Source organism: Specibacter sp. RAF43 (assembly GCF_052114065.1).
Lineage (GTDB): Bacteria > Actinomycetota > Actinomycetes > Actinomycetales > Micrococcaceae > Specibacter.
In genome coordinates this window covers 1-57,155 of the sequence record NZ_JBFREA010000007.1, presented here as the reverse complement: position 1 = coordinate 57,155, position 57,155 = coordinate 1, and the positions used below count along the sequence as shown (strand labels likewise).

The window sequence follows — 57,155 nt, the reverse complement described above, 5'->3', positions numbered from 1 at the left end:
CCAGCGCCGGCCTCCACCTGTTCAAGCCGGGTTTCACGGTGCGTCGGAGCTTCTCCCCCGCCTTTGTCGAGACCGGCACGACGGCGACCGTCACCGTGGACGTACACGGCTCGACGCCGGGCGGGGCGAGGGCGCGGATCATCGAAGTGCTGCCGGCGCACCTGGTCGACGTGCCGTCCTTTGACTACCCGAACTCGGTGACGCCGCGCGGACTGCTCAGCCGGTACAGCTACGTGCTGCGCCCCAGCCGCCGGGGCCTGTTCACGATTGGCCCGCTCACCGCCAAATTCAGCGACCCCTTCGACGTGGCCCTGCTGCGGCGCGACCTGGACCGGGGCGACGTTTTGACCGTCGCGCCCGCCGCCGTCCCGCTGCCGGAAATCTCGCTCACCGGCGGCCGCGGCCAGGACGGGTCGCGCAGCACCCGGCAACAGGCAAGCCCGAGTGACGATGATGTCATGACCCGCGAATACCGGTACGGGGACCCGCTGCGCCGCGTGCACTGGCCGGCCACCGCCCGGCAGGGCAAGCTCATGGTCCGCGCTGAGGAGTCCGTGACCACCCCGGAGGCCGCACTGGTACTGGACCAGCGGCTGCGGGCGTACGGCGGCTCGGACAAGACGGCGCCCAAGTCCGGCGCCCTGGTCACCACCCCGGCGTTTGAATGGGCCGTCACGGCCGCCGTGTCCGTCGCCGCGCACCTGCTCGAACGCAGCTACACCCTGCGCGTGCTGGACCATCAGGGCCGGCCCGCCTTCCTGACCTCCCGCTCCGCACCGGAAGCGGACCGGGAGGACTTTGCCGGGCAGCCCGGGGCCATCGCCATCGCGCAGTCGCTGGCGGCCCTGGACCTCTCGGGCGGCCTCGAGGATGTCCCGGCGCCCCCGCTGGCCGACACCCTGGCGGACAAGCTCATCCAAACCCGCCGCCGCGGCCCGGTCATTGCCATCACGGGTGTGCTGACGGAGGCGGACGCCATGGTCCTGTCGGCGGCCATCGAGGCGGCCGAGGGCGCGTTTGCGTTCCTGGTCTCCAACCACCCGGCGGACGTTGCCGAACCCCTGAACATCTTGCGCCGGGCCGGCTGGCAGGCCGTGGCCGTCCGGCCGGCGACCGCCCTGCTGGAAGCCTGGCTGGCGGTGGATCTGCCCTCGCCGCTGACCACGGTTGCCGCGAGGCACCCCCGACACGGCGAAGGCGCCGTCCGCGGGAGCCGGCCATGACGGGCACCGTGCGCGGAACCGTCCGGGACCCGGGGCGGCCGCCCGGCGCCCGGGAGGGTCCGGAGCAGCACCCGCGCCCGTCCTGGCAGCAGCTGGTGGGCCCGCAAGCCACCGGCCCCGCCCGCTGGGTCCTGGCCTGTGCGGTCTTCGGCGCCGTCATGGCAAGCTCGCTGAGCCTGTACGGCGTGTTGCTGGACTTCCGCTGGTTCCCGCAGGCGGCCACCGTCACGGCCTTCACGGCCTTCGCCCCGGCCCTCATCCGCCGGTTCGTGAAGTACAGCGTGCTGGCCCCGATCTTCGCGTTCGCCGGCTGGATCGTGAGCCTGACGCTGGTCTTCTTTGCGCACACGGCCTATCTGGGCCTGATCCCGTCCCCGCGCACGGTGGCCGCCGCCCGGGAGCTGTTGCAGGGCGCCGGGCAGACGATCCTGGTCAATACGACCCCCGTCCCGACCGACGACGGGATCACGTTTGTGATCTGCGCCGGGCTGGGCTTCGCCGCCCTGCTCATCGACACGCTCGCCATCACCATTGCGCTGCCGGCGGCCAGCGGAATCGGCATCCTGCTGGTCCTGCTGCCCCCGGCCCTGACTACCGATGAATCCATCAGCACCATGGGGTTCATCGGCGCCGCCGCCGGATTCATGCTGGTCCTGGGCTGTTGCCGCTGGTACGCCCCGGACGGGAAGCTGCGTCCCGCCGCCAACCGGGCCCGCAGCGGGACCTTCGTCCGCGCGGCCGGGCTCGGAGCCGTCGTCGTGCTCCTGATGACGCTGCTGCCCCCGGCCATCCCCGGGTTCACCCACGGCCTCTTCCCGGAGGGGACCCGCGTCGGAAACCCCGGGGACGTCTCCGGGCTGGATCCGATGATCTCCCTGGGGAACAGTTTGCGGGCGCAGTCCGGGCGGGTGAACTTGACGTACCTGACGGACTCGGACACGCCGCTGTACCTGCGGCTGAACACGCTGGAGGACTTTAGCGGCAAGACCTGGCGGCCCTCGCCCATCCCCTCCGACCTCAGCTCGGATCTGGCGGCGATCACACCGGACTTTGGCCCCAATCCCGTGGTGCCGACCACCAAGACCCTCACCGCCATCGACTCCGTCTACCTGACCAGCCACTGGCTGCCGGTCCCCTATGCCCCGACGAGTGTCGAGTCCCTCTTTGGGCGGTGGACCTGGAACCCCTCGACGCTGGCGATCAACGGCGAGAACATGACCACCGGCGGGCAGACATATATCGTCCACAGTGAGGCGCCGAAGCTGAGCGTGGACATCCTGGAGGCGGCCGTGGGCAAACCGCGCGCCGGCCTGGATCCGATTTTCACCAGACTGCCGGACAACGTCCCCGACATCATCGGCAAGACCGCCCGGGACGTGGCCGGCGGCAAGACGACCCCGTTTGACCGGGCGCTGGCCCTCCAGAACTACCTTCGCTCCAGCCAGTTCACCTACAGCGAGAAGACCCCCGTCCAGGAGGGCTATGACGGTGCGGGGCTCAACGTGCTGGCGAAGTTCCTCGAGGTCAAGGCCGGCTATTGCGTGCATTTCTCCGCCGCGATGGCCGTCATGGCCCGCGAGCTGGGCATCCCGTCGCGCATCGCCGTGGGGTATGCGCCCGGGCAGCGGACGGCGGCCACCGGGCGGGTGTTGGGCAAGGATCTCCTGGGTTTTGAGGTGGTGGGGCGCGACGCCCACGCCTGGCCCGAACTGTACTTCGAGGGGCTGGGCTGGGTGCCGTTTGAACCCACCCCGTCCCGCGGCGCCGTCCCGCCGTACGCCCAGATTTCCGGCGTCGGCGGGCAAGGCATCGGCAGCGGGGACCTGCTCAATGGCGGCGTGCCCCGCGCCACCGGCTCCGCCGCCCCGTCCGCCACCGCCACCGCCGCGCCGCCGGCCGCCGTGCCGCAGACGCCGCCGCAGGCCAGGACAAGCGCCTCGGTGGTGGCGGTGCTGTTGATGCTGCTGCTCTTCAGCGCCCCCGCCTTCACCCGGGTGCTGGTCCGACGCCGGCGCCTGGCCCTGGTGCGCGGCGGCGGCCGGCGGGAACGGCCGGCGCCCCGGCGCGGATTGCGGACGGGGCGGGCCACGGGCGCCTCCGGAGCGGAGCGGGCCGGCGGCACCGACGTCCCGCAGGATGGCGGCGGGGGCCTGGCAACACTGCAGCTCGTGGCGGCCGACCCACGCGATGCCCCGGAAATCTTGGCATGGCGGGAGCTGGTGGACACGGCGGTCGACTTCGGGCACACGCCCGATCCGTCTATGACGCCCGGGCAGCAGGCTGCCCGGATCCGCACCATGCTCGGCGGGAACGGCCACGGGGGAAGCTACGGGGGAAGCGTTGACGCGGTGCGCGCGGCGTTTGAGCGCGCCGTGTACGGACCCGCCCGCGCGGGCGGGGACGGGCGGGATGATCTCGCCGACGCCGTGGAAGACGTGGCGGCGGCCCTGACGGCCCGGGCCACCGCCGGGGCGCGCGTGCGCGCGATGGCGATCCCGGCGTCGCTCTTCAAGAAGACCTAAGCCCCGCCCGGGCAGGGTGGATGGCCGCAAAAAGGCTCCGACCGGTCGCCCGGCGGAGCCTTTTGCATCGCGTGCGGCGGGTCCTCCGACCGCTAGGCGTTGTGCGGGTTCGGGAAGCCGATGTACTGGGTGTACTGGTACTCCTCGATACCCTCCAGGCTGCCTTCGCGGCCCAGGCCGGACTGCTTGACGCCGCCAAAGGGGGCGGCGGCGTTGGAGATGACCCCGGCGTTCAGGCCCATCATGCCGGTTTCGATGCGGTTGGCCATGCGCAGGCCGCGGGCGTAGTCCTTCGTGAAGACGTAGGCCACGAGGCCGTACTCCGTGTCGTTGGCCAAGGCGACGGCCTCGTCCTCGTTCTTGAACGTGACGATCGGGGCGATGGGGCCGAAGATTTCCTCGGACAGGATCCGCGCCCCGGGCTCCACATCCTGCAGGACGGTGGGCTGGTAGAAGTAGCCGGGGCCGTCCACGGGGGCGCCGCCCACAATGGCGCGGGCACCGTCGGCGAGCGCGTCCGTCACCAGCGAGTGGACCTTCTCGCGGCTCTTGGCGTCGATGAGCGGGCCAACCTCGGTCGCCGGGTCGGTGCCGCGGCCGATGCTCAGGGCACCCATCTTGGCGGCGAACCGGGTGGCGAATTCCTCCGCGATCGACTCGTGCACCAGGAAGCGGTTGGCGGCGGTGCAGGCCTCGCCCATGTTGCGCAGTTTCGCGGCCAGGGCCCCGTCGACGGCGGCGTCGAGGTCGGCGTCCTCGAATACCAGGAAGGGGGCGTTGCCGCCGAGCTCCATGGAGGTGCGCAGTACGTTGGTGGAGGCGTCGGCCAGCAGGCGCCGGCCCACGGGGGTGGAGCCGGTGAAGGAAAGCTTGCGCAGGCGGGTGTCCTTGATCAGCGGCCCGGTCACCGCGCCGGCGGTGGAGGTGGCGATGATGTTCAGGACGCCGGCGGGCAGCCCCGCCTCGAGCAGGACCTGGGCGAACAGCTGGCTGGTCAGGGGGGTCAGGTTCGCGGGCTTGAGCACCATGGTGCAGCCGGCGGCGATGGCGGGGGCGATCTTGCGGGTGGCCATGGCGAGTGGGAAATTCCACGGCGTGATCAGCAGGCAGGGGCCCACCGGCTTCTTCGTCACCAGGATCTGGGCGGTGCCTTCGGGATTGCCGGAGTAGCGGCCAAAGGAGCGCACGGCCTCCTCGGAGAACCAGCGCAGGAACTCGGCGCCGTATTTGACCTCGCCGCGGGACTCGGCCAGCGGCTTGCCCATCTCCAGGGTCATCAACAAGGCGAAGTCCTCGGCGCGGGCCGTGACCAGCTCGAAGGCCTTCCGCAGGATCTCGGCGCGGACGCGGGGGGCGGTGGCGGCCCATTCGTCCTGGGCCGCCACGGCGGCGTCCRGGGCGGCGACCCCGTCCTCGGGGCCCGCGTCGGCCAGGGCCAGCAAGACCTTGCCGGTGGCCGGATCCTCCACGTCAAAGGTCTTGCCCGAGGCGGCGGCACGCCACGTGCCGTTGATGAGCAGACCCGTCGGGACGCTCGCCAGCAGGGCGCTTTCACGTTCAGTCAGCTCTGGTGCATCGGTCACGGTCATGATGACTCCCTTGTCGTTAAAAAATGCCTGTCGTAAAAATGCCGGCCAGGGCATGCGCCCACGGCGGAATGGCGGCTGGTCACGCCTTCACTTCACGGTAGTTCCCCGCGGCTTAAAGTGTCTACGCATGCGCGCACTACCAAATCCGCTCCCCACTGTGCATTTGTACAACGCGGGCGGGTGCTGCCGGCGGGCCGCAAGCTACCCCCCGGCGGCCGCCTATCCGCGGGCGGCCAGCACGGCGCCGTAAAGCTCGCGCTTGCTGACGTGGACGTCGTGGGCCACCAAGGCCACGGCCTCCTTCATGCGCAGGCCCTGGCCCATGAGCTCGTTGACTGCGGCCACGTGGTCCTCGGGCGTGCCGGGAGCGGCCTCGGGCGCACCGGCCACCACCACGACGATTTCGCCGCGGATCTCGGCGGCCTCGGCCCATTCCAGCAACCCAGACAGCGGCTTGCGGATGACCTCTTCATAGGTCTTGGTCAGTTCCCGGCACACGGCGGCCGCCCGGCCCGGCCCAAACGCGGTGTGCAGGGCGCGCAGCATGACCTCGAGCCGGTGCGGCGCCTCAAAGAACACCATGGTCCGGCGTTCGCCGGCCAGCTCGGAGAGCCGTCCGGCCCGCTCCCCCGCCTTGCGCGGCAGGAACCCCTCAAAGCAGAAGCGGTCCGTGGGCAGCCCGGACAAGGCCAGCGCCGTGAGCACGGCGGACGGGCCCGGGGCGGCGGTCACGCGCACCCCGGCGGCCGCGGCCGCCTCCACCAGTCGGAATCCGGGGTCGGACACCGCGGGCATGCCGGCGTCGGTCACCATCAGCAGGACCTTCCCGGACTGCACCTGGGCCAGAAGCTCGGGTGTCTTGGCCGCCTCGTTGTGTTCGTGGTAGCTGATGATCCGCCCGGTCACCTGAACGTCAAGGGAGGTGACCAGCCGGTGCAGCCTGCGGGTATCCTCCGCCGCCACGATGTCCGCCGAGCCCAGCCAGGAGATGAGCCGGGCGGAGGCGTCACCCATATTGCCAATGGGGGTGGCGGCCAGCACGATGTACCCGGGCCCGCCTTCGATCGGGATGGCGGGCCCGCTGGCGCCGCCTTGCTGGTCTTCTTCCATAGACACCAGCGTAGTTGGCCGCGGCCGCCGGCCCGCACTGGGTAGCATTGGCAGGGTGCAACCCACCGTCACCCGAGAGGCACCGGACACCCCGGACACACCCGCCGCGGACAGCCCCGCCCCCCGGTGGCTGCGGGAGCCGGTCGCGGCCTTCACGGCGCCGGGCCTGCGTGGGCGGCTGATCGGGGATCTCGCCTCGTGGGCCGCCACGCCGCCGAGCCTGCGGCTCTGGTTTTGGCTCGCCCCGGCGCTGACGGCGATCATCGGCGCCGTGCTGCGGTTCATCCGGCTGGGCCAGCCGGCGTCGTTGGTCTTTGACGAAACGTATTACGTTAAGGACGCCTACAGCTACCTGCAAAGCGGCTACGAACGCAATTGGGGGACCAAGGCCAACGAATTGTTCAACCGGGGCGACTTCTCCGGGATCCAGACCACCCCCGAGTATGTGGTGCACCCGCCGGTGGGGAAATGGATGATCGCGTTCGGGATGTGGCTCTTTGGCCCGGACAACACCTTTGGCTGGCGGTTCTCGGCGGCGCTGGCGGGCACCGTGTCCATCTTCCTGCTGGCGCTGATTGCGCAGAAGATGTTCCGCTCCACCATCCTGGGCGCCGCGGCCGGGCTGCTGTTCGCGGTGGACGGGCACGCCATTGTGCAGTCCCGCACGTCCCTGCTGGATGTGTTCGTCATGTTTTGGGCGCTGGTGGCCTTCGGTGCGCTGGTCATGGACCGTGATGACGGACGACGCCGGCTGGCCGCCCGGCTGGCGGCCCTCACCTCCCCGGACGGTACCGTCCCGGCCAGGCACCTGCTCTACGGGCCGTGGCTCGGGGTCCGCTGGTGGCGGCTGGCCGCCGGCGTGGCGCTGGGGCTGTGCATCGGCACCAAATGGTCCGGGCTGTTCTTCCTGGCCGCGTTTGGCCTGATGAGCGTCGTGTGGGACCTGCAGGCGCGCCGGATCGCGGGGATCAGGTACTGGGTCACCGGGGCGCTGCTGAAGGACGGGCCGCTCGCGTTTGCCAGCATGGTGCCCGTGGCCGCCGTGACCTACCTGGCCTCATGGTCGGGCTGGTTTCTCTCCAGGGACGCCTACGACCGCATGTGGGCCGCGTCGAATCCCAGCGACACCTGGGGGTGGGTGCCGGCGTCGCTGCGCTCGCTCTGGCACTACCACTCCACCGCGTACTCGTTCCACACGGGGCTGAGCTCGGACCACCCCTACAAGGCCAATGCGTGGTCCTGGTTTGTGATGGGCCGCCCGACGTCGTTCTTCTCCGCCTACCCGACGAAGGGCCAGGACGGGTGCACCGCGGACAAATGTGCGGCCATGGTCACCAGCGTGGGCAACCCGCTGATCTGGTGGGGCGGGTCACTGGCCGTCCTATTTTTGATCGGCGTGTGGCTGGCCAGGCGGGACTGGCGCGCCGCGGCCATCCTGGCGGGTTTCGCGGCCGGGTTCGTGCCGTGGTTGTTCTACCCCACCCGGACCATCTTCTTCTTCTACGCCATCGCGTACGAGCCCTTCATGATCCTGGCCGTCGTCATGGTCCTGGGGCTGGTGCTGGGCACCGCGGGCGACCCCCCGTGGCGCCGCCAACAAGGTGCCCTGTTCGCCGGGATCTTCCTGATCCTGGCCGTGGCGATCAGCGCCTACTTCTACCCCATCTGGGCCTCGGAACTGATCCCGATGGACTACTGGCGCCAGCACATGTGGCTGCCGAGCTGGATCTAGCCGCCCCCGGCTGCGAGGTGGGCTACGCGGCCGCCGCGCGGCGCCCCGGCCGGCGGGACTTGGCCACGGCCGCCCGGCGGTCCCGGGTGGGCCAGGTGAACGCCATGGTGAGGGAGGAAACCGCCAGCACGAACGCGCCGATGAAGATCCCGGAATCGAGCCAGAACTGGCTCGGGAACAACCGGATCAAGGTGTCGTCCGTGTAGAACGTCCAGGTGCCGTTGGCGAAGAAGATCTTGTGGAAGTCGGCAAAGAACGTTTCCCACCCCATGAAGGCCAGCACGCCGAGGCTGATGATCACCGCCAGGGTGGCGATGGATCCGGCGAACAGGCCGCGCCGGACCCCGCCGCTGCTGCGCCGGGACAGGTACATGATGGCGATCACCATGCCAATGGCCAGCACGGCGCCGGCCAGGAAGGCCAGGTCGATCACGGATTTCACATCCGCCATGTGTGCCACCTCGCGGGGCAGGAACAAGGGATCACCCTTGTCATTGACCAGGCCCCCCAGGTAGCGGGGACCGGTGAAGTTCAACAAGTAGTCCACCGTGTAGGAGCCGTAGGTCATGCGGTCATCGGTGCTAAAGCCAAAGGAGTCCGCGGGAAATCCGGGCCGGTGGTACTCCACCCACAGGAATACCGACGTCGTGACGAGGCGGATCGAGAGCACCAGCAGCACCACGGGGTAGAACACGGCCAGGAGCACCTGGAAGACCCTCGGCAGCACCGGCTTGGTATTGGCCGCCTGGTCGCGGGCCGCCAAACGGCGCTCCACTTCCTCCTGCGGCGGCCGCAGTTGGAGCATGGTGGTGGGTGAGGATTCCACAAAATCGTCCCCGGCAGCCCCGGCCTCCGCGTCGAGGGGCAGCTGGGGCAGCCGTCCCGCCGGACGCATGGGTTCGCCCGCTCCGCCGTCGGCCGGCCGGTCGATCTTGATCCGCGCCGCGCCGCCCGGGGCTTCGGTGAGGGTTGCCGGAATCCGGGGCGTCTGGGCCGGCGTCCCGTCGGTCGATGCTTGCCGGCTGGGGTCTGCCGGTGTCTGGTTCTCGGTCACCTTCGAAGAATACCCGCCGCCGGCCCGCCGCCGGGGGTGCCACCCCGGGGACGGGCCAAACTCGCAGGGCATTCACAGCTTGCCGGCGCCCCGGGAGGTTTCTAGGCGGAAAGCTCGACGGCGCCGGCGTCGTCCGCGTCCATCTCCCCGCGTTCCCCGGCCAGGTAGGCCCTGCGGCCCGGCACCAGCGCGTAGGCCCAGTAGGCGGCCAGGACCGCGGCCCCAATGGCGATTTTGGCCCACACCGGCAGCTGGCTCGGGGTCACGAACGCCTCCACCAGCCCGGAGGCCAGGAGCACGACCACCAATCCGAGGGCCACGGTGACCAGGGAGCGGCCCTCGCGGGCCAACGCGTCGAGGCGGCTGCGCGGGCCGGGACTGACCCAGGAGAAGAAGATGCGCAGCCCGGCGGCGGAGGCAATGAACACCGCGGTCAGCTCCATGAGCCCGTGCGGGAGGATGTAGCTGAAGAAGACGTCGCCGCGGCCGTAGGCGACCATGACACCGGCGGTCATGCCCACGTTTTGGGCATTGACGAACAGTTGGTACGGCACAAAAATCCCGGTGACGCCCAGGGCCACGGATTGGGCGGCAATCCAGGCGTTGTTCGTCCAGACCGCGCCGGCGAAAGAGGCGGCCGGGTTCTCGGAGTAGTAGTTGATGAAGTCATGGTTCACCAGTTGCTGCAGTCGCGCGTCGCCGCCCATGGCCGCCAGGACGCCCGGGGTATTTGCCGCCCAGGCCCCAAAGAGCACGCTGACGAGCACAAACACGGCGCCCACCACCACCGTCAGCCAGCGCAGGCGGTAGAGGGCGGCCGGCAGCGAGCAGGCAAAAAAACGGGCCAGATCACCAAGAATGTTGGACCGGGCGCCGGTGAACCGGGTGCGGGCATTGGCCAGGACCGCCGACAGCGAACCCGAGAGGGCACTTTCCGCGGCGACGGAGCGGAGCAGGGACAGGTGCGCGGAGACGCTTTGGTAGCGTTCGAGCAACTCGTCGGCCTCGGCCCCCGTGAGCCGGCGTTTCCGGGCCAGGGCGGCCAGCCGCTCCCATTCCGCCCGGTGCACGGCGGTAAATGCATCCAAGTCCACGTGCCCAGCATAACCGCCGCCCGGGCCGTGGCTAGACTGGGGAAATGTCCGCGATCATCACCGGCGAGGCCGTCGTCCTGGAACTGCGCCCGGCCTCCTTCGCGGCCCGGTCGGTGGGCGCCATCATCGACGTTCTGGCCGTCGCATTGCTGGCAGTCATCGCGTTTCTTGTGCTCGGCGCCGTCCCGGTCCTGGTGGATTCGGCCGCCGCGCGCTCGATCACCCTGCTGGCCGCCGTCGGCCTGTTGGTCGTGCTGCCCATCGCCGTGGAGACGCTGACCCGGGGGAAGTCGCCGGGCAAGCTGGTCATGGGCCTGCGCATCGTGCGCGACGACGGCGGCTCCATCCGCTTCCGGCAAGCCCTGGTCCGCGGGCTGGTGGGGTTCTTTGAGATTTACCTGACCCTGGGTTCGGTGGCGTTCCTGGCGTCCCTGTTCAACGACAAGTCCAAATGCCTCGGCGACATGCTCGCGGGCACCTACGCCATTCGCGACCGGGCGCCCCGGACGCGGCCGCTGCCGGTCAGCACCGCACCCCACCTGCAGGCGTGGGCGGCGCTGGCGGATATTGGCCGGCTGCCCGATTCCCTCGCCCGGCGCATTTCCACATTCCTGCGCCAGGGCGGGCAAATGGCGCCGGCCTCACGGACCGCCCTGGGTGCTGACCTGGCAGCGGAGGCGGCACGGTTCGTGGCCCCGCGACCGGCCCCGGGCACTCCCCCGGAAATGTTTCTGGCCGCGCTGATCTCCGAGCGCCGCGACCGCGAATTCCGACGCCTCACGCTGGCCCAGGAACGCACCGAGCGGCTGCGCCGACAGGTGCGCCGCCACGGCGTCGGGTCGCCGTAGCCCCTCACGCCGCCCAAAGCGGGAATCACAGGCCCCGGGCTGAACTCCGGCATTTTTGACACTTATGACAGGGCGCTTTACGGGAACACGCATGGATTTTTCGCCGCCGCAAACTAACCTGACAAAAATTCACCGAATTAGCCGGCAAGCTGACCGTTGTGTCAATTTCCGCGCAAATGGGGACCGGCCCGCAGGGAACCAAGTATGCCACAGCGCCGGGGTAAGTAAGACCAAGTACCCGCCGACCCGCCGTACCTAAAAAAGTCGGGTACTTGGTACGCTACTTACTTTTTTCCCCAAGATGTCTAGTTGATTTTCACCGGGGATGATTCACCGGTCACCAGGGCCAAAGCTTGTTGGCTTGATCTTTGGTTTCAAATAAAAATTTGGTCTCACCTAAATAATTGGTCTCAATCAATCGTTTGGTCTCAAACTAAATACTTTGATCTCAAAGGCATTGTTGACGAGCTTTGGAAACATGAAGAGTGTTTCTAAAGTAAAGGAAAATGCAATGTTGAAGCTCTACGTAACCATGCAGAACATGTTCGTTGCCGGCGTCGACCGCGTCCGAGACGGCGAGCGGGGGGCAACCGCCGTTGAGTACGGCATCATGGTCTCCCTCATTGCCGTCGTCATCATTGGCGTAGTGGCGGCGATCGGAACGAATCTCACGAACGTTTTCGGAGAGGTGCGCGACCACCTGGTCGTGGCGCCGTAACCATCCCGCAGGCCACCGCGGAGGCGGCCCCAGGACATCTGAGGCCGCCTCCCCTGCTTTCCCGCTGGGAGGAGAGGGCAATGAAACGCACAGGTTCGGAGCGAGGCGCCGCGGCGGTGGAATTTGCCCTGCTGCTCCCGATTTTGCTTTTGCTGGTCATCGGCATCATGGAGTTTGGCCGGGCGTTCAACGTCCAGATCTCCGCCAGCAACGCGGCCCGCGAGGGCGCACGCTACGCGGCAGTCCACTACGCCGAGGCCGGCTTCACCAACGGCGCCGCCCAGGCGGCCGCCCTGGCCGCCGCGCCAACCCTGCCGGCCGGCACCCCCGTCACCATCACCTACTCGGCGGGGGCCTGCTCATCCGGTTCCACGGTAACCGTCAGGGTCGTCACGACGCCAGGTTGGATGACGGGCTATCTGCCCTTCCCGGCACCACAGATCACCGGAGTGGGAGTCATGCAATGCGGCGGCTGAAGGGGCTCCGCAGAATAGACGGTCCGGACAACGAGCGCGGCGCATCCGCCATCATGGTGGCCCTGCTGATGGTTGCCCTGCTTGGCTTCGCCGCCATCTGCGTGGACGTGGGCATGATGTATGCCGAGCGGGCCCAACTGCAAAACGGCGCGGACTCGGCCTCCCTGGCGGTGGCCAACGATTGCGCCAGCGCCCGCACCTGCGGGGACGCTCTAACCACCGCGGGTACGTATGCCAATGCCAATGCCAACGACGGCGCTGCCCGCACCAACTCGGTCACCTTTCCCACCACCAACAGCGTCCAGGTCGACGTCTCAAGTCGGGACGGCGCCGGCAATAACTTCATCCGGCTCGCGTTTGCCAACATCTTCGGCATCGGCACGGCCGACGTCGGCGCCACGGCCACCGCTGCCTGGGGACCGCCCACGGCCGGGACGGCGTTGCCGTGGACGTTTGGAAAGTGCGTCTTCGACCAGAGCCTCACCGCGGCCCAAAAGGCGGAGCTTGAGGCCACCGGCAATTTCACCGGCAATCCCGACAGCGCCCGCGTATTGCTCCGTTCGGACCAAAACGCCAACTATCCGGGGTGCACCGCCGCACTCGGCTTCCCCACCGGAGGTTTTGGTTGGCTGGACATCGAGGGTGGCCAGTGCCAGGCAACCATTGACGTCGGCACCGGGAAGGCCGGCAGTTCCCCCGGGAACAACTTCCCCGGCGTGTGTGCAGCCGTCATGCCGACGCTGTTGACAAAACCGATCCTGGTCCCCATCTTTTCGACATCAAGCACCACCGGCGGCCAACATGCCACCTATCAAATATATGGGTTCGCCGCCTTCCAGGTCACCGGCTGGAAATTTAATCCGAATAACCACGCCGATAGCCTCGCACCGAGTTGCACGGGTAACTGCCGGGGCCTTTTTGGATATTTCACCCGCTTTGTTTCGCTTCAGGAAGGATTGGTCCCCGGGACCGGCCCCAACTTGGGTGGAAGCATTGTCCGATTGATCAAGTAATTAGGAGCTAAAAGTGAAAACACGCCTGCTGGGGGGCGTTGCCGCATTGGTGCTAGCCATTGTGGGTGCTGTCCTCCTTGCCACCTACGTCCAAGCCGCGGACACCCGCGCCCAGGCCGGCCTGAGTCCGGTGGAGGTATTGATCGTCCAGCAACCCATCACCGCCGGCACGGCCGTGGACCAACTCAAATCGCTGGTCAAGGCTGAATCAATTCCCCGGACGGCCGTCGCCGAGGGGGCCGTCACGGATCTCTCATCCTTCAGCGGGAAAGTTGCCGCCGTGGCACTGGTCCCGGGCGAGCAACTCCTGGCCAATCGCCTGGTCAACCCCGACAGCCTCCTGGCCCCCAATCAGGTGGATGTCCCCAAGGGACTCGAGGAGGTCACGCTCAAGCTGGCACCCGAGCGGGTCCTTGGCGGCCAGCTGCGGGCCGGGGACACGGTGGGACTGTTCATCTCCTACAATGACGGCGTTGCACCCGGCACGAGGGACGTGCAAGCCACCAAGTTGCAATTCCACAAGGTCCTGGTGACCCGGGTGGGCACCGGCACCACGGCACCATCGGACGGCGCCACGGCGCAAGGACCACCGGCCGGCTCGGGCGAGGGCATCTTCATCACGTTGGCGCAGTCAGGCGCCGATGCGGTGAGAACGGTGCACGGCATCGAATTTGGCAAGATCTACCTCTCCAGGGAAAACGCCGACTCCAACCCCGCCCCCGTGAATACCCTGCATAAGGATGGCGTATTAAAGTGAGCCGCTTCATCATCATCACCACGGTCGCCGAATTCGATCAACGCGTCCGTGCCGCAGTTGCCGGAGGCCTGCACGGGAGCGTGCAGACCCTGCCGGAATCGGCCATCAACGGAGCGCCGCAGGACATCGTGCACCAGGATCCGGGTGAGCCGCCGGAGGTCATCATCCTCGGCCCGGGGGTGTCCGTCGATGAGGCGCTCAAGCTGGCCACGGTGGTCGATCTGCAGTTCCCGGAAATCAGCGTCATTCTGGCCGCAGACGCGGCTGCGAACGTGGTGCTGACCGCCATGCGCTCCGGCATCCGGGACATCCTGAGCCCGGGCGCAGACATCCCCACCATCCGGATCTTGCTGGAACGGGCCTGCCTGTCCGCGGCCAGCAGGCGCCGCGGACTGTCCACGCCGGCCAATTCCGTGCGGGAGACCGGGCGCATCATTGCCGTCATGTCACCCAAGGGCGGCGTCGGGAAAACCACCATCGCCACCAATTTGGCGGTGGGACTGGGACAGATCGCGCCCATGGGCGTGGTGATTGTGGATCTGGACCTCCAGTTCGGCGACGTTGCCTCGGGGCTGTCCCTGGACCCGGAGCATACGTTGTTGGATGCCGTGACGGGGGCGGCGGCGCACGACGCCATGGTGCTCAAGGCGTTTCTGAGCGTTCACTCCGGCGGCGTGTACGCGCTCTGTGCGCCGCGAAACCCCAGCGAGGCCGATCTTGTCACGGCCGACCACATCCGCCGATTGATCGCCCAGCTTGCCACCGAATTCAAGTACGTGGTCGTGGACACGGCTCCGGGCCTGAGCGAACACGCCCTGGCCACGCTGGAGCAAGCCACGGACGTTGTCTGGGTGCTCGGCATGGACATCCCGAGCATCAAGGGACTGCGCACCGGGCTGGGCATACTCGAGGAGCTGGGCCTGGTGCCGCAAGTTCGGCACGTGGTGCTCAACTTCGCCAACCGCCACGCCGGTTTGAACATCCAGGACGTCGAGGCCACCATCCGCATCCCCGTGGACGTGGTGGTCCCGCACTCATCAGCCATCCCGTTTGCCACCAACAAGGGCGTGCCGATCCTGCAGGAGGGCGTGCGGAACGCAGCGACCAAGAACCTTCGCCGGCTGGTGGAACGCTTTGAACCCGATTGGGGCTCCCAAACACACAAGAGACTGCATCGACGGGCGGTGGTGTCATGAATCTCTCAGAGAGGTTGAATGCGGCCAGGGGTTTCGTCCCCATCGGCGAAACAAGCGACCTCAAGTCGCACCCGGCGCCGCTTCCAGCCCCCACCCACGTGACGGCCTCCACAGCCGGCACGACCCTGGCCGGCCTCAAGCATCGTGCCGGGGAGGCCCTCTTCGAGCGGATGGGTGGGCGCCTGACGGACCCAAACCTCTCCGAGGAGGATCTGCGCAAGTCCGCCCGGGAGGAGCTCAGCCAAGTCATTGACGAGGAACAGGTTCCATTAACCCCGGAGGAACGGCGCCGGCTGATCCGGGAAATTGGAGACGACGTCCTGGGATATGGGCCGCTACAGGCGTTGCTCGAGGACGACAGCGTCACGGAAATCATGGTCAACCAGGCAGATCAGATTTACGTGGAGAGGAACGGGCAGCTGACCCTGACGGATTCGACGTTCGCCACCGAAACGCACCTGCGCCGGGTCATTGAGCGAATCGTCTCCAAGGTGGGTCGCCGGATTGACGAGTCGTCGCCCATGGTGGACGCCCGCTTGGAGGACGGCTCGCGCATCAATGCGATCATTCCCCCGCTGGCGGTCAATGGACCCTCGCTGACCATCCGCAAATTCAGCCGCGTTCCCCACACCGTGCAAAACCTGGTCGACTTCGGCACCCTGACCCCCGAGATGGCCGAACTACTGAGCGCGTGTGTGCGGGCCCGGCTCAATATCCTGGTCACCGGCGGAACCGGCACCGGCAAGACCACGCTGCTGAACGTCCTGTCCGGTTTCCTCCCGGCGGATGAGCGGATCGTCACCATCGAGGACGCGGTGGAATTGCAGCTCCAGCAGCACCACGTGGTGCGACTGGAAAGCCGGCCGGCAAACATCGAAGGCCGGGGCGCAGTCTCCATCCGGGACCTGTTGCGGAACTCGCTGCGCATGCGCCCCGACCGGATTGTGGTGGGCGAGGTTCGCGGCGGAGAGGCACTGGACATGCTTCAGGCGATGAACACCGGCCATGACGGTTCCATTTCCACCGTTCACGCCAATTCTCCCCGGGATGCCATTGCCCGCCTGGAAACCTTGGTGCTGATGGCCGGCATGGATCTCCCGCTGCGCGCCGTGCGCGAACAGATTGCCTCGGCGATCAATCTGATTGTGCACCTGAGCCGGCTCCGCGATGGAACGCGGCGAGTCACGCACATTACCGAGGTGCAGGGCATGGAAGGGGAGGTCGTGACACTCCAGGACGCTTTTGTGTTCGACTACGCCGCGGGCATGGACAGCACGGGCAGGTTCCTGGGCAAGCCGGTACCCACCGGGGTTCGGCCGCGTTTTGTGGATCACTTTGCCGAGCTCGGCATCACCATCCCGGCCAGTGTCTTTGGCGGCCGGCCGCAGCCAACAAGGAGTTGGTAGCCATGCCCGCCATCCTTCCCATTGCCGGCTTTGCGCTCTGCCTGGCCGCGCTGACGGTGGTTCTGCTGGTGGTCCTTAGGCCACGGAGGTCAGCGGTCTCCGTGGACCGGCGACGACCCTTCGGGGACACCAGCCGGACGGCTTTGGGCAGCCTCACGGACTCCACGGTCGCCGTGCTGGAGCGGACGGTCGGCGGCGGCCCCTACAGCCGTTCGAAGCTGGAGGACGCCGGGCTGCGCCTGCCGCCGTCCAATTTCCTGATCCTGGTCATTGCGGCCGCGGCGGTCCTGGGATTGTCGGGCCTCCTGCTCGGCGGGACGGGGCTCGCCCTTGTGCTCGCTCTCGCGGCGGCAGTGGGCGCTTGGGCGGCCCTGACCGTGCTCGCGGATCGACGCCGGACCAAATTTGACCAGCAGTTGGGGGACAACCTCATGCTCATCTCCGGCGGCCTCCGCGCCGGCCACAGCGTGGTGGCTGCGATCGATGCGGCGGCCAGGGAGGCCCCGGTTCCGTCGTCGGAGGAATTCGCAAGAATCGTCAACGAGGCGCGCATTGGCCGCGACCTGGAGGCGGCCCTGGCGGACACCGCGCACCGGATGAAGAGTGAGGACTTTGCCTGGATCAGCCAGGCCATCCAAATCAATCGCGAAGTGGGCGGGGATTTGGCCGAAGTCCTGGACCACGTGGGCGAAACCATCCGCGAGCGCGGCGAGATCAAGGCACAAGTTAAGGCCCTGAGTGCGGAGGGCAAATTGTCCGCCCTCATCCTCATGGCACTGCCTTTCGGGATCGCGTTAATGCTGATGGTGGTCAACCCCCAATACTTGAGTGCCCTGACAACGCACGTGCTGGGTTGGGTGATGCTCGCCGTCGGGGCGGTCATGATGGTCATCGGCGGCCTGTGGATGCGCAAAATAGTCCAGATCAAGTTTTGAGAGGGTGCAACGCATATGATCGCACTTCCCGGGATCTTCATTGCAGCCGTGGTGCTGCCGATCGGTTACCTCGCCTGGTCCTTCATCAGCGTGGACACCAAGTCCCTGTTGGTCATCCGCAACAACCTCACCCGGGGTGTGGAGGCAGGCCAGGCCGCTCCGGCCTTTGGTGAGAAGGGCATGCCGGAGGTGGCCCGACGGTTCACACCCGCCGGCTACACAGCCAAACTGGACAAGCTGCTGGCCCGCGCGGGGCGTCCGGCCACGATGCCGCTGGCCCGGCTGCTGGTTGCCAAGCCGCTGCTGGCACTTGCCGGTGCCGCCGTGGGCATCCTGATGACGGCCATCCAGCCCGGGGTGAGAATGGTCCTGCTCGCCCTGTTCCTGACGTCCCTGTGCTATTTCATTCCGGACCTGCTGATCCTGAGCAAGGCCCAGGAACGGCAAAAGGCCATCCAGCTTCAATTGCCGGACACGCTGGACCAAATGCTGATCTCCGTCGAAGCCGGCCTGGGTTTTGAGAGCGCAATGGCCCGGGCCGGCGCCAACGGGCGCGGGCCCATGGCCGAGGAACTCGTGCGCACCCTGCAGGACATGCAGATGGGCCGCGCCCGTCGCGACTCCTACCAGGCGCTGGCCGACCGTTCCACGGTGCCGGAGCTGAAGGGTTTTGTCCGGGCCGTGGTCCAGGCGGACGTTTACGGCATCGGCATTGCCAAGGTGTTGCGCACCCAGGCCAGGCAAATGCGGGTCAAGCGCCGCCAGCGGGCCGAGGAAAAGGCGATGAAGCTGCCGGTGCTGGTGCTGTTCCCGCTGCTGTTCTTCATCTTCCCGACCCTGTTTATCATCATCATGGGGCCGGCGGCCATCAACATGATCGAGGTCTTCAGCCAAGGCGGCGCGCTGGGCGGGTAGCCTTCAGCCAATCACCAGCTGCACCAGGGCACCGGCCAGCATGAACGGTCCGAAGGGGATCTGGGTCTTGGCGGTGCCGCGCCGGCTGGCCATCAACGCCAGCCCCCAGAGGGCGCCGAGCACGAACGCCAGGAAGGTGCCGTACAACAACGCCGGCCAGCCGATGAACCCCAGGTAGAGACCGAGCACAAACGCCAGCTTCACGTCGCCATAGCCCATGCCCGCGGGGTAGATGAGACGAAGCACCACGTAGATAGCCCACAGCACCGCTCCCCCAAGGATCGTGCGCAGGGCCGCCGCGCCGTCGCCCGCCACCAGGCACGCCACCAGCAGCAGCGCGCCGGCAATGGCCGCCGACGGGAACACGATCCTGTTGGGCAGCACCTGATGCTTAATGTCGATGACGGTCAACCAGGCCGCCATGACCAAAAAATACAGGCCGGCGAGCAACACCAACCAGAAAGCAACAGGGGCCTCCGCCCACAGCCGCGCAAGTTCTGTGATCATGGGCCCGATGCTACGGCATTCGGGCCCATGATCAGCGGAAGGCCGCTAGCGGTGCGCGTACTGGTTGAAGGGGATGTTCCAGTCGCCAAAGCCGTCAGTGGGGGCGATGGTCTCGTTGGGGCTGCCGACCACCTTGACCAGGTCCCCGGTATGCATGTTGTTGAAGACCCACGAGGCGCCCTCGGCGGACATGCCGATGCACCCGTGGGAGAGGTTCGCCCGGCCCAGGAACGGGGCCGCCGAGGCGGTCGCCTGGTGGATGAACTCGCCGCTGGGCGTCAGCCGGGTGGCGTACTCGACGTCGACCTCACCGTAGTTGGCCGGGTCCCCGGGCTTGAGCCCGATCGTGGACGCCACAAATCGGGCGTGGCGCTGCTTGTCGCTGAGGATCACCAGGTAGCCGGACGCCGACGGGAAGCGGGCGTCGCCCATGGTGACGGGGTATTGCTTCACCAGTGCGCCGTTGATGTAGATGCTGGCCTGCAGGTTCGCGGCGTCGGCCACCATTTCCACCCGGTTGCCGATCTGGACGGTGTTGGTCTTGCTGAAATTGCCGATCTGGCCGTTGCCGAAATCCACCCCGAACAGGTCCATCTTCACGGTGATCTTCGTATTGGCGGCCCAAAAGTCGGCGGGGCGGTAGCGGGCCATGGTGTCCGAGTACCAGCGGAAGGCACCCTTCTGGCCGGAGGTGGCGCTGACGGTGATGGCCTTCTCCACGGCTGCCTTGTTGGTCACGGGCTCGCTGAAGGTGAACTGGAGCGGCTGCGCCACACCCACCGTGGCCCCGGCGCTGGGGAACATCACCAGGTCGGCCTCATTTTCCGGCGGGACCGTGGTGAAGGAGGTGGTTTCCGTGGACCGGGTGCCCGCGTCGTCCTCCGTGGTGACGGCCAGGGTGTACTTGGTGTTGAACTTCAGCGGGCCCTGGGAGATCCACTTGGTGTTGCTGATGAAGAGCTCGCCGTCGGTGGTGGTGCCGGTGTCGGTCTCCTTCAACACGGTGCTGTAGATGGTGCCGTTCTTCACCTGGGCCACGACGGGGGCACCGGGGTTGACGAATGTTGCCGCGTTCGCCGGGGTGACGGACAGCTCCGACGGCACCGACGGGGTAGGGGTGGGGGTGGGCGACGCGCTGGCCGACGCGGTCGCGGCAGCGCCGGGCAGCCAGGTGTTCGCCGTGGCGGCACCCACGCCGCCGCCGGCAAAGGCCAAGGCGACCAAGGAGATCAGGGCGATCTTCCACCCCTTGCGGGGGGTCTTGGTGTCTTGCAGGTCAGGCATTCAAACTCCCCATTCGGTGCGCGCCGTCGGCGGATGAGACCCCTGTGCCGCGCACGGCTAACTCCCCATTTTAGGCCACGATCCGGCCGGAACCGGCCCACAACCTACGTTGCCGGGTTGCGATTGCGTAAATAATCCAGCTGGGCCTCCACCGAGAGCCGGGCGGCCCCCTGCACATTCTCCGGCACCTGGGCATACACCACGGCCGTCACCGCCGCCGCGTCCGGCGCCGTCCCGGTCGTCCGGAGCAGGTGTTCGACGGCGGCGCTGACCTGGGCCAGCCGCTCAGCACGGTGCGCCCGGTAGGCGGCGGCGGCCGCGGCCAGGTCCGCCAGGACGGGGCCGTGCCCGGGCAGTGCGGCAACGGACCCCTGGCCCGGTCCGGCTCCCGGCCCGGCGCCCAGGGCCGCGAGCGTCTCCAGCGAGTCCAGGTAGTCCCCCAGCCGGCCGTCCGGGTAGCAAATCACCGTGGTTCCCTGGCCCAGGACGGTGTCCCCGGTGAGCACCTGGCCGGGACCGGCGTCGTCCCGCAGGTGAAAGCAGACCGAGTCGGAGGTGTGCCCGGGGGTGGCCACGACGGCGATGTCCAGGCCCGCGGCACGGATACGCTCACCGCCGGCGAGCGGCGCGCCGGCGTGGCAGAAGGCGGGGTCGGCGGCCCGCACGGGGGCGCCGGTGAGCTCGTGGAGCCGGGCGCTGCCGTCCGTGTGGTCGGGGTGGCGGTGCGTGACGAGGATGAGCTCCACGCGGCCGGCGGTCGCCAGCGCCGCCAGGTGGTCCTCCAGCAGAGGGCCCGGGTCAACCACCACCACGGGCAGGCCGGGCGCGGCGGGATCGGTGGACAGGACGTAGCTGTTGGTGCCGTCCAGGGTCATCGGGCCGGGATTCTGCGCACGGAGCAGGCGGCTGTGCGGGCCGGTGATCTGCCAGGATGCCACGGGGTCTCCTAGTAGCGGTAGTGGGCGGGCTTGAACGGACCGGCCGGGTCCAGGTCAAGGTAGGCGGCCTGGCTGGGGGTCAGCTCGGTTAGCTCCACGCCCAGCGCGGCCAGGTGCAGGCGGGCCACTTTCTCGTCCAGGATCTTGGGCAGCACGTAGACGTCGTTGATGTACTCGAGCTCCGGCAGGTCCTTCTTGGTGAAAATCTCCACCTGGGCGATGACCTGGTTGGTGAACGAGTTGCTCATGACGAACGACGGGTGGCCGGTGGCGTTGCCCAGGTTGAGCAGGCGGCCCTCGGAGAGCACGATGATGGAGCGCTCGTTCTCACTGCCCGCCTCAAAGACCCATTCGTGGACCTGCGGCTTGATCTCCACCTTCTGCACGCCATCGATCCTGGCCAGCCCGGCCATGTCGATCTCGTTGTCAAAGTGGCCCACGTTCCCCACGATCGCCTTGTTCTTCATCTTGAGCATGTCCGCGGCCAGGATGATGTCCTTGCCGCCGGTGGTGGTGATGAAGATGTCCCCCTGTTCCAGGACGGTTTCGAGCCGGGCAACCTGGTAGCCGTCCATGGCGGCCTGCAGCGCACAGATGGGGTCGATCTCGGTCACGATCACGCGCGAGCCCTGGCCGCGCAGCGCCTCGGCGGCGCCCTTGCCGACGTCGCCATAGCCGCAGACCACCGCGACCTTGCCGCCGAGCAGCACGTCGGTGGCGCGCATCAGCCCGTCCGGCAGCGAATGGCGGATGCCGTACTTATTGTCAAACTTGGACTTGGTCACCGAGTCGTTGACGTTGATGGCCGGGAAGAGCAGTTTGCCCTCGGCGGCCAGCTGGTACAGGCGGTGCACGCCCGTGGTGGTTTCCTCGGTGACCCCGTGAATGCGCGCGGCGATGCGCGTCCACTTTTGCGGGTCGGCGGCCAGGGACTCGCGCAGGGCCGCCAGGAAGACGGCGGCTTCCTCGGAGTCCTCGGCGGTGGTGTCCGGGACGGCCCAGGCCGCCTCAAATTCGACACCCTTGTGGACCAGCATGGTGGCGTCCCCGCCGTCGTCCAGGATCATGTTGGGCCCGCGCAGGGACGGCTTGGCCGGGTCTTCGTCCACGCCGGGCCAGGTGAGGATTTGCTGGGCCGTCCACCAGTATTCCTCCAGGGTTTCGCCCTTCCAGGCAAACACGGGCACGCCCTGGGGGTGCTCCGGGGTGCCGTCGCCCACCACGATCGCGGCGGCGGCCTCGTCCTGGGTCGAGAAGATGTTGCAGGAGGCCCAGCGGACCTCTGCGCCCAGCGCCGTCAGGGTCTCGATGAGGACGGCCGTCTGGACGGTCATGTGCAGCGAGCCGGCGATCCGGGCGCCCTTGAGCGGCTGGCTGTCCGCGTACTCCTCGCGCAGGCTCATCAGGCCCGGCATCTCGAATTCCGCCAGCCGGATCTGGTGCCGTCCGGCGGCGGCCAGGGTGATGTCCGCAATCCTGTAATCGTCGGGGCTGAGGGTTTGGCTGGGGATGGCACTCAAGAAATTGTCCTTTGCATGGGGGGCGCGGGTGGTGGCTGGGTGGCTGCGGCCGGGCGGGCCCGGCCCGCGGGCTCTCTAGCCCGGCAGCTGGTCGGGGCGCAGCAGGAGGGCAATGCCCTCGTCAATGGCGTAGCGCACGGGCTGGCCGTCCGCTCCGGGCGCTGTGCTCAGAAGTTCATCGCCCTGTTGGATCAGCGTCGAGCCGGTCACGGGGCAGCGCAGCACCGCCAGCAGGTCTTCACTCATTTTCGCCATGGTTTAATCTTCCGGTTCGGGGGCTGTAGCGACGGGCCGTCCGCGTGACGGCACCGTGACAGCAGTCTAGTCGCGCAGGATGCGCAGGTGCCCGCGCCGGCCGGCGGCCTCGACGGGGCGCTCCAGTGTGCCGCGGGGTTCGCGCTGGACGATCGGGCCCTCGGGATCGGCCTTGGCGGCCTCGCGCACGGCGTCGGCCAAGGCCAGCAGGTCGTCGGGGCCCGGGGCGGGCGGGGTGTCCGAACGGGCCAGCCGGATGACTTCCCAGCCAAGCGGGACGGTCAGCCGGGCGGAGTGCTTGGAACACAAGTCGTAACAATGGGGTTCGGCGAAGGTGGCCAGCGGGCCCAGGACGGCGGTCGAGTCCGCATACACGTACGTCAAGGTGGCCACGGCCGGTTCCCGGCAGGCCGATCTGGTGCATTGACGAAGAGTTCCCACGATTCCCAAGGTTACTCGTCTTTGGCGCATTTCCCCTGCACGGCTCACACGCATACAGTGAAATGATGCAGTTCAATGCGCAGGAACCCGGGTTTGTGGTCTCCTTCCGGGCGGATCCGGCGACCAGTTCCGAGGACCATCGGGCGGGCGCCGGGCCGGCGCCGGCCGCGGGGCGGCCCTTTGTGCGCCGTCGCCGCAATCGGCACGGGCGGGGGCTGCGCGGGTCCGTCATGCCGGCCGGTGTCCCCGGTTTCCGGACCCGTGCGGAAAAGTTTGACGACCTTGTCATGGAGTCCGCCGAGCGGCTGATGGAACTCTGGGGTGCCGCCCTGGAGAACGTGGAGTACCTGGTGGAGGAAGTCCCCGACCAGTTGGAGGCGCTCATCGCCGCCGGTTCCCAGGCCCCGCTGGGCAGGTGCGAGCCGGCCGTTGTCCCGTCCGGCGATGATCCGGGGCGCCAGTCCGTCATCATTGTCTACCGGCATCCGGTGGAGGCGCTCTGTGATGCGCCGTGGCAAACCCGCGAGCTGGTCCACGAGGTCCTGATCGAACAGGTCGCGGGCCTGCTGAACATCGACCCCGATGCCGTCGACCCGCTGTTCCGCCGGTTCCGCGGCAACTGACGCTACCGGGCCTGCCCGCCCGGCTCTCCTGCCCGGCACCCCGCGCACCATGTCCGCACGCCGGGCCGCCTCCGACGTGCGCACAACCCACGTGGAGCCGTGCGCCGGGCAAGAGTCCCGGCGGACATTCTTCCGACAGGCGCACAACTCACGCCGACTCATGCGCCCGTGGACACGCTGCGTGGAACTCACCGCCAGTCGTGCGCCGGGCAAGAGTCCCGGCGGACATTCTTCCGACAGGCGCACAACTCACGCCGACTCATGCGCCGGTCAGTACCCCACGGTGACATTGACCGTGCGGGACGTCGCGGCGGCGCCGGTGATCGGCAGCACCGCAATTCCGGCTGTGTCCTTGACCCCCAGCAGCTGCGTGCCGTACACGGCTTCCCCCGTCGCCGAGACCTGCACGGCGGCGGCGTCCTTGCCCAGCAGTTGCACGGGATCCACCACGGTAGTGGTGCCCGCCTTGAGATCGACCGTGGTGCGGGCGCCTGGCACACCGGCCCCGGAGATGGGCACCAGCATCACCTTGGCCGCGCCGGCCGGTGAGGTGAACACCAGGGCCGAGGCCACGCCACCGGGCAGCGTCACCAGGTGGCTGTCGCCGAGCCGGGCCGATGTCGGGGCGTACGCGACGTCCACGGCCTCGCCGGGTTTGGTGAAGTTCACCATGCGCGCGATGGCCGCGACGGGCGAGTCCGAGGACACGGACAGCGAGTATGTTCCCGCCGGCAGCCCGGCCAGCGGCAACTCGGTCACCTTCCCGGCGGCGGCCGTGAAGACCCCGCCGTCGGGCAGCGCCACCTGCCCCGACTGGCCGAACGCCTTGACCTCCACCACGACGTCGGTGGCGCCGGGGACGGTCACCGCCAGCGCCGTCGCGGCGTCGCCATAGCCGGACTGGCCCGAGATCTTTGCCGCCGCGGCCGGCGCCTGCACGCGGATGCCGGGAATGGTCTGGGCGAGGGCCGGTGCCTGCACCGGTTGGAGGAACTCCACGCCGCCGGGGGTCAGCCCGCGCAGCACCGATTGTTGGATGACGGCGGAGACGGGGCCGCCAGCGCTGTTCACGTGGACGGAGAGCAGGTTCTGGTCCGGGGCCAACCCGGCAAGCACCACCGAGCGCAGTGCCCCGGGCGCGATCAACAGCCCCTTGCCGCCGGGCGCCTTGAGCGGTCCGCCGGCGCCGAAGAGCTCCAGCGACACGGTGGCCGGGCTCTGGGACGAGTTCACCAGGGTCAGCACGGCCGTGCGGCCCACCGCCGTGCTGGCCCCGGCCAGCCACAGATCGTTGGCGGGGGCCTGGCAGGCGGCGGCGGCCAGGCCCATCAGGTCGCCGTCCCCGCTGGCGACCACGACGGCCCCGGCGGCCACGGCGGCCTGTCCGTTCACCGGGGTCCCGCGCAGCACGGTGGCGGCGCTGACGTCCACGTCCCGCACGACGCCGGCCGGCACCTTCGCGGCGCCGCCGACCGGTGCGGGGGTCGCCGCCGCGGCGCCCGGCGATGCGTGCGAGAGGACCGCCAGCGGGCTCGGGGCGGGGGCCAGCTTGTCCACGCTGGCCCCGGGCAGCGAGCCGTCCGGGTTGCCCAGGACGACGGCGCTGATCTTGCTGGAGGTGGCGGAGGAGTCGGCCGAGAACTGCGGGTCGGCCCCGGCCGCCGAACCGGTCAACAGCTGCGTGGGGCCGACACAGTTGTAGAGGGAATCGCCCACGGGCAGCGGCTCATGCGTGGCCRTGACGGCCGCGGTGGCACCGTTGCCCGGGGCCATGGTGCCGGCCACCACGGCGGCCGCGGCCAGAATGGCGGTGGCCGTCCCGGCCAGCACGGCCGTCCAGCGGCGGGGCCGGACAGATTTGGCCCTGCCAGACTTGGCCGGCGCGGGCTTGGCCGGCGCGGGCTTGGCCGGCGCGGGCTTGGCCGGCGCGGGCTTGGCCGGCGCGGGCTTGGCGCCGGCCGCCTTGATCCGCCGGGGACGGGTCGAATCCGCCTTGATCCGGGCCGGCTCGTTGGTCTCAGACACCTCTACCTACCTTTTGCAATGAAGCCTCGTCCCGATATGCCCCGGTCCGGCCGCGGCGGGCACGCACGGGCACCGCCAGCAGCAGCGTCAGGCCCAGGAGCACGATCTGTGCCAGGTGCAGCACGGCGCTCCACGGCTCGTCGTAGTGAATTTCCAGTTCCCCGGCGGCGGCGGGAAGTTCAAATGCCTGCGCCCAGCCGACGGCCACCGGGGTGAGTTCCCTGCCGTCCAGGCGGGCGCTCCAGCCGGCGTCGAAGCGCTCCGCCAGGACCACCTTGCGGCCCTCGGCTCCCCGCGGCACCATCGTATCGACGGCTTGTCCGTCCGAGGCCACGGGCGCGATCGGCAACCCCTTGGCGTCGACCAGCCGGACGCGGTTCACCACGTCCGTGGCGCCGGCCACCTTATACGTAGGCTTGACGCGCCACAACCAGCCGGAGTCGGTGGGCCCCACGGTGGCCAGTCCCGGAACCCCTTCCAGTTCCCGGGCGAGCAGTTCGGCGGCGGTGTCGCCCCTTTGCAGCACCACGAAGCCGACGCCCAGCTCCATGAGGTTGGGCCGCGGGTCAATGCCGGACTTGCCCAGCATGAGGGCCACGGTCCGGCGAAGCATGGCCGTGGCGTCGTCGGGCGCCTTGAGGGTTTCCACCCCGGGTGCGCCGGTGATGCCGTCCGCGGCGGCGATCCCGGAGAGGGAGTCGGCGGTGGTGCCGTCGCCTTGCATCAGCCGTGCCTGCACCCCGGAATCGTTGCGCACCGCCAGCACGATGGTCCGGGATGCCTCCGGGCCGGTGCCGCGGTCCGCGGCGGTGGCCGGAATGGTGCCGGCCGTCACGGGCTTGAGCAGCTGCGCGCCGGCCGGTCCGGCCCCGGCTTCCCAGTGCCCGGTCAGGTTCTGCCCGGACCACAGGGCCAGGCTGGCCACCGGTGCCGCCACCAGGAGCACGGACAGCACGACGGCGGTCAGCTGGCTCCCGTGGCGGACCCGGGTGCCGCCGTCGGCGGGGTCGAACGCGCGGCGATGGACGGCGTCGAACCCCAGGAGCGCGGCCCCCAGGAGGGCCAGCAGCGTCAGGGAGACGGCCGGGCCGTTGAATGCGGTGACGAGGGTGTCGCCGTTGACCGCGACGGCCACCAGCTTGCCGGCGTAGGCGGCGGCCAGGCCCAGCAGGGCGACGAGCCAGAGCGTCCGGGCGATGCCGGAGCGGCGCAGCGGCAGCACCAGCGCCAGGACGGCGAGCACAACGACGGGGGCGCCGATGAGGGCCACGGCCGCCCACGTCCAGAACTCGGGATGGGGCAGGCCGCCGATTCCGGCGAGACTGCCGGCCGGGTGGATGGCCTGCGGGAAGCCCAGCAATTGCTGCCACAGCGGTCCGGGCGCCCCGGGCACGGGCAGGCCGGGGTCCGCGAGCAGCGCCCGCGGGTTCGCCAGCGCGGACCAGCCGAAGGGCAGGTAGACGGCCAGCGGCGGCAACAGCGACCACCACAGCGTCTTGCCGCGCCGGCCCAGGAAGATCGTGGCCAGCACGATACCCACGACGGCCACGGGCAGCAGGATCGGCGCGCCCGCGGTCACGGCGGCCAGGACCAGGCCGGCCGCCGCCGCCGCCGTCCAGGACGGGTTCCCGTCCACGCCGGGGCGGCCCAACTTGACCAGGCGGCCGGGCTTGCCGGTGCGGGCCGTCGCGGCCGTGGCCGCCAGCGCGCCGGAGGTGCCGCCCACGGCGCCGCCGGCCGCGCGGATCAGGCCCAGGAGCACCAGGGGAAGGAGCAGGTGGGCCAGGAGGGCGCCGAGGCGGCCCTCGCCCACGGCGACCTGCAAGACGGGGGCGCCGGCCCACACGAGTGCGACGACGATCCGGGGCCAGCGGTGGCGGGAGAGGGCACCGGCGGCCAGCCAGGCCGTGAACCCGGAGATGGGGACCGCCAGCAGTATCACCACGACGACGGCCGCGGACCCGTTGCCCAGGCCGGCGCCGGCGAGCAGCCACAGCACATAGTTGAAGGGGTCCCCGTGGCCGGCCAGCCCGGATCCGAGGGAGACCCACCAGCTGGTGGCGTGGGACCACACCCGCCCAACGCCCTCCGAGACCGGCAGCAGGGCGCCGCCGGCCAGAGCGGGCGCGCCCAGGAACCGGGACAGCGTCACCAGGGACAGCACGGTCAGCACCATGAACAGGCCCACGGCCCCCACGATCGGGGCCGACTTGCCCACCACCAGGGGCGTGATGGCCTCGTGGTGGGTGTCGCCGGTCGGTTCCAGGATGGACGGGCCGTTCAGGGCGGCGTCGGGCTGCTCCGCCGCCGGTCCCACCGCCTCGCGCAGGGACTTCAGGTGGGAACGGGCCTCACGGGTCCCCGCCAACAGGCCCTTGTGGGCGGACCGGGAGTGAACCCTGGTCTTCGCCAGCGCCGACCGGCTGCGCATCAGGGCCAGGGGGCGCGAGAACCCGGCGCAGGTGGCGCCGAACATGCGCACCGCATGGCCGGGGGCCTTGAGTACAAAGCCGGCAAACAGCCAGTAGACGGCGGCGATGAACGCGCCGGCCGTGAGCAACGGCACCTGCCACCAGGGGGCGTGCTTGAGCCGGAGGAAGACGGTGGCCTTGCGCGCGGCCGTCGCCGTTCCCTGCGCGCCGGGCCGGCCGACGGCATGGAGCATTTTGGCGGCCGGGACCACCAGCACCCGGTCCCCGGCCAGCCGGGCCCGGGCACAAAAATCGAGATCGTCGCCGGGGCCCGGCAGCGCCGGGTCCAGGCCGTTGAGCTTGTCCCAGACGTCCCGGCGCACCAGCATGCCGGCCGTGTTCACGGCGAAGACGTCCGTGCGGGCGTCGTATTGGCCCTGATCTTGTTCGTCCAGGTCGATGAGCGTCATCCGGTCAAACCAGCGGGTGGCGGTCAGGCCCACGTCCACGAGGCGGCGGGGCTCGTCCCAGTCCAATTGCTTGCAGCCGACCACGGTGGCCGTGGTGGAGCGTTCCACGGCCTCCATCAGCCGCTGCAGCGCATCGGGCGCCGGTGCGGCGTCGTCGTGCAGCAGCCAGATCCATTCGTTGGCTGCGGCGCCTCCCGCACCAACACCGGCACCCCCGGTGCCGCCGGTGCCGCCGGTGCCAACTCCGGAAAGTTCTCCCGCCGGCACCAGGGCGCGGGTTCGGTGCGCCAGCACGGCGTTCACCGCGGCGCCATAGCCGCCCTTGCGGCCGGCGTCGAGGGTGATGACGTTGCGTTCGCCCAGGGCCCTGCGCAGTAGTTCGCCGGAGTCGTCGCTGGATCCGGCGTCCGCAGCGTAGACCACCGAGGGTGGTCGCGTCTGGTCCGCCAGTGCCGTTAAGACCGTGGGAAGGTAGTCACTGCCGTTGTGGGCAACCAGAACGGCAGTGACCTTTACTGCTTCAAGAATTAGACTGCTCGCTTCCGCAGCCGCCGGCGTTCACGCTCGGACAGGCCGCCCCAGATTCCAAACCGCTCATCGTTGGCGAGAGCGTATTCCAGACACTGCGCCTTGACGTTACAGGCACCGCACACCTTCTTGGCGTCGCGCGTGGACCCGCCCTTTTCCGGAAAGAAGGCCTCCGGATCGGTCTGGGCACACAGGGCATCCGTCTGCCAGCCTAGTTCGCCTTCGTCCCGGAAGTCATCAAGACCGGGCCGGAGTCCTATCCACACCGGCACGGCGGTGTGCCCGGGCTGCTCCTCGGTGGCGTCCGCCAGCTCGTCACCGGCCGGCTCATGGCCGGTCAGCTCATGGCCGGTCAGCTCATGGCCGGTCAAAAATGATGTGGCCTCCAGGAAGGCGCGATTGGCGGTGTCATTGGACCGGGCGGCGTCGGGATCGGCCGGGTCCACGAACCAGTCGGTCGGCACGCCCCGCGGCCAATTCACTCCCCGGGAACCCTCCGCGGATTCCTCTAGAAACTTTGTCACACTCAGCTCAGCCTGCCCCATAATCGTCCTCCTGAATGATGCCGTCGCGGCTGATGCTTGGTGCTCCGGCAATGCTCCGCGGATTCAAGCGCCTCTAACAGCGGTTCGTGCGTCTAATTACATCCGTGTAAGTCTCTGGCGTCAAGCGGGGTGGGGATCATAACCACTGCCGCTGGGGTTGGCCGCTCACGCCACGCCCGGAAATGTTTTCCGCTCCGGCGCCGGCGCCGGAGCGCCCGCATCGAAAAACCGTGCGGTTGCCAAGCCTACTGCCGGATTGGCACGCATCCGCCCGGGTGTTGCCGGTCGGTGAATGTGACGCAATTCACGCCCCGAATCGCGATATGTCATTTCGATTGACTACCCGGGCCGGTTCCTGTCCGTTCCGGCCGGGTTGATGGTCGGCAGCGCCGGCTCCGGCGTGGAAAGATCATGGGTATGGCACGCATACCCACCACCGCCCCTGACCTGTTGACCTTGCTGCGCTCCAACAACCCCACCGCGCCGCGCCTGACTTGGTACGGCCCGGATTCCGAGCGCGTGGAGCTCTCGGGCCGGGTGCTGGAAAATTGGGTGGCCAAGACCGCCAACTTCCTGGTGGATGACCTCGATGCCGAACCCGGGTCCGTCGTCGCCCTGGACGTCCCGGTGCACTGGCGTTCACTGGTGTGGCTGTTGGCGTCATGGGCCGTGGGCGCCACGGTCCACACCGGCACGATCCAGACCGGCACGTCCGGGAACGACGCTGCGGACATTGTGGCCACCACCGATCCGGCCGCGGCATCCGCCTCTTTCCCGGCCGGGGGCCGTTCCCCGCTCATTGTGGCCGTGGCCCTGCCCGCGCTGGCGATGCGTTGGACGGCGGAGCTGCCCGCTGACGCCATCGACTATTCCGGTGAGGTGCGCGCCCATTCCGACGTGTACTTCCCCGACAATGCGCCGGACGGCGAGTCCATTGCGTGGGAATCTCCCGCCGGCGCGGTCTCCTTTGCCGACTTGTTCGCAGCCGGTTCCGCGGGCGTCGCCTCCGGCGGCCCGGAGCGGGTCCTGCTCCAGGCGCGTGACGGGTGGGCCGGCGTCGTGTCGGGTGCCCTGGCGGCCTGGGCGGGCGGCGGATCCGTGGTGCTGCTCGATCCTTCGGTGGCGGACAGCGAGCACCTGCGCGGCGTCGAAAACGTCACCCGCTAGCGCTGGGAGTCGGTCTCCAGCAGCCTGCGGTCGTTGGCAAAGGCCGGGTCCTCGTCCAGTTCGGCCGTGAAGACCCAGAACCGGTAGGCGAAGAAGCGGAAGATCGTGCCCAGGACCAGGCCCACCACGGAGCCTGAGACAAAGTCGGCATAGGCCGATTCAAAGCCAAGCACCCAGTGCGAAATGTACACGCAGGCCCCGGCAATCGCGATGCCGATCCCGTTCATGATGATGAACAGCACCACTTCGCGGACCATGTTGGCCTGGCGGCGGTGCCGAAACGTCCAGTACCGGTTGGCGATCCAGGAGAATACCGTGGCGACCGCGGCGGAGAGGATCTTCGCCTTCGTGGGGTGTCCGCCCATGAAGCTGCCCAGCAACCACAGGTAGATGCCGGTGTCGATGACAAAGGCAACTCCGCCGACCACACCGAACTTCGCGACCTCGCGCCAGAACAGGCCGATGAGTCCCTTGAGGCGCCCGGTGATCGTTTGGTACATGTTCCTCCGTCAATAACTGTCCCCCGCGAGCCGATTGTGCCGCCGGCGGACCATGGCCAATTCTATCGCGGTCGGCGAACTGCCAGCGTGCGGGGGCGGTCAAAAGCGGGTTTGCGCATACTCCTTCTGTACTCTTAGGAACGTGACTTTTCCTGTGATCGGTGTTGTAGGTGGCGGCCAGCTGGCCCGGATGATGGCCCCGGCGGCGGTGGCCCTTGGTTTTCATTTGCGCGTCCTGGCGGAGGCGCCGGACGTCTCGGCGGTGGACGCCGTGGCCCAGGCGCCGGTGGGCGACTACCGCGACCTGGCGACGCTGCGCGACTTTGCCCGCGGCCTGGACGTGCTCACCTTTGACCACGAGCACGTGCCCGGCGAGCATCTGCAGGCGCTCATCGCCGACGGCGTGAACGTCCAGCCCCGGCCCGACGCCCTCATCAATGCGCAGGACAAACTGGTCATGCGCGCCGCCATTGAGAAGCTGGGCCTGCCCAACCCCGCCTGGGCCGCGGCCTCCTCCGTGGCGGACATCACTCTGTTTGGTGACACACACGGCTGGCCGGTGGTGTTGAAGATGCCGCGCGGCGGCTACGACGGCAAGGGCGTGAAGGTCCTGGCCAACGCCGGTGAAGCGCTCGCGGCCGCCGACTGGTTCGACGCGATGAGCCCGCTGCTGGTGGAGGAAATGGTGGGGTTCTCCCGCGAACTCTCCGCCCTGGTGGCCCGCACCCCGTCCGGAGAGTCCCGCGCGTGGCCCGTGGCCGAGTCCATCCAAGTGGCCGGCGTGTGCGACGAGGTGATCGCCCCTGCCCCCGGGATCCTCCCCGACGTCGCCGCCCAGGCGCAGAACGCCGCGCTAAAGATCGCCGGCGAGCTCGGCGTCACCGGCGTCATGGCCGCGGAGTTGTTTGAAACCCCCGGCCGGGCCCCCGGCTACCTCATCAATGAACTGGCCATGCGCCCGCACAACACCGGGCACTGGACGATGGACGGCGCCGTCACCGGCCAGTTTGAGCAACACCTGCGCGCCGTCCTGGACCTGCCGCTGGGGGCCACGGACGCGCTGGGGGCGATCGTGGTCATGAAGAACTTCCTGGGCGGGGCCAACCAGGACCCCTTCAGCGCCTACCAGGCCGCCCTTGCCGCCGAGCCCACCGTCAAGGTGCACAGCTACGGCAAGACCGTCCGCCCGGGCCGCAAGATCGGCCATGTCAACGTGATCGGCTCCCCGGACGACGACGTCACCGCCGTCCGCGCCCGCGCCGCCACCGTGGCGGACATCATCCGTGACGGACACGCCGTCCCCAAGGAGAACGCATGAGCACCCCCGCCCCCCTGTCGCCGCTGGTCGGCATCGTCATGGGATCCGACTCCGACTGGCCCGTCATGGAGGCCGCCGCCGCGGCGCTGAGCGAGTTTGGCATCCCGTTTGAGGCCGACGTCGTCTCCGCCCACCGGATGCCCGCCGAGATGATCGCCTACGGCCGGGGCGCCGCGGCCAGGGGCATCCGGGTCATCATCGCCGGGGCCGGCGGCGCCGCGCACCTGCCCGGCATGCTCGCCTCCGTCACCACGCTCCCCGTGGTCGGCGTGCCCGTGCCGTTGAAAACCCTCGACGGCATGGACTCCCTGCTGTCCATCGTCCAGATGCCCGCCGGCGTTCCGGTGGCCACCGTCTCCATCGGCGGCGCCCGCAATGCCGGGCTGTTGGCCGTGCGCATCCTCGCGGCCGGCACGGACGCGCTGGCCGCCGAGCTGGCCGTGAAGCTGGCCGACTTTGCCGCCGACCTCAACCGTGCCGCCTCCGCCAAGGGCGCCGTCCTGCGCGAGCAGGCCGGCCACAACTACCCGCTCGCCGTACCGCCCACGGCCCCGAGGGACCCGATGGGWGATCGCGCCAGCGATGTCGCATCCGCAGCGAGCGGTGGGCCCACGGCCCCGAGGGACCCGATGGGAGATCGCGCCAGCGATGTCGCATCCGCAGCGAGCGGTGGGCCCACGGCCCCGAGGGACCCGATGGGAGATCGCGCCAGCGATGTCGCATCGGGAGGGGCTGGGGACTAGGCGATCCGCATGAGCATCAGCAGCCCCAAGGTCGCGCACGCCTCGCGCCGCCCCCCGGTCCTCACCGACCCCGTGCGCTACCCGGAGTCGGCGTCGGCTCCAATGCGCACCAAACGTGCCTGGCTGCTACTGGTATTGACCTTGGTGTTGCCCGGCGCCGCCCAGACCGTGGCCGGCAACAAGAAGCTGGGCCGCCTGGCCCTGCGATGCACACTGGTGGCCTGGGTGTTGGTGGGGGTCGCCGTCGTGCTGGCCCTGCTTAATCGCGATGCCTTCCTGAACCTGTTCACGAACCCGGTCAGCGCGCTGCTGGTGGTGGCGCTCCTGGCGGCGGCCGCGGTGGGGTGGGCCGCCCTGTTCCTGAACACGCTCAAGATCATCCGGCCCGCGCTGCTGGCCCCCGGAATGCGGGGCATGGTGGGCGGCGCACTGGTGGTCCTGATGGTGCTGACCAGCGGATCCCTGGGCTACGGAGCCTTTCTGATCAACTCGGGCCGCACCGCCATCAGCAACATATTTGCTTCCGGTCCGGACATGGAACCGGTGGATGGCCGGTACAACTTCCTGGTCATGGGCGGGGACGCCGGAGCGGACCGCTCGGGCCGCCGCCCGGACTCGATCATCGTGGTCAGCGTGGACGCGAAGACCGGGGAGGCCGCCACAATCAGCATCCCTCGCAACCTGCAAAACGCCCGGTTCTCGCCCAAGTCGCCGCTCTGGGGCGTCTACCCGGACGGCTACAACTGCGGTGACAACTGCATCATCAACTTCCTCTACACGGACGTCACCAACAACCACAAGGACCTGTACCCGCAGGCGCAGGATCCCGGCGCGGCGGCCATGATGGATGCGGCCGGCGGCACCTTGGGGCTGAAAATCCAGGGCTATGTGCTCATCGACATGGCCGGCTTCTCCAGGCTCATCGACGCGCTCGGCGGGGTGACCATCAACGCCGGCGGCTGGGTCCCGCTCAGCGGCGACGACGTCAATGGCACCGGGAACCACCTGCCCCCCACCGGCTGGATCAAGCCCGGCGTGCAGAAACTCGACGGCTACCATGCGCTCTGGTACGCCYGCTCCCGCCAATGGGTTTTGGAGTATGCGCGCAGCCAGCGCCAACAGTGCATCCAGTCGGCGCTGCTCAAACAGATGGACCCGGCCACCGTGTTCACCAAGTTCAGCGCCATTGCCGACGCCGGCGCCAAGGTCATTGAATCCAACCTCCCGGCCGGACAGCTGGGCAGCTTTGTGAACCTGGCCATCAAGTCCAAGGGCCATGATCTCAAGCGCCTGACCATCGGGCCGCCGGACTTTCCCATTGAGTTCTCCACCTACCCCGACTTCACGCGCATCCACCAGCGCGTCCAGGCACTCTTGAAGCCCGCCCCGGCTCCGCAGCCGGCCCCCAAGGCGGCCCCGAAGTCCCAGCCCGGCAGCGCCGGCACAACCCCGCGCGCCCCTGCCCCGGCGGCACCGGCCCCGGGCACCCAGGCCGCGCCGGCCGCCCCCGCCGCCCCGGCGGTGACGCAGGCCTACCTGCAGCAGCTGGCCATCAACGGCGACGACGCCGCCCYTGAGGCGCTGCTAGCCAACAACGGGACCTGCACGCCCGGGTAGACTGTTCCGTTCGCAGTCCACACGCATCGACCGCGGTCCACCCACAGGAGAGAAAATGTTTGCGCTCACGAATGTCATGAGGGACTACCCTTGGGGTTCGCCCACGGCCCTCGCGGAGCTCTTGGGAACCACTCCCAGCGGCGGCCCGGAGGCGGAACTGTGGATGGGCGCGCATCCGGACTCCCCGTCAACGGCGCTGACACCGGACGGGCCCGTGCCCCTGGACGCGCTGATCGCCGCCCACCCCGAGGCCATGCTCGGCGCCCCGGTCCGGGCCGCCTTTGGTGACAGGCTGCCGTTCCTGGCCAAGCTGCTGGCCGCCGGCAAGGCGCTGTCGCTGCAGGTCCACCCCACCCTGGAGCGTGCGCGCGAACGGTATGCGGCCGAGGAGGCGGCCGGCGTGCCCAGGGATGCCCGGCAGCGCAACTACAAGGACGGCAACCACAAGCCGGAGATGCTCTTTGCGCTGACCGACTTCCAGGCCCTAAGCGGGTTCCGCCCGCGCGCCGAGGCCGCAAACCTTTTCCGTGTCGTCGAGGCGGCAATCGCGACAATGGGAGCTGACGCGGGCGCCGGTACGGGCACGGCTGCGGGCGCGGACGCGACGGAGCTGCTGGCCCGGGTTTTGGCGTCGCTGACCTCCGGCGGTACGGAAGCCGCCGCGATCCGCGAGGCCTTCGAGGCACTGATCGGCGGAGGTGAGGCCGCCGGCCGCCTCGTCGAACGGGCCGCCTCCGCGCTGGCGGGTGCCGCCGGCGGTGACCTGCCCGCACCGCTGCGCACCGTCATCGAACTTCAAGAACAGTACCCGGGCGATCCCGGCGTGCTCCTGTCGCTGCTGCTGAACCGGATTTCCCTCACGCCGGGCCAGGCCGTGTACCTGCCGGCCGGCAACATCCACGCATACTTGTCGGGGCTGGGCGTGGAGGTCATGGCCTCCTCGGACAACGTGCTGCGCGGCGGGCTGACCGGCAAGCACGTGGATGTGCCGGAGCTGCTGGCCACCGTGGACTTCCACCCCGCGGCCGTGCCTTATGTGCCGACCCGGACCACGTCCCTGGGCCAGCAGGTGTGGGAGCCGCCGTTTGGGGAATTTGCGCTCCAACGCGTGGAGGTGTCCGCCGGGTCGGAGCCGGTGCCGCTGGTGCAGAACGGGCCGCTGCTGGTGCTGGCCGTCTCCGGGGCCGTGCTGCTCGATTCCCCGCGCGGCGATCTGGTGCTTGCCCGCGGCGAAAGCGTCTTTGTGCCGGCCGTCGAGAACCCCGTGATGGTCCACCCGCACACGGACGCCGCGGGCCGGACCGCGGTGGTCTTCGCCGTCACGGTCGCCAGCTGACCGGCCCCCACCCTCGAGTGCGTAGATAAGGCTGTTCCCAATGGCGAAAACAGCCTTATCTACGCACTCGACGGGGCAAATCAGCGCTTGAGCAGTCCGCGGGCCTTCTTGAGGGCCTTGCGGGCCAGCGGAAGTGTCCGGGCGAACAACGGGTAGAGCGGCGAGAGGCCCTTGTCCCACGTGCCGGCCAGCATGTCCTCGTGATCGGCGAACCCGAACTTGAACTTTGAGACGCCGTCGTTGAGCAGGCCGTTGAAGTCGTAGCGGGTGATGCCGCGCTCCTTCATGGTCGTGATGGCCAGCCACTTCAGGGCGAAGTTGGCGCGGAGCCGGCTGCCGGCGTCGGTCATGCCGCCGTAGAGCTCAAATGCGGTCACATCGCTGGCCGCCAGCCACAGGAACGCCACCACGGTGTCGCCGTCGAACGCGGCAAATACGGGTGAGCCGTCCGCCAGGTTGTTGAAGATGTCCAGGTAGTAGCCGTCTTCGTGAATGCCGAATCCGGCCCGGTGCGCGGTTTCCTGGTAGACGGCCAGGCACCGGGGCAGCTCGGCAGCGGTCACGGGACGGTAGTCCAGCGCCTCGCGGCCGGACTTGCGGATGTATTGGCGCGTCTTTTTCGCCATCGCGCCCAACAGCTCGTCCTCGGTGCGGCCCAGGTCCAGGATCAGGGTGCGCGGGATCAAGATGGTGCTCGCGCTGCGCCGCCAGCCCGCGGCGGCCAGCGAGGCCGCCGCCTCCGATTCCGCGTCCCAGTCGGGTTCGATGCTGAGCGCAACGGACTTGTGCACGGTCTTCACATACGCGGCCACGGCGTCGAGCACCTCGGGGCTCCGACCGTCGGCGGCCTGCGGGCCCCGGGCCAGGTACGCCAGGGACCGGAAGGGGAACGGCAGCTTGCGCAGCAGGATCTGGGCGGACCCCACCAGAGCCCCGGACGCCTCCCGCACCAGGACCCGGTCGACGCTCCAATGGTGCGCGGCCTTGGTTTCGCCCCAGCCCCACAGCTGCATGGGGTGTCCCTGCTGGCTGTTGACGGCGGCATCCCACTCGTCGCGGACATGGCAGGGCACAACACTCAAAGTCATGCTTCAACCCTACCGGCTGGGACGCGGCCGGCAGCCGGCCCCGGAATGCGCACAACCTCGGCCCACGGAGAAGTGACCCGCAATAGATGTCGAAAAAACCGCGGAATCGCGGTTTTTTCGACATCTATTGCGGGCCAGACCACGAGAGAGCTAGGAGCGGCGGGCGTAGGTTTCCCACTTGTGCGCCTGGTGCTCGCCCTCCACGAACCGGACGGTGCCGGACTTGGAGCGCATCACGATGGACTGCGTCAGGACGCGGCCCTTGTCGTAGCGGACGCCTCGGAGCAGGTCCCCGTCGGTGATGCCGGTGGCGGCAAAGTAGCAGTTGTCGCTGGTGACCAGGTCGTTGGTGGAGAGCACGCGGTCCAGGTCGTGGCCGGCGTCGAGCGCCTTCTGCCTCTCATCGTCGTCGGTGGGCCACAGGCGGCCCTGGATGACGCCGCCCAGGGTCTTGATGGCGCAGGCCGCGACGATGCCCTCGGGCGTTCCGCCGATGCCCATGAGCGCGTCCACGCCGGTGCCGGCGCGGGCGGCGGCGATGGCGCCGGCCACGTCGCCGTCGAGGATGATCTTGGTGCGGGCGCCGGCCTCGCGGATTTCCGCGATGAGGCCCTGGTGGCGGTCGCGGTCCAACACCATGACGGTGAGCTGGTTGACCTTCACGCCCTTGGCCTTGGCGATCAGGTGCAGGTTTTGCTTGACGGGCAGGCGCAGGTCGACCATGTCGGCGGCCTCGGGGCCGGTGACCAGCTTTTCCATGTAGAACACGGCGGAGGGGTCGAACATGGTGCCGCGCTCGGCCACGGCCAGCACGGCCAGGGCGTTGTTGATGCCCATGGCGGTCAGGCGGGTGCCGTCGATCGGGTCCACGGCCACATCGCATTCGGGGCCGGAGCCGTCACCGACCACCTCGCCGTTGAACAGCATCGGGGCCTCGTCCTTTTCGCCCTCGCCAATGACCACGACACCGTTGAAGTGGACCGTTGAGAGCAGCGAGCGCATGGCGTCCACGGCGGCGCCGTCGGCCAGGTTCTTTTCGCCAAAGCCGACCCAGTGCCCGCCGGCGATGGCCGCGGCCTCGGTAACGCGGACCAGCTCCAGCGCCAGGTTCCGGTCCGGCTCGTCGTCACCCACGGCCAGGGACGGGGAGAGTTGCGAATAGTCTGCTTGTGATGCTTTTTCAGCCACGTGAAAACCTCTTTATTCAGGCAGGAATGGGATCGACGCGTGCGACGGTGCACGCGAGCCCCTGATGGTCACCTACCCTGCAATCATATGTGCCCTGCCCCGAAACCAACGCCTGTGACCTTTGCCATGGCACAGGCCGCCGTCATTTCTGGGAGGATGGAGGGGTGAGCGAATCCCCCCAGAACGCACCCGTCAAGCCCGTGATCGCCGCGGCGGCCGCGAAACGCGCCAACGCCTCGATCATTGGCATGCTGCTGGCCATCCTCTCCACCCTGGCGATCGTGCTGACCATTGTGTGGCTCAACCCGCAGCGGACGGCGGAGACGTACCGGCAGCCTGTGGACGTTGCCGCCATCTCGGCGCACGCGGCCGGGGTCGCCGGGTTCACGCCGATCGCCCCGGTGTTGCCCGATGGCTGGTACGCCAATTACGCGCGCTGGAACGGCCCGGGCGCCGACCAGGTGGCTTTTTGGGACGTCGGCATCGTCACGGCCAGCAACACCTTCATCTCGCTCAAGCAGTCCATCACCGCCAATCCGACCTGGACGTCCGCGCAGGCGCAGGACGCCCCCGTGACGGGCTCGCGCAACATAGCGGGCCGTACCTGGGAATTGCGTGATAAACCTAAAAGGGACCGCAGCCTGGTGTTGACCAGCGGCACCACCACCGTCATTCTGACCGGCCAGGCCGGGTTCAAGGATTTTGACGTATTGGCCGCCGCCGCAGCCCGCGGGCTCGGTTCACCCCACTCCCCGGTTACAACCTCCCCAACGAAGGGCGCAAAATAATGAACGGCGGCGAAGACGGCAACATCAACGCAGTTATCACCCACCCCCACACTCCGGCCGAGGCATGGGAGACCCTCATGGAGGGCAACCTGCGCTTCGTGGAGAGCAACGCCTCGCACCCCAACCAGGACTCGGCCCGCCGAACCTCGCTGATGTCCACCCAGCACCCGTTCGTCATGATCTTTGGCTGCTCCGACTCCCGCCTGGCCGCGGAGATCATCTTTGACCTGGGCCTGGGTGACGCGTTCGTGGTCCGCACCGCCGGCCACGTCATCGACAACACCGCCCTGGGCTCGCTGGAGTACGGCGTGGAGTACCTGGGCGTGCCGTTGATCGTGGTCCTGGGCCACGACAGCTGTGGCGCCGTGACGGCCACCAAGGCCTCCGTGGAAACCGGAGCCATGCCGGCCGGCTTCATCCGCGACCTCGTGGAGCGCATCACCCCGTCCGTGCTGACGTCCCTGCGCAAGGACAAGGACAGCGACATCAACGCCATGGTGGAGGAGCACGTCAAGCAGACCGCAGCCCGCCTGGTGGAAAACTCCCCCATCATCGCCGGCGCCGTGGCCCGCCAAAAGACCGCCGTCGTGGGCCTGACGTACCGCCTCAACGATGGCCGCGCGGACCTCGTCTACAGCAACGGCCCCATCGGCCTCTAAGCCGGCCACCCCTGCAAGGAGGGACGACGGCGGGACGCACGTCCCGCCGTCGTCCCTCCTTGCGCTCCTGTCGCCGGGCCGGCACCGGTCATGAAAAGACCCGCGTTTCTTCCTGTGCGGGCGACGGCGATATGGTTGAAACCATGACTGATATTGCCGCGGTTGCCGCAGAAGAGTTTCGCATTGAACATGACACCATGGGCGAGGTCCGGGTTCCGGTCAACGCCCTGTACAGCGCCCAGACGCAACGCGCCGTCGAGAATTTCCCGATTTCCGGCTTGACGCTGGAGCGGGCCCACATCGAGGCGCTGGCCCGGATCAAGAAGGCCGCCGCCACCACCAACGCCGAATTGGGCGTCCTGGATGGCGAGCTGGCGCGCGCCATCGAAGCCGCCGCCGACCTCGTCGCGGCGGGCAACTTTGACGGCGACTTCCCGATTGACGTCTTCCAGACCGGCTCGGGCACGTCCTCAAACATGAACATGAATGAGGTCCTGGCCTCGCTGGCGAACCGGGCGCTGACCGCCGCCGGCAGCGAGAAGACCGTTCACCCCAACGACCACGTGAACGCCTCCCAGTCCTCCAACGACGTCTTCCCGACGTCCGTCCACGTGGCCGCCACCTCGGCGCTGATCAACGACCTGATCCCCGCCCTCGCCCACCTGGCCGAGTCGCTCGAGCGCAAGGCCGAGGAGTTCGCGACCGTGGTGAAGTCCGGGCGCACGCACCTGATGGACGCCACCCCGGTGACCCTCGGCCAGGAATTCGGCGGCTACGCGGCCCAGGTCCGCTACGGCATCGAGCGCATCGAGTCCTCCCTGCCGCGCGTGGCCGAGGTGCCCCTCGGCGGCACCGCCGTGGGCACGGGCATCAACACCCCGGCCGGCTTCCCGCAGCGCGTGATCGCCCTGCTGGCCCAGGACACCGGCCTGCCGCTGACCGAGGCCCGCAACCACTTCGAGGCCCAGGCCAACCGCGACGGGCTGATCGAGGCCTCCGGCCAGCTGCGCAACATCGCGTACTCGATCATGAAGATCGCCAACGACCTGCGCTGGCTGGGCTCCGGTCCCAACACGGGCCTGGGCGAAATCTCCATTCCCGACCTGCAGCCTGGCTCCTCGATCATGCCCGGCAAGGTCAACCCCGTCATCTCCGAGGCGGCGATCATGGTCGCCGCCCAGGTGATCGGCAACGACACCACCATCGCCCTGTCCTCCACCAACGGCGCATTTGAGCTGAACGTGGGCATCCCTGTCATGGCGGCGAACCTGCTCCAGTCCATCCGCCTCCTGGCCAACACCTCCCACGTCATGGCGGAGAAGATGATCGACGGCCTGGTCGCCAACGTCGAACGCGCCCGCTTCCTGGCCGAGGCCTCCCCATCCATCGTGACCCCGCTGAACAAGTACATCGGCTATGAAAACGGCTCCAAGATCGCCAAGCACGCCATCAAGAACGGTCTCACCATCCGCGAGGCCGTGCTGGCCCTGGGCTTTGTCGACCGCGGCGAGCTGACCCTCGAGCAGTTGGATGCGGGCCTGGACGTGCTGGCCATGACCCGTCCCCCGCAGTAATTCAAGGCGGCTCACGCCGCTTTCGGGGCGCCCGGATCTGGCGGCCCCTTCCACCGGTGGAAGGGGCCGCCAGGGCCGGGCGCACTGCGTTAACGCCCCGGGTGAGCAACACCACACCGGAAAATCTTTGCACTGTGACTTAAGTAGTGCAAACTTTTACTTTGTGGCTGAGAGTGCAAAAAATAGCGCAGCCCCCGGGCTCCGCGCCCGCAAGCGTGAGGCAACCCGGTCCGCCATCACTACGACGGCCAGGCTGTTCACCGCCCGGCACGGGTTGAACGGCTTCACGATTGAGCAGGTGTGCGAGGAAGTCGGCGTCTCCCGCCGGACTTTCTTCAACTACTTCCCGTCCAAGGAGGACGCCATTGTCGGCCACCTGCTCGACGACTTCCCGGCCGTGGCCATGGCCGCCTTCCTGGCCGGGGGCCAGGGGGCAGCGGGGGTGGAACGCGGGCCCTCGGGCCTGACCACCACGTTGTTGCCGGCCTTGTTTGAGCTGACGTGCGCGGCGACCGAGCAACTGGATTTCACCAAGGACCACATCCACGACCTCGTCGCGGCGATCAAGGCGGAACCGCAGCTCCTGCTCAAAATGATGGGCAGCGCGGAAACGCGCGAGCGGGAGTTTGCCGGCGTCATTGCCCAGCGCGAGGACCTGCCGCCGGATCACGAGATGACGCTGGTGGCCGCCAGCGTGTTTGGCACCCTGTCCCGACGCGCCAGCCAAGCCTTCTTCGCGGAGGGGAACACTCTCACATACCGGGACATCCTGGCCGGGAACCTCCGGGCCGCCCAACAAATCTTTATTTCAACCCACTCGACCTTTGAAGGGACTCGATGAGCACCGCCATCAAGGCAGGGGAACCGCTCCTGCTGACCCAGAAGAGAATCTGGATCATCTTCTCCGCACTCATTGCCGGCATGCTGCTCTCCAGCCTTGACCAGACGATTGTCTCCACCGCCATGCCCACCATCGTGGGCAAGCTCGGCGGCGTCGAGCACCAGACCTGGATCACCACCGCCTACCTGCTGGCCACCACCATCGTGATGCCCATCTACGGCAAGTTCGGTGACGTGCTGGGCCGACGAAACCTGTTCCTGGCCGCGATTGCCGTTTTCACCCTGGCGTCCATCGGCTGCGCGTTCGCCACGGATTTCTGGGGCTTTGTCATCTTCCGCGCCATCCAGGGCCTGGGCGGCGGCGGGTTGATGATCCTCTCGCAGGCGATCATCGCCGACATTGTCCCGGCGAGCGAGCGCGGGAAGTACATGGGCCCGCTGGGCGCCATCTTCGGCCTGGCGGCCGTGGCCGGCCCGCTGCTCGGCGGCTACTTCGTGGACCACCTGACCTGGGAATGGTGCTTTTACATCAACATCCCCATCGGCATCATCGCCTTCATCGTCGCCTTCTTCACCCTGACCCTGCCGTCGAAGAAACCGGACAAAAAAATCGACTTCATGGGCGTGGTGTTCCTGTCCATCGCCACCACCTGCCTGATCTTCTTCACCGATTTTGGCGGCAAGGCCGACGGCTGGACGTCCCTGGTGACCTGGACGTGGGGCGCCGGCCTGATCACCGCCGTCGTGCTGTTCATTGTCACCGAGGCCCGGGCCCAGGACCCGATCATCCCGTTGTCGCTGTTCAAGAATCCAATCTTCCTCAATTCCACGGCGATCGGCTTCGTGCTGGGCATGGGCATGTTTGCCGCCCTGGCCTTCGTGCCCACGTTCCTGCAGATGTCCTCGGGCACCTCCGCCGCCGAATCCGGACTGCTCATGCTGCCGATGATGGCGGGCCTGATGGGCACCTCGATCTGGTCCGGTATCCGCATGACCAAGACGGGCAAGTACAAGGCCTTTCCGATTGCCGGGTCGGTGCTGACCATCATCGCCATGTGGTGGATGACGACCCTGTCGGCGGACACCCCGATCTGGGTCATCTGCGCCCAGCTGTTCGTCTTTGGCGCCGGCCTGGGCCTGATCATGCAGATCGTGGTGATCGTGGTGCAAAACTCCGTTCCGGCCAACCAGCTCGGCACCGCCACGAGCACGAACAACTACTTCCGCGAAGTGGGTTCCGCCCTGGGCGTGGCCGTGTTCGGCGCGATGTTTACCACCCGTCTGGCCGACTCCCTGACCAAGCTGTTCACCGAGGCCGGCGCCTCCCCCGCGGATGCCGCCAATTCGATGTCCACGCTGGATCCGCAGGCCATGGCGCAGCTTCCCGCGGCCATCAAGGACGGCATCATCAATGCGTATGCCGACTCCCTGGCCCCCGTGTTCTGGTACTTGATCCCGTTCATGGTGGTGGCGCTGGTCCTGGCCCTGACCATGAAGGTGATTCCGCTCTCGGACACCGCCGGCATGGTGGCCCGCGGCGAGGCCATCGGCGGCGAGGATGCGCACCGGCTGGAGGATGCGCGCGCCGCGGCGGGCAGCAGACCAAACGTAAGCTGAGCGGTGGGAGCCGTTGGGTGGGGCCACGACGGCGAGGGACCCGCCGCGAGCGTGCGAGCGGTGGGAGCCGTTGGGGATTAGCGCTGAAAGTGGGGCTCGCCGGTGAACGCGACGGCGCGCTGAATGCACGCAAGGTGGCCGGGGCGCAGGGGTGGGAGATCGTCTACGGCGAACCAGTCCACGGCCGTGGATTCGTCGTCGTTGACGCGGGCCGTGCCGCTGACATGGCGGCAGATGAACTCGACGTTCAGGAAGTCGCACACGTCGCCGTTGGGGAAGGTTACCGGGCCCACCGCCGCCAGCCCGAGCAGGTGCTCGATCCGGGCCACGACGGCCGTTTCCTCCAGGATTTCCCGGATCATCCCGGGGCCGGGCTCCTCGCCGGGCTCCAGGATGCCGGTGATCAGCGCCCAGCCTCCGGTGTCGGAGCGCTCCCCGAGCAGCACGCGGCCGTCGGCATCAAAGACCACGCCGCGCACGCCTGGGAGCCAGAGCGGCGCGTGGCCGATCTTCTTGCGAAGGTTGACAATGAAATCCGGTGAACCCATGCCCTCACACTATCCGGGCACCAGGGCCATCACGGCCACCGCACCGGCCAGCATGGACGGGCCAAACGGGATGTGCGTCTTCACCGTGCCGCGCCCGGACACGACCAGGGCCAGGCCCCACAGACCGCCGACCACAAACCCGGCCGCGGTCCCGGCCACCACGTGCGTCCAGCCCAGAAAGCCCAGGTACAAGCCCAACACGCCGGCCAGCTTTACGTCGCCGTACCCCATGCCGGCCGGGTATGCTGCCCACATCAACCAATACAGCGTGCCCACGGCCAGGGCTCCGGCCAGGGCACGCCACAAGTACTCGGGCCGGCCGGCGGCCAGGGCGCTGGCGGCCAGCAGCATCCCGGCCACCGGATACGCCGGCAGCACCCAGCGGTTGGGCAGCCGGTGCGTGCGGACGTCGATGGCGCTCAAGACCACGGCCAGGCACGCCAGGTATGCCGCGGCGGCCAGGCACAGCACGAAGCCCGCCGGGCTGGCGGCCCACAGCTGTGCCAAACGTGTCACCATAGCGTGATGCTACGCCCCCGCGAGGTTGCTTTGGTCGCGGAGGGTGGCCTCCGGCGTAAGCTGTGGATATGGAGGGCCAAGCTTTTTCCGCTGACACTTTTCGCCATTTGTGCCGCTCGTCGCCGTGGCGGTGGCAGAGCCTGCGGTTCGAACTGCACCGCCGTGATGCCGGCCGGCAGGACGCCCGACATCGGCACGAGGCTCCGGACGCTCAAGACACCGCGGACACCGACGAAGCCACACGGGCGGAGACCGGGGCCATGAACTGCTGGGTCCGCCGCCCCGGCGCCCTGCGCGTGGAAACACTGGAGGGCCAGTTGCTGGCCAGCACCACCAAGATCAACGCATCCAAGGATTCGCTGTACATCAGCGGCAACCGGAAACCGTGGCTGCTGCGCCCAAGCCTGGTCAACCCGGTCAATGACGCCGACGGCTACGTGGTCCGCCGCCCGGAGGCGCTGTACGGCGAACCCGCTTACGGCTCGGGACGCTTTGCCGCAGCCCTTGACCCGGTGGAATTGGCCGGCGAGCGCCCCGTGCCCCTGGAGGCTCCGTTCGCCAACGTGGCCGAGATTACCGACATTGCCCCGGTCACCCATCACGGCCGGCCGGCCGTCGAGGCCATCCTGACCCGGAACCCGTCCTACAAGCCCACGTTCGCGGATGCACCCCTGCTCTACCCGGGAAGGACGGCCATCCGGATCGATTTGGGTACGGCCGTGTGCGTGGCCAGCCAGTCGCTGGACGGCGACACGGCCGGGGCCGGGCACTGGCTGGTCATCCACGGCATTGACGAATACATGCTCGACGACCTCTTTGAGGAGGTCAGCATGGGCCTGACGGACGTCCGGGCGCACATCCCCTGGGACCTGGGCCCCCACGCCTGAGCGCCGGCCCCGCACCGCCGGGTCCGGCACCGCCGGGCCCGGCAGGGCCGGCCTCAAATCTTGGTGAAGGCGCCCACGAGCACCGCTGTCGCCCCGGCATTGCCCTGCGCAGCCCGGGTGAACCCGTCGAGGTCGGCATCGGCGGGAACCTCGAGTTGGTCCGTCGTGAGAGCGTAAAGCCGGAACTCGTAATTGTGGGTGCCGGAGGGCGGAAACGGGCCGGCATAGCCGCGGTGCTCCCGGGTGCCGGGCGGCAGCGCCGCGGACGCGCCCCGGCGAAGCCCGCGGGCTTCGCCGGGCAGGCCGCTGATCATCCAGTGCACATAGCCGCGTGCGACCGGATGGGTGTCCACCACGGCCAGCGCAAAGGAGCGCGTGCCGGCGGGAACGTTGGTCCACTCCAGCGGCGGGGAAATGTTCTCGGTTTTCTTCCCGCACCAGGGCGGCATGGCGCCACCGTCGTCGAAGGCCGGTGAGGTGAGCTTCATGACCCCTACACCTCCGTCCGTTCCAGCATCTCCGTCACGAGCGCCGCGATGGGCGATCGTTCCGAGCGGGTGAGCGTCACATGCCCAAAGAGCGGGTGGCCCTTGAGGATTTCCACGACGGCTGCGACGCCGTCGTGGCGGCCCACCCGGAGGTTGTCGCGCTGGGCCACATCATGGGTAAGGACGATCTTGGAGTTCTGCCCGATCCGGCTCATGACCGTCAGCAGGACGTTCTTTTCCAGCGACTGGGCCTCATCGACAATCACGAACGAGTCGTGCAGGGACCGGCCGCGGATGTGGGTGAGCGGGAGCACCTCCAGCATGCCGCGCTGGAGGATCTCGTCGATGACGCGGGAGGAGACCACGGCGCCGAGGGTGTCGAAGACCGCCTGGGCCCACGGGTTCATCTTCTCGGCCTCGGATCCGGGCAGGTAGCCCAGCTCCTGCCCGCCCACGGCGTACAGCGGCCGGAACACCACCACCTTGCGGTGCTCCTGGCGTTCCAGCACGGCCTCCAGTCCGGCGCACAGGGCCAGGGCGCTCTTCCCGGTGCCCGCCCGTCCGCCTAGGGAGACGATCCCCACCTCGCGGTCCATCAGCAGGTCCAGGGCCAGGCGCTGTTCGGCGGAGCGCCCGTGCAGCCCAAACACCTCCCGGTCCCCCTTGACCAGGCGCACCTGCTGGTCGGCGCCGACCCGGCCCAGCGCGGAACCGCGGTTGCCGCTGATCACCAGGGAGGTGTTGATGGGCAGGGCCGCGGCGGCCGGGATGAGCACGGGCTCGTGGTTGTACAGGGCGGACAGTTCCTCCCCGGTCGCGTCAATCTCCGCCACGCCCGTCCAGCCGGAATCCTTGACCAGCTCATTGCGGTACTCGTCGGCCGTCAGCCCCATGGCGGAGGCCTTGACCCGCATGGGCACGTCCTTGGACACGACGGTCACGTTCTTGCCTTCATTGGCCAGGTTCTTCGCCACGGCCAGGATCCGGGAATCGTTGTCGGAGCCGCGGATGCCCACCGGCAGCACCTCAGCGGAGACGTGGTTGAGTTCCACCCGGAACGTCCCGCCGTCGTCCCCCAGCGGAATGGGCGTGCTCAGCCCGCCGTGCTTGGTGCGCAGTTCATCGAGCAGGCGCAGGGCAGTGCGGGCAAAATAGCCCAGCTCGGGGTCGTGCCGCTTCGCCTCCAGCTCGGAGATCACCACGATCGGCACGATCACCTCGTGTTCGGCGAAGCGCAGGATGGCCCGCGGATCCGACAGCAGGACGGAGGTGTCAATGACGTAGCTGCGCAGGTCCTGCGCCGCCCGGTTCGCCGGCTTCCCCCCTGTGCCAAGCCCGGCCGCGGCCTCCGGCCCGTGGAGGGGGGCGTTGTGCTGTTCGAAGTTCATCGTCTCAACCACGTCGACTCCAGCCTTCCGGGTTGTGCGTCGCCCGGAAATCAATAGGTACGGCGAGCGGAGTTGCCCTCCGTTAGTGCCTAAAGTACGCCGCTTCCGGTGGATATTCACGAGGCACGGCCGAGCAATTGGCCAACACCGGCCAAACGTTTGGCTTTAGGCGGTTGCGGCCACACGAATCTTGCTGTTGAGCACCATGACCACAACCAGCACGCCAATGGCCGCCCACAGGGCATTGAGGCTCCAGGCGTGGTAGGTGAACGCGCCCACAATGGATCCGCAGGTCAGCGAGAGCCACAGCGCCAGGTAGCGCACCCAGCCCAGTCGGCGCCCGCCGGTCAGCGCGGCCGCCATCTGCTGGCCCATTTTCACCAGCGTGCCGGTCATGTAGGTCAGGCCGATGCTGACCTCGCCGTCGCGTTCAAAGATCACGTTTTCCGCGCCCATGGCCAGCGCGATCACGGCCGGGGCCAGCCATCCGCCCAGCCCCAGGTCAAAGAGTACGACGGCGGCGGTCAAGGCCGCCGTGACGTACAGCAGGACCGTGAGGCGCTTGCGGGACGCGGCCAGGCGGCGCAGCACCGAGGCGGTGATGACGCCCAGCAGGAACGCGCCCACCAGGCCGAACGCCAGGAGGAAGCCGTGCCCGTCGCCGCCGGCCAGGGCGGCCCCGGCCCGGGTGGAGTTCCCACTCATGAAGGAGACGAAGTAGCCGCCCAGGTGGATGAATCCCACGGCGTCCACAAATCCGGCGGCCGAGGACAGGGCCGCGGCCATGGCGATTTCACTGCGGTGGTGGTGTTGCATGGGCCCCGTTTCCTAGCCGACGCTCAGCTGCCGAACCGGCGGCTGCGCCCGGCGTAGTCGCGCAGCGCCCGCAGGAAGTCGATGCGCCGGAAGGCGGGCCAGAGGGCCTCGCAAAAATAAAACTCGCTGTAGGCGCTTTGCCACATGAGGAAGCCGGAGAGCCGCTGCTCGCCGGAGGTGCGGATCACCAGGTCGGGGTCGGGCTGGCCGCGGGTATACAGGAACCGGGAGATGTCATCGACGGTCAGATTGTCCGCGACCTCAACCATGGTCCGGCCGGCGGCGTCGGCGTCGTGCAGGAGTTCGCGGACGGCGTCGACAATTTCGCGGCGCCCACCGTAGCCGATGGCCAGGTTCACGTGGATGCGTTCCTTGGCCGGGACGCGGGTGGTCAGGGTGGAGAGCCGGTCGGAAAGGTAGTCCGGCAGAAGCTCTGGTGCGCCCATGGCGTGGACGCTGATGTCGGCGTCGGCGTCGAGCAGGTCCAGGGTGTTGGCGATGATGCCCATGAGCTCGTCCAGTTCCTCGGGCGAGCGGCTCATGTTGTCCGTGGAGAGCATGTACAAGGTGACGACCTTGATGCCAAGATCCTGACACCAACCCAGGAATTCGAGGATTTTGTCCGCGCCGGCCTGGTGGCCCTGGCCGGTGGGGGCGTTGAACTGCTTGGCCCAGCGCCGGTTGCCGTCGACCATGACCCCGATGTGGCGGGGCACGGTGGCGAGGTCCAGGGATTTGCCCAGGCTGCGTTCGTAGTAGTCGTAGAGCAGTTTTGGCAGACGAACGGGCCGGGAGAACAAATGCATGGGGGTGCAACAGACCTTCCGGATCGTGGCCAGTCGGCCGGGGGAACTTGTTGGTTCTAGATTACCCGCCGGTTGCACAAATTCCGGACAGGCCCACCCCGCACACTTGCTACCCATGAGTAACTTATGGCCCGGTCGGCTATGCTCTACCCATGACATCCCCCGTGCCGGCCGAGCTGAAACCCAGCTGGCGTGGATGGCTGCACACCGGCATGGCGCCCCTGGTGTTGATCGCCGGGGTGATCCTGGTGCTGACCGCCCCCAGTCAGGGCGCCAAGGTCACCACCGTCATTTACGCGGTGACCGGCGTCATGCTATTTGGCACGAGTGCACTATATCATCGGGGCAATTGGCGGCCCCGGGCCAGGATGCTCCTGAAACGCCTTGACCACAGCAACATCATGCTGGTCATTGCCGGCACCTACACGCCGCTGTCGGCGCTGATGTTGCCGCGCCCCACCGCCGCCTTGCTGCTGTGGCTGATCTGGTCCGGTGCCGTGGGCGGGGTCCTGTTCCGCGTGCTGTGGGTGGGGGCGCCGCGCTGGTTGTACGTGCCCCTCTATGTGCTGCTGGGCGTGACGGCCGTGTTCTTCCTGCCGCAGTTTTGGGCTGCCGGCGCCCTGCCCACGCTCCTGATTTGCCTCGGCGGCATGTTCTACATCGCCGGGGCCGTCGTCTACGGCATGAAGAAGCCGACCCTCAGCGCCCAGCACTTCGGTTTCCATGAGTTGTTTCATGCCCTGACAGTGGCCGGATTTGCCGCGCACTTCGCCGCCGTGGTGCTGGTGGTTTTCGCCTAGTCCGGGCCACGGCCCCGACCGACATCCCCTCGCCTACGGCAGCAGGTCGCCCAGCTCCCGCACCTCGGCAACGGGCCGGGCGCACACCATCTCGCGGCACACGTATGCCAGCGGCATCGCCGCCGCGGAGTCCCCGGACGCGCCGGCACGGGTGCGATCCGCGAGCGCGCGGCCTTCCAGCAACGGAATGGGAGGGGCGCCGACCCCGTCCCAGACGGAGATCACCATGCCGGGGGACGGTGACCCCCAGGCCCGCCGCACCAATGCGCCGCGCGCGGTCCCGGCGGCACCGACGATGGCCGTCTCAACCGGACCCGCCATCATGGCCTGGGCCACCGCCAGCAAGCCGCCGGCGGCCCGCGGCGCCCGGCGCGTCAACTCCGGCAACGAGCCCACCAGGTGGTCGGCCAGGCGGCGGTGCTCCGTGGACCCCGTGTACGCCGCGGACGTGACCAGCGCACCGGCCAGCAGGGCCACCGGGCTGGCCGTGGCGTTGTCGAAGGGGTCGGCGTAGCGCGAGCCCGCCGGCGCCCCGCCCAGGGACGCTCCCGCGTCGGCGCTGTTGAAGACGGTGCCGTCGCCCAGGAACCGCCGCGCGGCCCCCAGCAGCGCCTGGGCAAACGCAAACCACTGCCCATCGGCCGTGGCGGCGTAGAGGGCGAAGTAGCCGTCGACGCAGGCCGCGTAGTCCTCCAGGAGACCGTCGATGCCGCGGGCCACGCCGTCGTGCGAGACGCGGCGCAGCACCTCCCCGTCCCAGTGCACCCTGCGCAGGTACTCGCCCAGTTCGACGGCGGCGGCCAGGTGGGCGGGCTCCCCCAGCACCATGGCGGCCTCGGCCAGGGCGGCCAGGAGCATGCCGTTCCAGGCCGCCACGACTTTGTCGTCCCGGGCCGGCATGGGCCGCCCGGCGCGCAGTTCGTGCAGGGCCGGGAGCAACAGCTCCCACGCGGCGCGATCGTCCGGCGTGAGCGCCCGGCCCGGGTGCAGCGGCGCGGACCCGGTGGCGGGGATGTTCATCGCGTGTGCGACGGCGGACGCCGCTCCCCCGGTGTCATCGCCAACCATGGCCGCCGCCCGCCCCACCTCTTCCCGCGTCCACCGATAGCTGGCACCCTCGTAGTGGGTGCCGTCGATGACGGTGTCGGCGTCCAGCGACGAGGCAAAGGAGCCGCCGGGGAGGCGGAGCTCGGCCAGCAGCCAGGCAATGGTGGCGTTGGCGGCGCGGCGGGCGTCGGCGGCCGGCAGCGGCACGGGTGGCGGCGCGGTGTGTGGTTCCTGCGCCGCCGGAGCCGTGAAGGCCGGCTGGTCCGGCTGGGAGTCGGCCAGCCGCACCCAATGCACCAGGGCGCGCAGCAGGCCGGCGTTGTCGTAGAGCATTTTCTCGTAATGGGGCTCGGACCAGTCGGCGGTGACGCTGTACCGGGCGAACCCGCCGCCCACCTGGTCAAAGAGGGCCGAGTTCACGAGTGCCCCGAGGGTCCGCCCGGCCAGGCCCCGCGCCGTGTGCGAGGACTCCCCGACGGCCGAGGCGGCATGGCGGATCAAGAATTCCAGGGCGGGCGTGGGCGGGAATTTCGGCGCCCGGCCCAGTCCGCCGTGCACACGGTCCTCGGCGTCGGCCAGGGCGGTGACGGCGGCCGCCGCGCAGGCGGCCAGGGACGTGGCCCGCTCCGGCGCGGACACGGCCACCGGCGACGACCCGCCCGCCATGGACCCGGGCAATCCGGCGTCCGTGCGGACCCGCCAGACGGGATCGGCCAGCGCGGCGGCGACGGCGCCGGCCGTGGCCAGGACGTCCTCCCGTCGTTCCGTCCAGGCCTCCACCACGGCGTCCAGGACCTGCCGGAACGACGGCCGGCCCGACGACGGTTGCGGCGGGAAATACGTTCCCGCATAGAAGGCCTGCCCGGCGGGCGTGAGGAAGACGCTCATGGGCCAGCCGCCCTGGCCGGCCAGGGCCTGGGTGGCCGCCATGTAGGCGTCGTCAACGTCGGGGCGTTCCTCACGGTCTACCTTGATGGCCACGAAGTGTTCGCGGAGGTAGGCGCCAATGGCCGGATCCTCAAACGATTCGCCCGCCATGACGTGGCACCAGTGACAGGCCGCGTAGCCCACGGACAGGAACACGGGGACGTTGCGCCGGCGGGCTTCGGCGAACGCGGCGTCGTCAAACGGCTGCCAATCGACCGGATTGCCGGCGTGCTGGCGCAGGTAGGCGCTGGGTTCGCCGGCCAGCCGATTCATGGCCAATCCTTACTTGGCGGACTTGTCCGGGGCGCCGCCGGGCGTCTGCGCACCGCCGGCGTCCGGGGCGTCCGCACGGTCGGGGGCCTGGGCGCCCGGGCGGGTTCCGGCGTCGTCCGAGACCACGGGAATGCCCGGCTGTTCGGCGTCCGGGCCGTGGGCCCCGCCCTCGACCATCTCACGGTAGCGGACGCGGCGAATGCGCTTGACCATGTCCCTGATCAGGAAAAACATGATCGCCACAATGAAGAACATGGCCAGGAAGCCCAGGAGGCCCGGGCCGATCTGGTCGTCGGTGAGCCCGGGCCGCAGCGTGGGCGTGGGCGCGGGCGGCGGCGTGGTGGCGGCGAGCAAAATCAATGTGTGCACAAGTCGTCTTTCATTTGATCCCCCAGGGCCCGATGCGGACGGGTTCAGTTACCATCTATCGTAGGCCAGCGAAGAGGTCGTTTTCGGGCAGGGTGGTGGGCACCCGGGAAACGATCAGCGAATAGTCCTCCCACGGCCACACCTTGCGCTGCATCTCGGGGCTGACGGCGAAAAAGAACCCGTCGGGGTCCACCTGGGTGGCGTGCGCGCGGAGGGCGTCGTCGCGTTTTTCAAAGAACTCCCCGCAGTCCACCTGCGTCGTGGTGGGGTGGGACCCGGCCGGTGGCGTGTGCCCCTCCGAATCGGCCTCCAGCCAGCTCGCCAGCCGCTCCGCGTACGGGGACGCCAGGCCGGCATCCTGCAACGCAAAGTGCAGGGCCCGGAAACGCTGGGGGTTGAAGGCCAGATCGTAGTACAGTTTCAGCGGCTCCCACGCCTCCCCGGTCCCCGGGTAGCGGGTTGGGTCACCGGCGGCCCGGAACGCCTCCACGGCCACCTTGTGGGCCATGATGTGGTCCGGATGCGGGTAGCCGCCGTTTTCGTCGTAGGAGACAATGACGTGCGGGCGGAAGCGGCGCACCAGGCGCACCAGCGGTGCCGAGGCGATCTCCACCGTTTTCAGTGCAAAGCAGCCGGCGGGCAGGGCCGGGCGCGGCTCGCCCTCCGGCAGGCCGGAGTCCATGAAGCCCAGCCACTGGTGGCGGATGCCCAGGATTGCGGCGGCCCTGGCCATCTCCAGCCGCCGCGCCCCGCCCATGTCACGGCCGGAATGCGCATCCCCCACCAGGGACGGATTTTGGATGCCGCCGCGCTCCCCACCGGTGCAGGTGGCCACCATGACCTCGGCCCCGGCGGCAAGGTAGCCGGCCATCATGGCCGCGCCCTTGCTGGCTTCATCGTCCGGGTGGGCATGCACGGCCAAGAGGCGAAGTGGTTCGTTGGCGGGCGCCGCATTGGGGGTCACTGGGCTACCTTCGATTCTGCTGGTCTAAAATGGGGCGGAAAACTCGTGCTGGAATGAACGCTAAACTGGTCGCATCCGATTCACCCCGCCAGTGGGGCGGACCGCCGCGGCCGGACCGCGGACCAAGACAACAGTGGACGCAGTGACAAATTCTCATTCTCCAGCAGCTACAAGCGTAGCCAATCGATACGGCACGCCCAAGCGAACGCTCACCAAAAGGGCCAAGGCCATCATACTGACCCTGGTCGGCGTGCTGGCCCTCGCCTGGATCCTGTGGGTCACCGTGGGCGCCAACAGCGGAGTCAGCCAAAAGTTGATCAGCTACCACGTTGCCGACTCCACCATGACGACCATCGAGCTGGCCGTGACCAAGGATCCCGAGGCCACCGCCGCCTGCGCGCTCCAGGCCTTGAATTCCACCTATGCGGTGGTGGGCTGGAACATTGTCACCGTCGGCCCCGACGCCGACGCCGGCAGTGCCGGCGCCCGGACGACGGCGGTGCACGGCGAAGTGCGCACCGACTCACTGGCCGTCACCGGCATCGTGGACAGCTGCTGGATCGTGCGGTAGGCGGAACACGCGCCGGCATGATTCTTGGGTTTATCCGCCTTATTGACTAAACTGGCCTGTATACCTTTGCCCCGCTTGGTCAACCAGTGTTGTTCTGCGGATGGAAATGCGGCCCTCACCCGACGGCCGCTTTCCTGATGCGGACCGCCGCCGGAACCGCCGTCAGCGGGGTCTTTGCTTTTTTGTACACTCAAGGAGAACAACGTGCCTACCACTAACAGTGCGTCCGCAGCCTGGCTGACCCAGGAAGCCTTCGATCGTCTCCAGGCAGAGTTGGCGCAACTTTCCGGGCCCGGCCGGGCCGAGATTGTCAGCAAGATCGAGCAGGCCCGCTCCGAAGGCGATCTGAAGGAAAACGGCGGCTACCATGCCGCCAAGGATGAGCAGGGCAAGATCGAGGCCCGCATCCGCCAGCTGAGTGAACTCCTGCGTGACGCCCAGGTGGGCGAGGCACCGGCCGACGACGGCGTCGTCGAGCAGGGCATGGTGGTGGTGGCCAACATCGCGGGCAACAAGACCCGGTTCCTGCTGGGCAGCCGCGAGGTGGGCGCCGCGGAAATGGACGTCTTTAGCGAGCGGTCCCCCCTGGGCGGCGCCATTCACGGCCACAAGGTGGGCGACAAGCTCAGCTACATTGCCCCCAACGGCAAGACCATTGACGTGGAGATCCTTGAGGCGACCCCGTACCGGGAGGCGTAGTCCGCCGGCCCCGTGAGCCCGGCAACTGGCCCGCATTAGATGTCGAAAAATCGCGAAATTTCGTGAATTTTCGACATCTAATGCGGGCCAGTTGCGTAAGCCAGCCGGTGCGGCCTAGTGGACGACGATCGGCTGGAACCCCTCGGCGCGCAGGGCGGTCAGGACATGCTCGCAGTGCTCGTGGCCCTTCGTCTCCAGGTCCACCGTGATGGAGACGTCGCCCATGCTGATGGACCCGCCCACGCGGGTGTGGTCCACGCCGGTGACGTTGGCGTCGTTTTCGGCGATGATCCGGGAGATGGTGGCCAGCGAACCGGGCCGGTCGTTGAGCATCATGCGCACGGTGAGGAACCGGCCGGCGGCGGCCAGGCCGCGCTGGATGACCTTGAGCATGAGCATCGGGTCGATGTTGCCGCCGGAGAGGATCACCGCCGTCGTGCCGGGATTTTCAATCTTGCCTTCCATCAGCGCCGCCACGCCCACCGCGCCGGCCGGCTCGACCACCATCTTGGAGCGTTCCAACAGGAAGATCAGCGCCCGGGCCAGCGAGTCCTCGCTGACGGTGATGACGTCGTCGACCAGCTCACGGATGATCGAGAACGGGATCTGCCCGGGCCGGCCCACGGCAATGCCGTCCGCCATGGTGGAGACCCGCTTCAGGGGCACCAGGGCGTCGGCGGCCAGCGACGGCGGGTAGGCGGCCGCGTTTTCGGCCTGCACGCCGATCACCCGGATCTCCCGGCCCAGCTCCCTGGCCCGGGCCTTGACCGCCACGGCGACGCCGGCAAGCAGCCCGCCGCCCCCCACGCCCATGACGATCGTGTCCACGTGGGGCACCTGCTCGAGGATCTCCAGGCCGATCGTGCCCTGCCCGGAGACGACGTCGACGTTGTTGAACGGGTGCACGAACACGGCCCCGGTCTCGTTGGCATACCGTTCGGCCTCGGCCAGGGACTCGTCGACATTGAAGCCGTGCAGGACCACCTCGGCGCCGTGCCCCCGGGTGGCGGCCAGCTTGGGCAGCGCCACGCCCACCGGCATGTAGATGCGGGCCTTGATGCCCAGCGCCTTCGCGGCGACCGCCACGCCTTGGGCGTGGTTGCCGGCCGAGGCGGCCACGACGCCGCGGGCCCGGTCCGCGGCGGACAGCCGGGCCATGCGGGTGTACGCGCCGCGCACCTTGAACGACCCGGCGCGCTGGAGGTTCTCACACTTGAAGAACACCTCCGAGCCCGTCATCCGCCCCAGCGCCCGCGAACTTTCCACGGGGGTGAGCGCAATAATCTCCCGCAATAACTCCCGTGCTGCTTGAACATCGACAAGGGTGACGGGAAGATTGCTGGTTGCGTTCACTGAACTTTCTCTTTCTGGTTGCTGTTGTAAAAAGAAGGGACGAAGGTCCGGGCCGCCCGAGGCGCCCGAGGCGCCCGGGCCGCCCGAGGCGGGGGCCGGATTACCCCGGCTGGCTGGGTGGGGGCAGGGC

The 57,155-nt window shown here is 68.6% G+C and carries 52 protein-coding genes and 1 pseudogene (1 of these 53 running past the window's edge); 27 read left to right on the top strand and 26 right to left on the bottom strand.

The window, feature by feature from the left end; translation table 11 throughout:
* Both AB4Y80_RS06050 and AB4Y80_RS06045 read left to right on the top strand, forming a co-directional pair.
* Window positions 1-1,223, top strand: the 3' portion of a protein-coding gene (locus AB4Y80_RS06050; protein ID WP_442212690.1) for a DUF58 domain-containing protein. 145 nt of this gene lie to the left of the window's left edge; 1,223 of the gene's 1,368 nt are visible here — the last part of the coding sequence; the start codon falls outside the window, past its left edge; its stop codon occupies window positions 1,221-1,223.
* Window positions 1,220-3,745: a transglutaminase TgpA family protein gene (locus AB4Y80_RS06045; RefSeq protein ID WP_442212687.1), complete on the top strand. Its 2,526-nt coding sequence runs from the start codon at window positions 1,220-1,222 to the stop codon at window positions 3,743-3,745. Before AB4Y80_RS06050 ends, AB4Y80_RS06045 begins: the two co-directional genes overlap by 4 nt.
* 92 nt (window positions 3,746-3,837) lie before the next feature.
* On the opposite strand, the gene AB4Y80_RS06040 is transcribed toward AB4Y80_RS06045, so the two are convergent.
* Both AB4Y80_RS06040 and rsmI read right to left on the bottom strand, forming a co-directional pair.
* Window positions 3,838-5,334, bottom strand: coding sequence for an NAD-dependent succinate-semialdehyde dehydrogenase (locus AB4Y80_RS06040; RefSeq protein ID WP_442212686.1), 1,497 nt, complete (start codon window positions 5,332-5,334; stop codon window positions 3,838-3,840).
* A gap of 219 nt (window positions 5,335-5,553) precedes the next feature.
* Window positions 5,554-6,444 carry a 16S rRNA (cytidine(1402)-2'-O)-methyltransferase gene (gene rsmI, locus AB4Y80_RS06035; RefSeq protein WP_442212684.1) on the bottom strand — a complete coding sequence of 297 codons (891 nt, stop codon included), beginning with the start codon at window positions 6,442-6,444 and terminating at the stop codon, window positions 5,554-5,556.
* Window positions 6,445-6,490: 46 nt separating this feature from the next.
* Here rsmI and AB4Y80_RS06030 point away from each other — a divergent pair, with 46 nt between their 5' ends.
* A complete protein-coding gene (locus tag AB4Y80_RS06030; RefSeq protein WP_442212754.1) occupies window positions 6,491-8,176 on the top strand; it encodes a dolichyl-phosphate-mannose--protein mannosyltransferase in 1,686 nt (561 codons plus the stop codon).
* A 22-nt stretch (window positions 8,177-8,198) separates the two neighbouring features.
* On the opposite strand, the gene AB4Y80_RS06025 is transcribed toward AB4Y80_RS06030, so the two are convergent.
* Together AB4Y80_RS06025 and AB4Y80_RS06020 are read right to left on the bottom strand one after the other, a co-directional pair.
* The gene (locus tag AB4Y80_RS06025) at window positions 8,199-9,230 is read right to left on the bottom strand and encodes a TIGR01906 family membrane protein (RefSeq protein WP_442212682.1); all 1,032 of its coding nucleotides are present in this window, start codon (window positions 9,228-9,230) and stop codon (window positions 8,199-8,201) included.
* Between the two features lie 101 nt (window positions 9,231-9,331).
* Entirely contained in the window at window positions 9,332-10,324 is a 993-nt protein-coding gene (locus tag AB4Y80_RS06020) for a stage II sporulation protein M (RefSeq protein WP_442212680.1), read from the bottom strand.
* Window positions 10,325-10,368: 44 nt separating this feature from the next.
* Between AB4Y80_RS06020 and AB4Y80_RS06015 the strand changes: the two genes are divergently transcribed.
* The 9 genes from AB4Y80_RS06015 to AB4Y80_RS05975 all read left to right on the top strand — a co-directional run bounded on the left by AB4Y80_RS06015 (window position 10,369) and on the right by AB4Y80_RS05975 (window position 18,588).
* Entirely contained in the window at window positions 10,369-11,172 is an 804-nt protein-coding gene (locus tag AB4Y80_RS06015; protein WP_442212678.1) for an RDD family protein, read from the top strand.
* Between the two features lie 511 nt (window positions 11,173-11,683).
* The gene (locus tag AB4Y80_RS06010) at window positions 11,684-11,890 is read left to right on the top strand and encodes a Flp family type IVb pilin (protein WP_442212676.1); all 207 of its coding nucleotides are present in this window, start codon (window positions 11,684-11,686) and stop codon (window positions 11,888-11,890) included.
* Window positions 11,891-11,970: 80 nt separating this feature from the next.
* Entirely contained in the window at window positions 11,971-12,366 is a 396-nt protein-coding gene (locus tag AB4Y80_RS06005) for a TadE/TadG family type IV pilus assembly protein (RefSeq protein ID WP_442212674.1), read from the top strand.
* Complete coding sequence (locus tag AB4Y80_RS06000; RefSeq protein WP_442212672.1) at window positions 12,354-13,379, top strand: pilus assembly protein TadG-related protein; 1,026 nt, start codon at window positions 12,354-12,356, stop codon at window positions 13,377-13,379. Before AB4Y80_RS06005 ends, AB4Y80_RS06000 begins: the two co-directional genes overlap by 13 nt.
* A 13-nt stretch (window positions 13,380-13,392) precedes the next feature.
* Window positions 13,393-14,136 (top strand): Flp pilus assembly protein CpaB, encoded by a 744-nt coding sequence (gene cpaB, locus AB4Y80_RS05995; RefSeq protein WP_442212670.1) that lies wholly within the window; start codon window positions 13,393-13,395, stop codon window positions 14,134-14,136.
* Window positions 14,133-15,332 (top strand): AAA family ATPase, encoded by a 1,200-nt coding sequence (locus tag AB4Y80_RS05990; RefSeq protein ID WP_442212668.1) that lies wholly within the window; start codon window positions 14,133-14,135, stop codon window positions 15,330-15,332. The genes cpaB and AB4Y80_RS05990 overlap by 4 nt, the downstream gene beginning before the upstream one ends.
* On the top strand, window positions 15,329-16,738 hold the full coding sequence (locus AB4Y80_RS05985) for a CpaF family protein (RefSeq protein WP_442212666.1): 1,410 nt from the start codon (window positions 15,329-15,331) through the stop codon (window positions 16,736-16,738). The genes AB4Y80_RS05990 and AB4Y80_RS05985 overlap by 4 nt, the downstream gene beginning before the upstream one ends.
* 2 nt (window positions 16,739-16,740) lie before the next feature.
* Complete coding sequence (locus tag AB4Y80_RS05980) at window positions 16,741-17,673, top strand: type II secretion system F family protein (protein ID WP_442212664.1); 933 nt, start codon at window positions 16,741-16,743, stop codon at window positions 17,671-17,673.
* 15 nt (window positions 17,674-17,688) lie between these two features.
* Window positions 17,689-18,588, top strand: a complete 900-nt coding sequence (locus AB4Y80_RS05975; RefSeq protein ID WP_442212662.1) for a type II secretion system F family protein — start codon at window positions 17,689-17,691, stop codon at window positions 18,586-18,588.
* 3 nt (window positions 18,589-18,591) lie between these two features.
* Here AB4Y80_RS05975 and AB4Y80_RS05970 read toward each other — a convergent pair whose 3' ends face one another.
* From AB4Y80_RS05970 to AB4Y80_RS05945, 6 genes are all read right to left on the bottom strand, one after another.
* Complete coding sequence (locus tag AB4Y80_RS05970; protein ID WP_442212660.1) at window positions 18,592-19,095, bottom strand: prepilin peptidase; 504 nt, start codon at window positions 19,093-19,095, stop codon at window positions 18,592-18,594.
* Window positions 19,096-19,140: 45 nt separating this feature from the next.
* Window positions 19,141-20,379 carry an Ig-like domain-containing protein gene (locus AB4Y80_RS05965; protein ID WP_442212658.1) on the bottom strand — a complete coding sequence of 413 codons (1,239 nt, stop codon included), beginning with the start codon at window positions 20,377-20,379 and terminating at the stop codon, window positions 19,141-19,143.
* A gap of 104 nt (window positions 20,380-20,483) precedes the next feature.
* On the bottom strand, window positions 20,484-21,317 hold the full coding sequence (locus AB4Y80_RS05960; RefSeq protein WP_442212656.1) for an MBL fold metallo-hydrolase: 834 nt from the start codon (window positions 21,315-21,317) through the stop codon (window positions 20,484-20,486).
* Window positions 21,318-21,325: 8 nt separating this feature from the next.
* Window positions 21,326-22,837, bottom strand: coding sequence for an adenosylhomocysteinase (gene ahcY / locus AB4Y80_RS05955; protein WP_442212654.1), 1,512 nt, complete (start codon window positions 22,835-22,837; stop codon window positions 21,326-21,328).
* 75 nt (window positions 22,838-22,912) lie between these two features.
* Window positions 22,913-23,092, bottom strand: a complete 180-nt coding sequence (locus AB4Y80_RS05950; RefSeq protein ID WP_442212652.1) for a hypothetical protein — start codon at window positions 23,090-23,092, stop codon at window positions 22,913-22,915.
* Window positions 23,093-23,158: 66 nt separating this feature from the next.
* A complete protein-coding gene (locus AB4Y80_RS05945) occupies window positions 23,159-23,533 on the bottom strand; it encodes a DUF3499 domain-containing protein (protein ID WP_442212650.1) in 375 nt (124 codons plus the stop codon).
* 65 nt (window positions 23,534-23,598) lie between these two features.
* Here AB4Y80_RS05945 and AB4Y80_RS05940 point away from each other — a divergent pair, with 65 nt between their 5' ends.
* Entirely contained in the window at window positions 23,599-24,156 is a 558-nt protein-coding gene (locus tag AB4Y80_RS05940; RefSeq protein WP_442212648.1) for a metallopeptidase family protein, read from the top strand.
* Between the two features lie 270 nt (window positions 24,157-24,426).
* Here AB4Y80_RS05940 and AB4Y80_RS05935 read toward each other — a convergent pair whose 3' ends face one another.
* From AB4Y80_RS05935 to AB4Y80_RS05925, 3 genes are read right to left on the bottom strand one after another with little or no spacing between them, the layout of a single operon-like run.
* Window positions 24,427-26,181, bottom strand: coding sequence for a DUF5719 family protein (locus AB4Y80_RS05935; protein WP_442212646.1), 1,755 nt, complete (start codon window positions 26,179-26,181; stop codon window positions 24,427-24,429).
* Window positions 26,174-29,560 carry a glycosyltransferase family 2 protein gene (locus AB4Y80_RS05930; RefSeq protein WP_442212753.1) on the bottom strand — a complete coding sequence of 1,129 codons (3,387 nt, stop codon included), beginning with the start codon at window positions 29,558-29,560 and terminating at the stop codon, window positions 26,174-26,176. Before AB4Y80_RS05930 ends, AB4Y80_RS05935 begins: the two co-directional genes overlap by 8 nt.
* 29 nt (window positions 29,561-29,589) lie before the next feature.
* Window positions 29,590-30,135: a WhiB family transcriptional regulator gene (locus tag AB4Y80_RS05925; protein ID WP_442212644.1), complete on the bottom strand. Its 546-nt coding sequence runs from the start codon at window positions 30,133-30,135 to the stop codon at window positions 29,590-29,592.
* A gap of 417 nt (window positions 30,136-30,552) precedes the next feature.
* Between AB4Y80_RS05925 and AB4Y80_RS05920 the strand changes: the two genes are divergently transcribed.
* A complete protein-coding gene (locus AB4Y80_RS05920; RefSeq protein ID WP_442212642.1) occupies window positions 30,553-31,302 on the top strand; it encodes a TIGR03089 family protein in 750 nt (249 codons plus the stop codon).
* Here AB4Y80_RS05920 and AB4Y80_RS05915 read toward each other — a convergent pair.
* Window positions 31,299-31,802 carry a GtrA family protein gene (locus AB4Y80_RS05915; protein ID WP_442212640.1) on the bottom strand — a complete coding sequence of 168 codons (504 nt, stop codon included), beginning with the start codon at window positions 31,800-31,802 and terminating at the stop codon, window positions 31,299-31,301. The genes AB4Y80_RS05920 and AB4Y80_RS05915 overlap by 4 nt on opposite strands.
* Window positions 31,803-31,944: 142 nt before the next feature.
* Here AB4Y80_RS05915 and AB4Y80_RS05910 point away from each other — a divergent pair, with 142 nt between their 5' ends.
* From AB4Y80_RS05910 to manA, 4 genes and pseudogenes are all read left to right on the top strand, one after another.
* Window positions 31,945-33,120, top strand: coding sequence for a 5-(carboxyamino)imidazole ribonucleotide synthase (locus AB4Y80_RS05910; RefSeq protein ID WP_442212638.1), 1,176 nt, complete (start codon window positions 31,945-31,947; stop codon window positions 33,118-33,120).
* Window positions 33,117-33,632: pseudogene (purE, locus tag AB4Y80_RS05905) on the top strand (5-(carboxyamino)imidazole ribonucleotide mutase); the annotation flags it as partial. The gene AB4Y80_RS05910 and the pseudogene purE, both read left to right, overlap by 4 nt.
* Window positions 33,633-33,872: 240 nt before the next feature.
* A complete protein-coding gene (locus AB4Y80_RS05900; RefSeq protein ID WP_442212636.1) occupies window positions 33,873-35,480 on the top strand; it encodes an LCP family protein in 1,608 nt (535 codons plus the stop codon).
* A 55-nt stretch (window positions 35,481-35,535) separates the two neighbouring features.
* Window positions 35,536-36,816 (top strand): mannose-6-phosphate isomerase, class I, encoded by a 1,281-nt coding sequence (gene manA, locus AB4Y80_RS05895; RefSeq protein ID WP_442212634.1) that lies wholly within the window; start codon window positions 35,536-35,538, stop codon window positions 36,814-36,816.
* Between the two features lie 80 nt (window positions 36,817-36,896).
* Here the strand turns inward: manA and AB4Y80_RS05890 are convergent, their stop codons facing one another.
* Entirely contained in the window at window positions 36,897-37,904 is a 1,008-nt protein-coding gene (locus tag AB4Y80_RS05890; RefSeq protein ID WP_442212632.1) for a lipid II:glycine glycyltransferase FemX, read from the bottom strand.
* Between the two features lie 150 nt (window positions 37,905-38,054).
* Window positions 38,055-39,092 (bottom strand): class II fructose-bisphosphatase, encoded by a 1,038-nt coding sequence (gene glpX / locus AB4Y80_RS05885; protein WP_442212629.1) that lies wholly within the window; start codon window positions 39,090-39,092, stop codon window positions 38,055-38,057.
* 164 nt (window positions 39,093-39,256) lie between these two features.
* Between glpX and AB4Y80_RS05880 the strand changes: the two genes are divergently transcribed.
* The 5 genes from AB4Y80_RS05880 to AB4Y80_RS05860 all read left to right on the top strand — a co-directional run bounded on the left by AB4Y80_RS05880 (window position 39,257) and on the right by AB4Y80_RS05860 (window position 44,570).
* On the top strand, window positions 39,257-39,880 hold the full coding sequence (locus tag AB4Y80_RS05880) for a DUF4245 domain-containing protein (protein ID WP_442212627.1): 624 nt from the start codon (window positions 39,257-39,259) through the stop codon (window positions 39,878-39,880).
* Complete coding sequence (locus AB4Y80_RS05875; protein WP_442212625.1) at window positions 39,880-40,539, top strand: carbonic anhydrase; 660 nt, start codon at window positions 39,880-39,882, stop codon at window positions 40,537-40,539. The genes AB4Y80_RS05880 and AB4Y80_RS05875 overlap by 1 nt, the downstream gene beginning before the upstream one ends.
* A 143-nt stretch (window positions 40,540-40,682) precedes the next feature.
* Window positions 40,683-42,113: a class II fumarate hydratase gene (locus tag AB4Y80_RS05870; protein ID WP_442212623.1), complete on the top strand. Its 1,431-nt coding sequence runs from the start codon at window positions 40,683-40,685 to the stop codon at window positions 42,111-42,113.
* A gap of 163 nt (window positions 42,114-42,276) precedes the next feature.
* On the top strand, window positions 42,277-42,954 hold the full coding sequence (locus tag AB4Y80_RS05865) for a TetR/AcrR family transcriptional regulator (protein WP_442212621.1): 678 nt from the start codon (window positions 42,277-42,279) through the stop codon (window positions 42,952-42,954).
* On the top strand, window positions 42,951-44,570 hold the full coding sequence (locus AB4Y80_RS05860) for an MDR family MFS transporter (protein WP_442212619.1): 1,620 nt from the start codon (window positions 42,951-42,953) through the stop codon (window positions 44,568-44,570). The genes AB4Y80_RS05865 and AB4Y80_RS05860 overlap by 4 nt, the downstream gene beginning before the upstream one ends.
* A gap of 77 nt (window positions 44,571-44,647) precedes the next feature.
* Here AB4Y80_RS05860 and AB4Y80_RS05855 read toward each other — a convergent pair whose 3' ends face one another.
* Complete coding sequence (locus AB4Y80_RS05855) at window positions 44,648-45,118, bottom strand: NUDIX hydrolase (protein ID WP_442212617.1); 471 nt, start codon at window positions 45,116-45,118, stop codon at window positions 44,648-44,650.
* Between the two features lie 9 nt (window positions 45,119-45,127).
* Complete coding sequence (locus tag AB4Y80_RS05850) at window positions 45,128-45,634, bottom strand: prepilin peptidase (RefSeq protein WP_442212751.1); 507 nt, start codon at window positions 45,632-45,634, stop codon at window positions 45,128-45,130.
* Window positions 45,635-45,897: 263 nt separating this feature from the next.
* Here AB4Y80_RS05850 and AB4Y80_RS05845 point away from each other — a divergent pair, with 263 nt between their 5' ends.
* On the top strand, window positions 45,898-46,524 hold the full coding sequence (locus AB4Y80_RS05845) for a hypothetical protein (protein WP_442212615.1): 627 nt from the start codon (window positions 45,898-45,900) through the stop codon (window positions 46,522-46,524).
* Between the two features lie 53 nt (window positions 46,525-46,577).
* Here AB4Y80_RS05845 and AB4Y80_RS05840 read toward each other — a convergent pair whose 3' ends face one another.
* The 4 genes from AB4Y80_RS05840 to AB4Y80_RS05825 all read right to left on the bottom strand — a co-directional run bounded on the left by AB4Y80_RS05840 (window position 46,578) and on the right by AB4Y80_RS05825 (window position 50,022).
* A complete protein-coding gene (locus AB4Y80_RS05840) occupies window positions 46,578-47,012 on the bottom strand; it encodes a YbhB/YbcL family Raf kinase inhibitor-like protein (protein WP_442212613.1) in 435 nt (144 codons plus the stop codon).
* 5 nt (window positions 47,013-47,017) lie between these two features.
* A complete protein-coding gene (locus AB4Y80_RS05835; protein WP_442212749.1) occupies window positions 47,018-48,400 on the bottom strand; it encodes a PhoH family protein in 1,383 nt (460 codons plus the stop codon).
* Between the two features lie 165 nt (window positions 48,401-48,565).
* Window positions 48,566-49,216: a YoaK family protein gene (locus tag AB4Y80_RS05830; protein WP_442212611.1), complete on the bottom strand. Its 651-nt coding sequence runs from the start codon at window positions 49,214-49,216 to the stop codon at window positions 48,566-48,568.
* A gap of 23 nt (window positions 49,217-49,239) precedes the next feature.
* A complete protein-coding gene (locus AB4Y80_RS05825) occupies window positions 49,240-50,022 on the bottom strand; it encodes an isoprenyl transferase (RefSeq protein WP_442212609.1) in 783 nt (260 codons plus the stop codon).
* A gap of 152 nt (window positions 50,023-50,174) precedes the next feature.
* Between AB4Y80_RS05825 and trhA the strand changes: the two genes are divergently transcribed.
* On the top strand, window positions 50,175-50,822 hold the full coding sequence (trhA, locus tag AB4Y80_RS05820) for a PAQR family membrane homeostasis protein TrhA (RefSeq protein WP_442212607.1): 648 nt from the start codon (window positions 50,175-50,177) through the stop codon (window positions 50,820-50,822).
* Between the two features lie 33 nt (window positions 50,823-50,855).
* Here the strand turns inward: trhA and AB4Y80_RS05815 are convergent, their stop codons facing one another.
* The 3 genes from AB4Y80_RS05815 to mca are packed head-to-tail and all read right to left on the bottom strand — an operon-like array spanning window position 50,856 to window position 54,402.
* On the bottom strand, window positions 50,856-53,069 hold the full coding sequence (locus AB4Y80_RS05815; RefSeq protein ID WP_442212604.1) for a thioredoxin domain-containing protein: 2,214 nt from the start codon (window positions 53,067-53,069) through the stop codon (window positions 50,856-50,858).
* 9 nt (window positions 53,070-53,078) lie between these two features.
* Window positions 53,079-53,438 (bottom strand): hypothetical protein, encoded by a 360-nt coding sequence (locus AB4Y80_RS05810; protein ID WP_442212602.1) that lies wholly within the window; start codon window positions 53,436-53,438, stop codon window positions 53,079-53,081.
* 55 nt (window positions 53,439-53,493) lie between these two features.
* Complete coding sequence (mca, locus tag AB4Y80_RS05805) at window positions 53,494-54,402, bottom strand: mycothiol conjugate amidase Mca (protein WP_442212600.1); 909 nt, start codon at window positions 54,400-54,402, stop codon at window positions 53,494-53,496.
* Window positions 54,403-54,544: 142 nt separating this feature from the next.
* Between mca and AB4Y80_RS05800 the strand changes: the two genes are divergently transcribed.
* Together AB4Y80_RS05800 and greA are read left to right on the top strand one after the other, a co-directional pair.
* Window positions 54,545-54,973: a DUF4307 domain-containing protein gene (locus AB4Y80_RS05800; RefSeq protein ID WP_442212598.1), complete on the top strand. Its 429-nt coding sequence runs from the start codon at window positions 54,545-54,547 to the stop codon at window positions 54,971-54,973.
* 204 nt (window positions 54,974-55,177) lie between these two features.
* Window positions 55,178-55,672: a transcription elongation factor GreA gene (gene greA / locus AB4Y80_RS05795; RefSeq protein WP_442212596.1), complete on the top strand. Its 495-nt coding sequence runs from the start codon at window positions 55,178-55,180 to the stop codon at window positions 55,670-55,672.
* A 114-nt stretch (window positions 55,673-55,786) separates the two neighbouring features.
* Here the strand turns inward: greA and ilvA are convergent, their stop codons facing one another.
* On the bottom strand, window positions 55,787-57,025 hold the full coding sequence (gene ilvA / locus AB4Y80_RS05790; RefSeq protein WP_442212594.1) for a threonine ammonia-lyase: 1,239 nt from the start codon (window positions 57,023-57,025) through the stop codon (window positions 55,787-55,789).
* Window positions 57,026-57,155 lie beyond the last annotated feature (130 nt).

Bases quoted from the DNA above. Each gene is read 5' to 3' on its own strand.
- AB4Y80_RS06045 (WP_442212687.1), top strand. From the start codon at position 1,220: ATGACGGGCACCGTGCGCGGAACCGTCCGGGACCCGGGGCGGCCGCCC.
- rsmI (WP_442212684.1), bottom strand. From the start codon at position 6,444: ATGGAAGAAGACCAGCAAGGCGGCGCCAGCGGGCCCGCCATCCCGATC.
- AB4Y80_RS06015 (WP_442212678.1), top strand. From the start codon at position 10,369: ATGTCCGCGATCATCACCGGCGAGGCCGTCGTCCTGGAACTGCGCCCG.
- AB4Y80_RS06010 (WP_442212676.1), top strand. From the start codon at position 11,684: ATGTTGAAGCTCTACGTAACCATGCAGAACATGTTCGTTGCCGGCGTC.
- AB4Y80_RS06005 (WP_442212674.1), top strand. From the start codon at position 11,971: ATGAAACGCACAGGTTCGGAGCGAGGCGCCGCGGCGGTGGAATTTGCC.
- AB4Y80_RS06000 (WP_442212672.1), top strand. From the start codon at position 12,354: ATGCGGCGGCTGAAGGGGCTCCGCAGAATAGACGGTCCGGACAACGAG.
- AB4Y80_RS05985 (WP_442212666.1), top strand. From the start codon at position 15,329: ATGAATCTCTCAGAGAGGTTGAATGCGGCCAGGGGTTTCGTCCCCATC.
- AB4Y80_RS05980 (WP_442212664.1), top strand. From the start codon at position 16,741: ATGCCCGCCATCCTTCCCATTGCCGGCTTTGCGCTCTGCCTGGCCGCG.
- AB4Y80_RS05975 (WP_442212662.1), top strand. From the start codon at position 17,689: ATGATCGCACTTCCCGGGATCTTCATTGCAGCCGTGGTGCTGCCGATC.
- AB4Y80_RS05970 (WP_442212660.1), bottom strand. From the start codon at position 19,095: ATGATCACAGAACTTGCGCGGCTGTGGGCGGAGGCCCCTGTTGCTTTC.
- AB4Y80_RS05965 (WP_442212658.1), bottom strand. From the start codon at position 20,379: ATGCCTGACCTGCAAGACACCAAGACCCCCCGCAAGGGGTGGAAGATC.
- AB4Y80_RS05950 (WP_442212652.1), bottom strand. From the start codon at position 23,092: ATGGCGAAAATGAGTGAAGACCTGCTGGCGGTGCTGCGCTGCCCCGTG.
- AB4Y80_RS05940 (WP_442212648.1), top strand. From the start codon at position 23,599: ATGCAGTTCAATGCGCAGGAACCCGGGTTTGTGGTCTCCTTCCGGGCG.
- AB4Y80_RS05925 (WP_442212644.1), bottom strand. From the start codon at position 30,135: ATGGGGCAGGCTGAGCTGAGTGTGACAAAGTTTCTAGAGGAATCCGCG.
- AB4Y80_RS05920 (WP_442212642.1), top strand. From the start codon at position 30,553: ATGGCACGCATACCCACCACCGCCCCTGACCTGTTGACCTTGCTGCGC.
- AB4Y80_RS05915 (WP_442212640.1), bottom strand. From the start codon at position 31,802: ATGTACCAAACGATCACCGGGCGCCTCAAGGGACTCATCGGCCTGTTC.
- manA (WP_442212634.1), top strand. From the start codon at position 35,536: ATGTTTGCGCTCACGAATGTCATGAGGGACTACCCTTGGGGTTCGCCC.
- AB4Y80_RS05890 (WP_442212632.1), bottom strand. From the start codon at position 37,904: ATGACTTTGAGTGTTGTGCCCTGCCATGTCCGCGACGAGTGGGATGCC.
- AB4Y80_RS05875 (WP_442212625.1), top strand. From the start codon at position 39,880: ATGAACGGCGGCGAAGACGGCAACATCAACGCAGTTATCACCCACCCC.
- AB4Y80_RS05870 (WP_442212623.1), top strand. From the start codon at position 40,683: ATGACTGATATTGCCGCGGTTGCCGCAGAAGAGTTTCGCATTGAACAT.
- AB4Y80_RS05860 (WP_442212619.1), top strand. From the start codon at position 42,951: ATGAGCACCGCCATCAAGGCAGGGGAACCGCTCCTGCTGACCCAGAAG.
- AB4Y80_RS05855 (WP_442212617.1), bottom strand. From the start codon at position 45,118: ATGGGTTCACCGGATTTCATTGTCAACCTTCGCAAGAAGATCGGCCAC.
- AB4Y80_RS05845 (WP_442212615.1), top strand. From the start codon at position 45,898: ATGAACTGCTGGGTCCGCCGCCCCGGCGCCCTGCGCGTGGAAACACTG.
- AB4Y80_RS05840 (WP_442212613.1), bottom strand. From the start codon at position 47,012: ATGAAGCTCACCTCACCGGCCTTCGACGACGGTGGCGCCATGCCGCCC.
- AB4Y80_RS05835 (WP_442212749.1), bottom strand. From the start codon at position 48,400: ATGAACTTCGAACAGCACAACGCCCCCCTCCACGGGCCGGAGGCCGCG.
- AB4Y80_RS05830 (WP_442212611.1), bottom strand. From the start codon at position 49,216: ATGCAACACCACCACCGCAGTGAAATCGCCATGGCCGCGGCCCTGTCC.
- AB4Y80_RS05825 (WP_442212609.1), bottom strand. From the start codon at position 50,022: ATGCATTTGTTCTCCCGGCCCGTTCGTCTGCCAAAACTGCTCTACGAC.
- trhA (WP_442212607.1), top strand. From the start codon at position 50,175: ATGACATCCCCCGTGCCGGCCGAGCTGAAACCCAGCTGGCGTGGATGG.
- AB4Y80_RS05815 (WP_442212604.1), bottom strand. From the start codon at position 53,069: ATGAATCGGCTGGCCGGCGAACCCAGCGCCTACCTGCGCCAGCACGCC.